The sequence below is a fragment of the Dactylosporangium maewongense genome (assembly GCF_039531485.1).
Lineage (GTDB): Bacteria > Actinomycetota > Actinomycetes > Mycobacteriales > Micromonosporaceae > Dactylosporangium > Dactylosporangium maewongense.
Genome location: NZ_BAAAQD010000020.1, coordinates 1 through 57,671, shown reverse-complemented (window position 1 = coordinate 57,671; position 57,671 = coordinate 1). Strand labels below are relative to the sequence as shown.

Below are 57,671 nucleotides of genomic sequence, written 5' to 3'. Positions count from 1 at the left end.
GCCAGCACGCTCAGCTGGGCGCTGTACCTCATCGGTGAGCACCCGGAGGTGCGGCAACGGCTGCACGAGGAGGCGGTCGCGGTGCTCGGCGACCGGCTGCCGGTCTTCGAGGACCTGCACCAGCTGCGGTACACCTCGATGGTCCTCGAGGAGGTCATGCGGCTCTACCCGCCGGTGTGGCTGCTGCCGCGCAAGGCCCTCGCGGCCGACGAGGTCGGCGGCTACCGGGTGCCGGCCGGCGCCGACGTGCTCGTGTCCCCGTTCACGCTGCACCGGCACCCGGACTTCTGGCCGGACCCGGAGCGCTTCGACCCGGAGCGGTTCGACCCGCAGCGTCCGACCGGCACGGCGGAGCGGCCCCGGTACGCGTACATCCCGTTCGGCGCCGGGCCACGGTTCTGCGTCGGCAACCACCTCGGCATGATGGAGGCGGCGTTCGTGCTCGCGCTGCTGTGCCGGGACCTGAAGCTGGAGAAGGCGCCCGGCCACCGGGTGGTCCCCGAGCCGATGCTGTCGCTGCGCATCCGCGGCGGCCTGCCGATGACGGTGACCCTCGCCCGCTGACCAATTGTCCAATGTGGACGCCCGCCGGAGTTGTTGCTCCGGCGGGCGTTTCGCTGTGCGCAAGGGGTGCGCCGATAGCGTCCCACTAGGGCGTGGCTAGGGCGAGGGATCGACGAACGCCGTTGAGCACTTGCCGAGAAGACTTTGCTCCGGCCCGCCGCAACGATAGCGATAGTTCGATGGATCGAGCCGCGGGAGCGGTGGTCCTCGACCAGCCTGCGGGATCTCCGCCGGTCAATCAGGCAGGTGTCCGGCCGCGTATCCGCGGGCGACATGCCGTCGACCTCAAGGGGGAACTGTGCCACCGCAACCTGTCGGCGTCCTGCGCCGGCTCATCCCAGGCGCCTTCGTCCTGGTGCTCGTCGCCGCGTTGTACGTGGCGGCCCAGCTGCCCGAGGCGTCGGCGGCGACACGCAACGCCATCGCCAACCGTTACGCGTTCACCGAGCTGCAGGTCGCGCTGCCGCCGGGCCTGCCGCAGCACACGGTGCGCCAGGTCAACCCGAAGTACGAGCACATCAGGGCCTGGATCTCGTCCGTCGGCGCCGCCGTCGCGGTCAACGACATCGACGGCAACGGCCGGTCCAACGACCTGTGTCTCGTCGACACCCGTAGCGACTCGGCGATCGTGACGCCGGCGCCGCAGGGCGGGGCGACCTACGCGCCGTTCGTGCTGAACCCGGCGCCGCTGCCGACCAGCGCCACGATGGCGCCGATGGGCTGCGTGCCCGGCGACTACAACGCCGACGGCTGGACCGACCTGCTCGTCTACTACTGGGGCCGCACGCCGGTGCTGTACATGCACAAGCCCGGTGCCACCGCGCTGGAGATGGCCGCGTTCCGTCCCACCGAGCTGATCGCCGCGTCGAACACCGCGGCCGGCGGCTACGGCGGCCCGCTGTGGAACACCAACGCGGTGAACGTCGCCGACTTCGACGGCGACGGCCACGTGGACATCGGCGTGTTCAACTACTTCCCCGACACCCAGGTCCTCGACCCGCAGGGTGACCCCAACGTGCAGATGAACCACTCGATGTCGCGGGCCGAGAACGCCGGCGGCGCGCACGTGCTGCACTGGGAGGCCGCCAGCAGCGGCGACGAGCCCAGCGTCACGTACGTGGAGCAGAAGGCGATCCCGCCGTCGGCCGCCACCGGCTGGACGCTCGGGGCCGGCTCCGCGGACCTCGACGGCGACCTGCGCCCGGAGCTGTACCTCGCCAACGACTTCGGCCGGGACCGCTTCTTCCGCAACGTCTCCACGCCCGGCCAGATCAAGTTCGCCCTCGCCGAGGGGGAGCGCGGTGCCTTCACGCCGAAGTCCCTCGTCGTCGGGCACGACTCCTTCAAGGGCATGTCGATGGAGTTCAGCGACCTGTCCGGCGACGGGCAGTTCGACATGTTCATCAGCAACATCACCACCAGCTGGGGCCTGGAGGAGAGCAACCTCTACTACCAGAACACCGCGGCGAACCCGGCGAAGGCCGCCGCGGCGCTCAAGGACGGCCGGGCGCCGTTCGAGAACAAGGCCGCCTCGGCGAACATCGCCTGGGTCGGCTGGGGCTGGGACGCCAAGGCCGCCGACTTCGACAACAGCGGCCGCCTGTCGCTGGTGCAGACCGCCGGCTTCGTCAAGGGCAAGATCAACCGCTGGTCGTGGCTGCAGGAGCTGGCGATGACCAACGACCTGCTGCTGCAGGAGCCGCAGATGTGGCCGAACGCGAAGCCCGGTGACGACATCGCCGGCTCGCAGCCGTTCGCGTTCTGGGCCAAGGAGCCCAACGGCCGCTACGTCAACGTCGCCAAAGAGCTCGGCATGACCTCCGACATCCCGAGCCGCGGCGTCGCGGTCGCCGACGTCGACGGCGACGGCGCCCAGGACTTCGCCATCGCCCGGCAGTGGGGCGCCCCGTCCTACTACCGCAACACCAAGGCCGGCGCCGGCGAGTACCTCACCCTCAACCTGTACCGCCCGGCGACCGGCGGCGTCTCCGCGACCGGCGGCCTGCCCGGCGCGCCCGCCTACGGCGCCCAGGTGCGCGTCACCACCGCCGACGGCCGCACCCAGGTGTCGCAGCTCGACGGCGGCGGCGGACACTCCGGCAAGCGCGGCTTCCAGCAGCACTTCGGGCTCGGCGCCAACCAGGGCAAGCCGGTCTCGGCCGAGGTGTGCTGGCTCGACAACACCGGCGCCATGCACATGCAGACGCTGCAGCTGAGCCCCGGCCAGCACACCCTCATGTTGACCACGCAAGCCCAGGAGGTGCAGCCGTCATGACCGACGTGCAGCCCCGCGTCAAGCTCCCGACCGAGGCGCCGGTCTCGCCGGCCGTAGCGGTTCCCACCAAGGCGACGGTGACGGTGTCGACCCCGTCGGGCGCGCCGCCGCGCGTGGACGGTCGCGACCCGCGGTATCTCGCACTGCGCAACTTCGCGATCTCCATGAGCATCTTCAACATCCTCGGCTACACCGTGCTCGGCTTCGAGCAGCCGTGGACGTGGCCGCTGTTCTCCCTCGCCATCGGCTACTCGACGGAGCTCGTCGTGGAGTGGATCGCGGCGAAGGCCGAGCGGCGCGCCCCCGGCTACTCCGGCCACGGCGGCTGGGGGCTGTACACGTTCCTGCTGCCGTCGCACATCACCGCGCTCGCGGCGAACATGCTGCTGTACGCCAACGACGTGTACTGGCCGATCGCCTTCGCCGTCGTCGTGGCCGTCGGGCAGAAGGTGCTGTTCCGGGCCCCGATCAAGGGCCGGCTGCGGCACTTCATGAACCCGTCGAACTTCGGCATCACCGTCACGCTGGTGCTGTTCGGCTGGGTCAACGTGGCGCCGCCGTACCACTTCACCGAGCACGTCCCGGACGTGATCCGCATCGTGGTGCCGACCGTCATCCTCACCGCCGGCACGATCCTCAACGCGCTGCTGACCAAGCGGGTCGCGCTCATCGTCGGCTGGGTCGGCGCGTTCGTCATCCAGGCGCTGATCCGCCACTACGTGTGGGACGTCGCGCTGTGGGCGGCGCTCGGCCCGATGACGGGCGTCGCGTTCATCCTCTTCACCAACTACATGATCACCGACCCGGGCACCACCCCGACGTCGGGCAAGGCGCAGTTCATGTTCGGCTCCAGCGTCGCGTTCGTCTACGGCGCGCTGCTGCTGGCCAACGTGGTCTACACGCTGTTCTTCGCCGTCACCATCGTCTGTGCCGCCCGCGGTTTGTTCTGGTGGGCGAAGTGGCTGAAGGACCGTCGGACGACCGTGATCACCACCTGAGGCACCACGCCGGTCGGCGCGGGGACAACGCCGTCCCCGCGCCGGCCGCGTTCCTTGTCATCCACAGTGGAGGGTACGTGACATCCACCCAGCTGCGGACCGGCGTCACGCCGGGCCCGCACCTCGCTCCCCGACGCGCCCGCAACGGCCGGGTCGTCCTGTTCAGTGTCCTGGCCGGCATCGCGCTGGCGGTGCTCTGGTCCTACGAGTTCGTCGACTCGGTCATCGGCGACAACGTCGCCAACAACCTGCTCGGCCACGACGCGAAGAAGACCGCCATCGCCGGCACCACCGCCGGCCTGGTCTTCGCGTTCGTGTCCGGGCTCGCCGGCACCTTCACCGCCTGCAACATCGCGATGGCGGCGTCCGTCGGTCCGCTGTCACAGGCCGGTGCCGGCCAGCGCGGCGGCCCGCTGCGGCGGCTGCTGCGCCCGCTCGGGTGGCTCACCGTCGGCATGGTGGCGGTGTCGGCGGTGTACGGCTTCGTCGGGGTCCTGCTCGGCGACCGGTTGCCGCAGCTGTCCACGGACAAGGTCGGCGACGTGCCGGTCCGGCTCCTGCAGTCCTCGGTCGTCTTCGGCCTCATCGGCCTCGCCCTGATCTACCTCGGCCTGGCCGCGCTCGGCGTCCTGCCGGACCTGTTCCGCGACCGGCCCACCGCCCGCGTCGTCGTCCTCGGCGGCCTCGTCGGCGGCTTCCTCATCGGCCGGCCGTACCCGTTGTTCAACAAGCTCTTCCACTACGCGGCGGACACCGACAACCCGCTCTACGGCTCGCTCGCCTTCGTGCTGCAGTCGGTGGGCAACGTCGTGTTCGTCGCGGCCGTCTTCGCCGTCGTCGTGCTCCTCACCAGGGGGCGGTTCCTGTCGTGGCTTGGTGCGAGCCCGCGGCGGGCCGCCGTGGTGACGGGCAGCCTGCTCGTCGCGCTCGGCGTGTTCAACGTCGTCTACTGGGACGTCCGCCTGCCGGCGATGTTCGGCATCGGATGGTTCCCCACCATGTGGTACAACGCCTGACCTCTCACGTTCCTTCGTGCACTCGGGGTCGCGTCCGCGGCCCCGAATACGACTTCCGCGGATGGTGACCCATGACCGTCGTCGTGCTCCAGGACCGCTGGCAGCAGACCCGCGCCGCCGTCACGGACACGGGCCGGCGCTTCGAGTCGCTGGTCAACTGGGCTCCCGACACCGCGGCGATGGCGACCGCGGAGTGGTCGATCGCCGACTCCGCCGCCCACGTGCTGTCCATCGCCAAGCTGTGCCTGCTGCTGCTGGACCCCGACGCGCCGCCGCCGCCCGTGCCGGGCCTGCGCGAGCTGCTCTCCGGCACCAACGTGGACACCGTGGCGGACACCAACTCCCACGTCATGCGCCACCTCACCGAGCGCGACCCGAGGGTCGTCACGCGCGACCTGCGCGCCGCGATCGAGCGCATCCTGCTCGTCACCCGCGACGCCGACCCGGCCTCGACCGTCACATGGCTGGGCGACGCCCAGGTCACCGTCGCCGGCGTGCTCGCCCACCTCGTCAACGAGATGCTGGTGCACGGCTGGGACATGGCGCGCGCGGCCCGCCTGCCGTGGCCGATGCCCGACGCCGACGCCGCCCTGTTCTTCGAGCTGTTCCTCGTCGACATGATCCGCAACTCGTACGGCGCGCTGCTCAACGAGGCGGTCCGCATGCCACGGCACCGCATCGCCGTCGAGTTCCGCTCGGTGCACACCCCGACGGCCATCCTGCAGCTGCACGAGGGCCGGGTCAGCGTCGCGCCGCCCGGCGACCCCTACGACGTCAGCCTCACCTTCCGCCCGGCGCGGTTCAACCTCATGCTCTTCGGCCGCATCAGCGCCCTGCGCGCCGCCGCCGGCCGGGACGTCGTCGTCGGCGGCCCGCGCCCCTGGCGGCTGCGGTCGTTCCTGCGCGTCGTACACATGCCGAACAACGCCAAACCGTGAGGCTCAGGTCCGCACAGCAGCGGAAGCCAGCGTGACCCCGGAATCGAAGAATAGGTGCAGATCCGCTCATCCACGGAGGTTGCAATGGCATTCGAACAGGACCGGACGCAGACCCACGCCGGGTGGAGTCAGGACCACACCGAGATCTACGATCTCGTCTTCCGCAGCCGCGGCAAGAGCTTCGAGGCCGAGGCCGACGACATCGCCGCGCACGTGCGCGCCCGCCACCCGGGCGCCACCACCCTGCTCGACGTCGCCAGCGGCACCGGCTCGCACCTGGTGCGCTACGCCCAGCTGTTCGAGCACGTCGAGGGCGTCGAGCTGGCCCCCGCGATGCGCGTCGTCGCCCAGCGCAAGCTGCCCGGCGTCGCGGTGCACGCCGGCGACATGCGCGACTTCGACCTCGGCCGCACGTTCGACGCGGTCGTGTGCCTCGGCAACTCGGTCGCCTGCATGGCCTCCACCGCCGAGCTCGACACCGCGATCGCCCGCATGGCCGCGCACGTGGCGCCCGGCGGGGTCCTGATCGTGGAGCCCGGCTGGTTCCCCGAGCAGTTCCTCGACGGCTACGTCGGCGGGCACCTGGTCCGCGAGCCCGGCCGGGTCATCTCCCGGGTCACCCACTCGACCCGCGAGGGCCTCGCCACCCGGGTCGAGATCCGCTTCACCGTCGCCACGTCCGAGGGCGGCATCAAGGAGTGGACCGACTACTTCTACATGAACCTGTTCACCCGCGAGGAGTACACCGCCGCGTTCGAGAAGGCGGGCTGCGCGGTGGAGTTCCTCGACATCCCGTGGCGGCTCGGCACCGACCCGCACAACGCGCCCGGCCTCTTCGCCGGCGTGCGCAAGTAGGGGCACCGGCATGACCTTCGTCGCCCCACTCACCTCGCACCTGATGGTGGGGTTCATCGTCGGGCTGGGGGTGCTGCTGCTGACGGCATGGCTGCTCGGCCGGCTCGCCGAGCGGTGCCGGATGCCGGCGGTGGTCGGTGAGCTCACCGCCGGCGTCCTCATCGGCCCGTCGGTGCTCGGCCACCTCGCGCCGGGCGTCACCGAGCGGCTCTTCACCGGCTCGCCGGAGCAGATGCACCTCATCGACGCCGTCGGCCAGGTCGGCGTGCTGCTGCTCGTCGCCGTCACCGGCACGCACCTGGACCCGTCGCTGCTGCGCCGGGTCCGCGCCACGGCCGCCACCGTCAGCCTCGGCGGGCTGCTGCTCCCCCTCGCCGCCGGCATCGCGCTCGGGTACGTGCTGCCGGTGCCCGTCGTGCCGGGCGGCCCCGGCGACCGCACCGTGTTCGCGCTGTTCCTCGGCGTCGCGATGTGCGTGTCGGCCATCCCGGTGATCGCCAAGACCCTCACCGACATGCGCCTGCTGCACCGCAACATCGGACAGCTCACGCTCGCCGCCGCGTTCATCGACGACGCCCTCGGCTGGCTGCTGCTGTCGGTGGTCGCGGCCGCCGCGACGGCCGGGGTCAGCGCCGGCACCGTGACGGCCTCGGTGCTGTACCTGGTGGGCTTCCTCCTCTTCGCCGCGACCCTCGGCCGGGTGATGGTGCGCAAGGTGATGACGGCCGTCGCGGACCGGCCGGCGGACGCCCCGGCGGTCGCGACGGCGGTCATCCTCGTGCTGTTCGGCGCCGCGACCACCCTCGCCCTGGGCATGGAGCCGGTCTTCGGGGCGTTCGTGGCCGGCCTGCTGATCACCGGCGCCCGCACCGCCCAGCCGAAGCTGGCCGGGCTGCGCACCGTCGTCACCGGGGTCCTCGCCCCGCTGTTCCTGGCCACCGCGGGGCTGCGGATGGACCTGACGGCGCTGGCCCGCCCGCAGGTGGCCCTGACGGCCGCGGTGGTGCTGGCGGTGGCGATCGTGGGCAAGTTCGCCGGTGCGTACCTCGGTGCGCGGCTGCGGAAGCTCACCCGCTGGGAGGCCCTCGCCCTCGGCGCCGGGATGAACTCCCGCGGCGTCATCGAGGTGATCGTGGCGCTGACCGGGCTGCGCCTCAAGGTGCTCGACACGGCCGGGTACACGGTGATCGTGCTGGTCGCGATCGTCACGTCGGTCGTCGCGCCGCCGCTGTTGCGGCACGCCATGAACCGCATCGCCGGCACCGACGACGAGCGCCTGCGCGAGATCGACCACGACACGTGGAACGGCCTCACCCCGGTCAACGCCTCGAGGTCCGCCCCATCACAGTCCACTGTGGAGCGACACAAGAACGACTAGTGTCCACAAAGGACCGCACAGCCAAGGATGCGGCCACGGACCTGGACGCCGGACGATGGTTGGCATGACCACCGGGATCCAGGACACCAAGCATCTGCTCGCCGGTCAGGACGTCGGCGACTACGTGGCGGCCTGCACGACACCGCCGGGGCAGGCCGTCACCGGGCTCATCGCCCGCGCCGGTGAGCTCGGCGACGAGGCCGGGATGATGGCGACCGCCGCGCAGGCGACGCTCCTGACGATGCTCGCCCGGCTGGTGCCGGCGCGGCTGGCCGTCGACATCGGCACCTTCACCGGGCTGTCAGCGCTCGCCCTCGCCGAAGGTGTCGGCGCCGGCGGCCGGGTCGTCACCTGCGACGTGTCCGACCGGTGGCTGCCCCTGGCGCGCGAACACTGGGAGAAGGCCGGGGTCGCGGACCGCATCGACTTCCGGCTCGGCGCCGCCGGGCGGACCCTCGCCGGGTTCGAGCCCGGCAGCGTCGACCTCGTCTTCGTCGACGCGGACAAGATGAGCTACCCGCGCTACCACGCGCTCGCGGTGCCTCTGCTGCGCCCGGGCGGGCTGCTCGTCGCCGACAACGTGCTGCTCGACGGCTGGGTCGTCGACCCGTCCCGGGCCGACACTCCCGCGCAACGGCGGTGCGCCGAGACCCTTCGCGCCTTCAACGCCGCACTCGCCGCCGACGAGCGCCTCGACGCCGTGATGCTGCCGCTCGCCGACGGGCTGACGATCGCGCGCAAGCGGTAGCGGGACGACGAACGGCGTGCACACCCCGGGGTGTGCACGCCGTTTCGTGTCGCCGTCCGCGTCTGTCGCCTGTGGACGCCGCTCAGCTCGTCAGCGCGACGACGGCCTTCGTGAACGTGGCCAGGTCCGGGTCCTCGAACAGCAGCCCGAAGTCGACGGTGACGCCGAGCTCGTCCTCCAGCCGGCCGACGATGCGGACCGCCGAGATGGACTGGCCGTGCAGCTCGAAGAAGGTCAGGTGCTGCCCGCCCTCGGGCATGCCGAGAACGTCCCGCCACACCTCTTCGACGCGCTGCTCGACGACGGACGGATCTGCCGCGCCAGTGTTCTGCACCATGGGACGTGCTCCTTCCAGGCAGGTGACTCCCCGCTCATCGTCGGCACCGCGGCCATCGACGCGCATCCTTCGAAATGCGCTGTGTGCGCCGCATTCCTTGAGAAGCAATCGATGTCCGCTGCGTGTGACGATTCGTCCGTCGTAAGGAGGACGCGATGAACGGATCGCCTGCCCGCTGGTGGGTGCTGGAGCACCTCGCGCCGGGCACCGCCGCACCGCGCGTCTGCCGCGGCTTCGACGTGAGCGGGCCCGTGGACGTCGACGCGCTGCGCGCGGCCTGGCTCGCGGTGTTGTCCGCGCACGAGCCGTTGCGCACCACCGTGACCGATGTCGATGCGTCGCCGGCACCGGTGACCGCGGCCGCCGACCCCGCCTCGTTCGCGGTGCTCGAAGCGCCCGCAACGCCTGCCTGGGACGGACTCCCGGCCCGCCTGACCCTGACACGCACCGCGCCGGACCTGCACCGCGTGACGGTCGTGCTGCACCGCACGGTCGCCGACGACGACACGATGGACCTCGTCGTCGAGGAGCTGTCGCAGCGCTGCGCCGGCCTGGTGCCGCCCCCGCCGCCGGCGCCGTCAGCGCTGTTCGGCGACCCCGATCCCCGCCGGGACGCCGAACTGCTGCGCTGGTGGCAGGGCGCGGTCCGCCCCACGCCGCCGGTGAGCCACCCGCTCGGACCGGACCGCGACACCACCCCGGTCGTGCCGGGCGGCGCCGCCGGCTTCGACTGGGGGCCGGAGGCCGCGGCCGCCGTCACGGGGTTCGCCCGCGACACCGGCACCACCCCGTTCGCCGTGCTCCTCGCGGCGCTGCAGTCGCTGCTGTGCCGCTACGACGGCGGCGCCCTGGTCACGGTCGGCACCCCGGTCAGCGTCCGCCCCGCCGGTGCCCCGCGGGTCGCCGGCGCCTTCGACAACCTGCTCGTGCTCCCCGGCGACCTGGCCGGCGCGGACACCTTCCGGGCGCGGGTCCTGCGCGCCGCCGCCACCACGGACGCCTGCCTGGCGCACCGCGAGCTGCCCTACGGCGAGCTGCTGCGGGCCCTGGACGCCTACGGCGACGCCCGTCCCGTGCCGCTGTGCGACGCGGTCCTGGCCGTGCGGGAGGCACCGGAGGCGGTGCTGCGCCTGCCCGGCGCCGAGGTCCGCCCCGCGCCGGCGGACACCGGCTGGGCGACGTGCGACCTGACGCTGACCGCGACCGTCGACCCGGCCACCGGGCTCGCCGGCACGCTCGGCTTCCGCGGCGAGGAGCAGCGGCCCGCCGCGACCGCGGTGCTCGAGCAGCTGCGCACCCTGCTGCTGGCCGCGATCGCGGACCCCGACGCCGACGCCGCGGCCCTGCCGATGGACGCCGCGACGCCCGGCCCGCTCGCCTCGCCGGCGGCGTCAGACCCGCTCGCGGTGCCCGGTCCGGCGGCGGTGCCCGGCGCGCCGGCCCCGGCCGACCGGCTCGCGGAGGCGCCGTTCGTGCACGAGGCGGTGCGCGCCGTCTCGGACCGCATCCCGGCCACGGTCCCGGTCGCCACCGAGGGCTCGTCCCTCGGGTACGGCGACCTGGAGCGCTCCGTCGCCGTCGTCGCGGCGCACCTGCGCGCGGCCGGGGCCGGCGGGCGGGCCGTCGCGGTGCGCATGGCGCCCGGCCCGCGCCAGATCGTCGCGTCGCTCGCCGCGCTGCGCGCCGGAGGGCACCTGCTGTGGTTCGGGACCGGCGACGCGGGCGAGCGCGGCCGCACCGCGCTGCGCGAGCTGCGCCCCGCGTGCCTGCTGGTCGACGGCGGCGCCGAGACCGACGCCCTCGCCGGCTGGTACCGCGCCGAGATCCACGGCCTCGTCCTGGACGTCGGCTCCCTGACGGCGGACCCGCCGCCCGGCGCCCCCGCCGCCCCGGTGGTGCGGCGGGAGGCGATCGCCTACGTCGCCTACACGTCGGGATCCACCGGCAAGCCGAAGGGCATCGCGCAGACACACGGCGCGTTCGCGCAGTTCGCCGCGTGGATGGCCACGACGTTCGACCTGCGCCCCGGTGCCCGGGTCGCGCACTGGGTGGCCCCGGAGCACGACCCGAGCCTCTACGAGGCGTTCGCCACGCTGACCGCCGGCGCCACCCTGTGCCCCGTGCCGCAGCGGGTCCGCGTGCACCCCGAACGGTTCACCGACTGGCTCGCCACCGAGCGGATCACGTTCCTGCAGACGGTGCCGAGCTTCGCCAAGGAGCTGCTGGCGCCGATGACCGCCGCGGCCGGGCGGCTCGGGGCGCTGCGGCACCTGGTGCTCATGGGCGAGGCGCTGCCGGCCGCCCTCGCCGACGGGCTGCGCGCCGCGCTGCCCGGGCTGCGTCTGTCCAATGTGTACGGACCGACGGAGACGGTCGCGGCGACGTGGGCGGCGATCGACGCGCCGGTCCGCGGCATGGCCCCGATCGGGCGGGCCATCCCCGGCCGCGAGGTGCTGGTGCTCGACGAGGCCGACCGGCCCTGCCCGGACGGCGTCACCGGCGAGGTCGTGATCCGCAGCCCATACGTGGCTGACGGCTACGTCGGTCTGCCGCCGGGCCCGGCGTTCCGCCCGCTGGAGGGGACGGATTCCGGGACCGGGGTGTACCGGACCGGCGACCTCGCCCGGCGCCGGCACGACGGGCGGCTGGAGTTCCGCGGCCGCAAGGACTTCCAGGTGAAGCTGCTCGGCAACCGGATCGAGGTGGCCGAGGTCGAGGAGGCCCTGGCCCAGCACGAGTCGGTGGCCGAGTGCGCGGTCGTGCCGGCCACCGACGGCGACGGCCTCGTCGTCGGCCTGGTCGCCCACGTGGTGCCGGCGCCCGGGGCGGACCCGGCCGTCGCCGCCTGGCGCGCGCACCTGCGCCGGCGCTTCGGCGCCGCGCTCGTGCTGGTGCAGTTCGAACCGATGACCGGCCCCCTGCCGCGCAACGTCGCCGGCAAGGTCGACCGGTCCCGGCTGCCCGCCCGGCCCCACTTCCGGCAGGGGCCGGGCGGCCGGGAACCAGCCGCGGACCGCCCGTGGACCTGGGCGGAGACCGCGGTGGCGCAGCTGTGGCAGGACGTGCTCGGGGCGCCGCCCGCCGGCCCCGGCGCGTCGTTCACCGCCGCCGGCGCCGGCTCCCTGGACGCGCTGCGGCTCGCCGGGCTGATCCGCAAGCGGTTCGGCGCCGACGTGCCGCTGCAACAGTGCCTCACCAATCCCACGCTGACCGGACTGGCCACCGCGATCGTGGCCGCTGGCGCCCGCCAGGACGTCGCGGCCGGGCACCTGCCGCCGCGGCCACACCGAACCGAAGGAGAGTGCGTTGAATCAGCAGACTGAACAGGCCGTCGTGTTCGACGGCGAGACCCTCGACATCCCGGGTGTCAGGCGGGTCGCCGAGGAGCACGCGCCGGTCCAGGTCGCCGCCTCGTCGCTGGAGCGGGCCACCAAGAGCCGCAAGATGTTCGAGGACATCGTCGCGCAGGAGATCCCCATCTACGGGGTGACCACCGGCTACGGCGAGATGATCTACATGCTGGTGTCGACCTCGAACGAGACCGAGCTGCAGACCAACCTGGTGCGCAGCCACAGCGCCGGCGTCGGCCCGCTGTTCGCCGAGGACGAGGCCCGCGCCATCCTCTCCGCCCGGCTCAACGCCCTGGCCAAGGGGTACTCCGCGGTGCGCCCCGACGTGCTGGAGCGGCTCGCGCTGTACCTCAACCTCGGTCTCACGCCGGCGATCCCGGAGATCGGCTCGCTCGGCGCCAGCGGCGACCTGGCGACGCTGTCGCACATCGCGAGCACCGTCATCGGCGAGGGCTACCTGCTGCAGGACGGCAAGAAGGTCCCGACCGGGCCGGTCCTGCGCGAGCACGGGATCGAGCCGCTGCAGCTGCAGTTCAAGGAGGGCCTCGCGCTCATCAACGGCACCTCCGGCATGACCGGCCTCGGCGCGCTCGTCGTGGGCCGGGCGATGACCCAGGTGCGCCAGCACGAGCTGGTGACCGCGCTGGTCATCGAGACGCTGCAGGGCTCCACGAGCCCGTTCCTGCCGGCCGGGCACGACATCGCCCGCCCGCACCAGGGGCAGATCGACACGGCCGCGAACATGCGCGCGCTGATGGCCGGCAGCCGGCTCACCGTCGAGCACGCCGACCTGCGCCGCCAGGTCGCCGACGCGGGCGAGAAGGCCGCCGGCGAGGGCAAGCTGCACACCGACGGGGTGCAGCGCACGAAGATCTACCTGCAGAAGGCGTACTCGCTGCGGGCGATCCCGCAGATCCTCGGCTCGGTGCGCGACACCCTGTACCACGCGACGAACAAGCTGGACATCGAGCTGAACTCGGCGAACGACAACCCGTTGTTCTTCGAGGGTCAGGAGATCTTCCACGGCGCCAACTTCCACGGCCAGCCGATCGCGTTCGTGATGGACTTCGTCACGATCGCGCTCACCCAGCTCGGGGTGCTGTCCGAGCGGCAGTCCAACCGGCTGTTCAACCGGCACCTGTCCTACGGCCTGCCGGAGTTCCTGGTCGCCGGCGACCCGGGGCTCAACAGCGGCTTCGCGGGCGCGCAGTACCCGGCGACCGCGCTCATCGCCGAGAACCGCACCATCGGCCCCGCCAGCACGCAGAGCGTGCCGTCCAACGGCGACAACCAGGACGTCGTCAGCATGGGCCTCATCTCCGCCCGCAACGCCCGCCGGGTGCTGCAGAACAACGAGAAGATCCTGGCCGTGGAGTACCTCGCGGCGGCGCAGGCGGTCGACATCTCCAAGCGCTACGACGGGCTCAGCCCCGCGGCGAAGGCGACCTACGACCACGTCCGCTCGCTGGTGCCGACCCTGGACCACGACCGCTACATGTCCGACGACATCGAGACGGTCGCCGCCGCGCTGGCCCGTGGCGAGTTCGTCGCCGCGGTCGCGGCCGCCGACGTCGAGCTGCGCTAGAAAGGGAACCGGAAGATGACCTCAGAAACCTTCGACGTCGTGGTGGTCGGCGGTGGGCCGTGCGGCTCCACGGTCTCCACCCTGGTGGCGCAGCAGGGCCACCGCGTGCTCGTGCTGGAGCGGGAGCGGTTTCCCCGGTACCAGATCGGCGAGTCGCTGCTGCCCTCGACCGTGCACGGCATCTGCAAGCTGCTCGGGGTGACCGAGGAGCTGGCCGCCGCCGGCTTCCCGATCAAGCACGGCGGGACGTTCCGGTGGGGCAGCAACCCGGAGCCGTGGACGTTCGACTTCTCGCTGTCGCAGAACTTCGCCGGCGAGTCCTCCACCGGCTACCAGGTCGAGCGGATGAAGTTCGACAAGATCCTGCTCGACAACGCCCGGGCCAAGGGCGTCGAGGTGCGCGAGGAGTCGACGGTCGTCGACGTCATCGAGGAGGACGGCCGGGTCTGCGGGGTGCGCTACACCGACGCCGCCGGCGAGCGCCACGAGGTGCGCAGCCGGTACGTGGTGGACGCGTCCGGCAACACCAGCCGGATCCACGGCCACAGCGGCGGCAAGCGGGTCTACTCCGACTTCTTCCGCAACCTGGCGCTGTTCGGCTACTTCGAGGGCGGCAAGCGCCTCGACCCGCCGTACTCGGGCAACATCTTCGCCGTGGCCTTCGAGGCCGGCTGGTTCTGGTACATCCCGCTCAGCGACACCCTGACCAGTGTCGGCGCGGTGCTGCTGCCGGAGGAGCTGGAGCGCGTCCAGGGCGACAAGGAGAAGGCGCTGCTCGGGCTGATCGAGCAGTGCCCGCTCATCGCGGACATGCTCTCCGACGCGACCCGCGTCACGACCGGCGTCTACGGCGACATCCGGGTCCGCAAGGACTACTCCTACCTCCAGGAGCGCTTCTGGAAGCCGGGTCTGGTGCTCGCCGGCGACGCGGCGTGCTTCATCGACCCGGTCTTCTCCCAGGGCGTGCACCTGGCGACGTACGGGGCGCTGCTCGCCGCGAGGTCGCTGAACACGGCGCTGGCCGAGGGGACCGACATCCCCGAGGAGACCGCCTTCAGCGAGTTCGAGCACCGGTACCGCGCCGAGTACGCCCGCTTCCACGACTTCCTGGTCGCGTTCTACGACATGCACCAGGACGAGGAGTCGTACTTCTGGAAGGCGAAGAAGGTGACGTCCGAGACGACGCCGGCGGCGGAGTCGTTCGTCAACCTCGTCGGCGGCGGCGCCTCGCAGGAGGGCGCGCTCGTCGACCCCGAGGCGTACACCGCGCGGGCGACGGCGGCGCAGGAGCTGTCCGCGGCGATCGACCGCAGGGTCGAGGGCGCGGGCAACCAGGAGATCCTCAACACCTCGCTGGTCCGGTCGATCGTCAAGGAGGGCCACCAGATCCAGATCCAGGCGGCGCTCGGCCGCAGCGACCGCCCCACGCCGCCCGTCCGCGACGGCGGGCTGGTGCCGTCGGCGGACGGCATGCACTGGTCGCTGCCGACGCCGAAGGAGGCGTGACGATGACCGGCATCCCCGCAGAAGCCGGCGGTGGCGTCGAGCGCGCGCCGCTGTCGCTGCAGCTGGACTTCCTGCGCCTCATGGACGGCGGTGGGGGATGGGGCCCGTTCGGCCCCCGCTTCACCGTCGTGGCCGGGTGGCGGGTCGAGGGTGAGATCGACCTCGACACGCTGCACGGTGCGATGCGCGACGTGGTCGCCCGGCACGAGACGCTGCGCACCAGGCTGGTGCTCGACCCCGACGACCCGCACCAGGAGATCCACCCGCCGTCGGCGCCGCGGCTCGTGATCAGCGACCTGGACCCCTCGGCCGAGGACCGTGACGCCGTCGCCGAGGCGTTCATCAACGCCATCGAGGAGGACGACGGGCTCGGCATCGACGAGATCCCGGGGCTTCGGGTGTACCTGGGCCGCTTCGACGCCAAGGACTCGGTGCTGGCCTACATGGCGCACCACACCGCGGTGGACGGCTACTCGGTGCACCTGGTGATGCGGGACCTCGCCGCGTTCTACGCCGCCCGCAAGGAGGGCCGGCCGGTCGACCTGCCGCCGGCCCGCCAGTACCGCGAGTTCGTCGCCCACCAGCTCGAGCACGCCGACGACGCCCAGTCGCGGGCGGCGCGGGCGTTCTGGCGGGAGGAGCTGGCGGGCGCGCGGATGACCCCGCTGGCCAACGACCGGCCCCGGGCCACCGGCGCGTACACCACCGGCTGGCACCGGTACATGTTCGAGGACGAGCTCGACACGGCGGTGCAGGAGTTCGCGCGGACCAGCCGCAGCTCCCCGTTCATGGTGCTGATGGCGGCGTTCCTGACGGTGCTGCGCGAGCGGACCGGCGAGACCGACCTGGTGGTGCCGACGTTCATGCCGGGCCGCGGGCCGGCGTGGACCGCCGACGTCATCGGCACGTTCTACAACTTCACCCCGCTGCGGGTCGACCTGTCCGGCTGCGAGACGTTCACCGACGCGGTCGGCGCGGTCCGCCGCTCCTGCCTCGCCGCGTACCGGCACGAGCTGCCGTTCCTGCAGCTGGCCGGGGAGGCGCCGGAGCTGATGGCCTCGGTCGTCACGCCCCGGGCCGCGCCCGTGGTCTTCCAGGTCATCCAGTCGCCCTTCATGCGCGGCGAGGACGAGGTCGCCGACCTGCGCTTCGCGGCGATCCGCCGGCGCACGATCAGCTCGGCGGCCGGGTCGCAGATCCCCGACGGGATGCTCGTCTCCGCGGAGCTGCACCCGGCGGGCGGCATCGGCGGCCGGGTCGGCTACACCGACATGTTCGACGAGTCGACCGTCGTGGACATCATGACGCGGCTCCGTGAGGTGCTGCGGACCGAGGTCGAGCGGGGCTGAACACACAGACAAGGGCCGCTGCGGATCCCGCAGCGGCCCTCGTTCATGCCCGGACGGTCCTGCCGAACTTGACGAGGCCGCGGATCAGGCCGCGGACCCACATGACGACGCCGACGCCGTACACCCCCAGCATCAGCACCAGGATCAGCACGAAGTCGAGCGGTGTGAGGTGGCTCCGCCCGCCGGACGTCCAGGTGATGAACTCGGTGACGACGGTGGCCATGATGGGCACGAAGACGGTCAGCAGCGTCATGACGGCGAAGCCGCGGCCGACGATGTAGAAGACCGAGTAGGTGCGGATCGCGGTGCGCTCGCGCCGGGAGATCCCGGACTGGTCGGTCACGTGCGCGCGCTTGCCGATGAGCCGCAGGACGCCGTTGCGCAGCATCGTCTCGGTGTCCGACATGAGGTTGCGGCAGTTGAGCGCGGTGGACACCAGGTAGTACAGGTCGGTGCGCAGGTAGAAGAAGCACTGGAAGAAGACCCGGAAGACGTAGCTCAGCAGCAGCGCGCCGACGAACTCGCGCCCGACGGGCGCCATCGCGATGACCCCGTGCCGATCCGCGAACAGCGTCAGCACCAGCAACGACGCGGAGACCAGGTCGACGATCGACCCGGCGAGGAAGGCCAGGAACAGCCGGCCCTTCGACGCCATCCGCAGCCCGCTGATGTCGGTCTGGGCCACCATCACGTACATCAGGTTGCTGATGCCGAGCGTCACGGGCACGCCGGCGGCGCGGGCGACGGTCGCGTGGGCGAGCTCGTGCAGGAACGTGGCGCCGAGCGTGAGCGCGAGCACGGTGAGGCTCAGCACGGCGAAGTTGCCGTGCGGGTACAGCAGCACCTCGGTGCTCGGGAACAGCGACAGGTCGGCCAGCATGATCGCCGTCGCGCCGCCGATGAGCAGCAGGCAGGCCGCCAGGACCGGCGCGCTGGTCAGCCGCCGGGCGACGGCCGGTGAGATCCAGTCGAGGCTGACCTTGCGCAGCCGGCGCCCCTTCGGCCCGTGGTGGTGCGGCTCCTCCCGCGGGCGGTCGCCGGCGATGAACCCCTCCGCGGTCATGACGGCGAGGAAGTCCTCCATGTCCGGGGTCTCGTGGTAGCGGGACTCGTAGCGGCGGGCCGCCTCGCCGACCGTGTCGCCGGCGGCGAGCCAGTCGAGCAGGTCGACCCCGTCTTTCGGCAGTGCGAGAAACGCGCCGCGGGACGGGTCGCCGATGACGATCTCGTCCCCTTCCGGGCGGCGCTGGAACGGCAGGACAGCGACGGTCGTGTCGGCGTTGTAAGGGGCGCGGAGCTGGGTCACTGGTCACTCCAATCTTGCGACTACTTTTCAGCACACCAATAGTGGGGAACCGGAACTTTCCCGGTCCCCCACTTGGTTTGATGCCGTTACCGTCCTGCTCAGACGGGGTCCGTGCCGGGGCACGCGGCGTTCGCGGTGATGTTGGCGCTGGTCTTGATCTCCTCCAGCTTGCGAACCTCGATCTTCTTCATTCTATTCACCTCCGTCCATTTCTCTGTTGGTTCAATACTGGCACTCCAGCGACGCTCCAGCTTCTTTCAAAATGCTCTCGTAGTCATTCGGTCACGCTGTGTGGTAATTGCCGATGGTGAATGTCCGCTTCCCAATTTCCGCACACGAGAACGCCCCGCCCCTCGGAGGAGAGGGGCGGGGCGCGGGAGGAGGATCAGATGTTGAGGCCGCCGTAGGAGAGCTTGCGCAGCTCGTCGAAGGAGGCGAGGTCCGGCGCGGTCCAGCCGTCGAGGTCGTACTCGCGCAGGCAGGCGTCGGCGAAGGCCTTGTACTGCTCGGTCTGGCCGCCGGCGATCTGCCCGTTGAGCAGCTCCACCCTGGTGTTCTCGTGGTTGCCGGAGTAGTTGCGCTCGTAGAGCTCGTGCCGGCCGCCGAACTCGGAGCCGAACGCGTCCCACAGCAGCTTCATCACCTTCACCCGGTCGACGGCGTCGACGCCCTTCGAACCGCGCAGGTACTTGTCCAGGTAGGGGCGCACGGCCGGGTTCTTGAAGTCCTCGGCGCTGGAGTTGACGTAGATGAGCCCGCTGGCGATGTCCTGCAGCGCGATCTCGCGGATGCGCGGGTAGCCGATCTGCATGAACCAGCGGTACGCCATGCCGTACTGGGGATTCGGCTGCACCGCGCCGTCCTTCCACGGCACCGGGTTACGGGCGGCGGCGTCCGACAGCCCCCAGAAGAGGTTGCGCCAGGCGAGGACCTCGCCGAGGCGGCTCTGCACGCCGCGGAAGCTGTCGGTGCCGGTGATCTCGACGGCCTTGAGCAGCAGGCCGGCGAGGAACTCGAGCTTGACCGCCAGGCGGGTGCAGCCGTGGAACGTGAAGCGTTCGGTGAACCCGGACTGGCCGGAGAACATCTGGACCTTGCCGAGGTCGCCGTAGACGAACACGTTCTCCCACGGGATCAGGACCTTGTCCAGGACCAGGATCGTGTCGTTCTCGTCGAGACGGGAGGACAGCGGGTAGTCGAACGGGCTGCCCATCACCGCCGCCATCGCCGCGTAGGACGGACGGCACAGCAGCTTCATGCCGGGCGCGTCCATCGGCACCGTCGCGATGAGCGCGAACTCCTTCTTGCGCACCGGCACCCCGTAGTGCGCGAGGAAGTTGTAGTGCGTCAGCGCCGACGCGGTCGCGACCACCTTCGCGCCGGACACCACGAGACCGGCGTCGGTCTCCCGCTCCACGTGCACGAAGACGTCCTCGACCTCGTCCGGCGGGCGGGACCGGTCGACCGGCGGGTGCACGATCGCGTGGTTCCAGTACAGGACCTTCTCCTGCGACTCGCGGTACCAGCGCCGGGCGTTGTCGCCGAACGGCTCGTAGTAGTCGGCGTTGGCGCCGAGGGTGCCGAGGAACGACGCCTTGTAGTCGGGGCTGCGGCCCATCCAGCCGTAGCTCAGCCTGGCCCACGCGGCGATCGCCTGCTGGTCGGCGACGAGGTCCTCCGCGCTGCGCGGCGTCCGGAAGAAGCGGTGGGTGTAGCCCCGGCTGCCGGTGTCGGTCGGCGCGGTGAGCACGTCGTGCGTCGCGGGGTCGTGCAGGGCGTCGTAGAGCCGCGCCGTCATCCGGACCGGGTTGCGGAACGCGGGATGCCGGGTCACGTCGGCGACGCGCTCGCCGTACAGGTACACCTCCCGGCCGTCACGCAGCGACTCGATGTACTCGTCGCCGGTGAACGGCCGGGTCACGCGGGCGTCGGTGGCTGGCTCCATGGTGCAGGCCCCTTACCAGGTGACGGGGAACGACGTCAGGCGCGAGACGGTGAAGTCGAAGTACCAGGGGATCTCGGCCGTCGGCACCGCCGGGCGCAGCTTCGGCACGCGGTCGGCGAGGGTCCGCAGGACCACCTCGAGCTCCAGGCGCGCCAGGTTGTGCCCCATGCAGTGGTGCAGCCCGTAGCTGAAGGCGAGGGCGCCGGTCGGCGGGCGGGTGATGTCGAACTCGTCGGGGTGCGAGGTGACGCTCGGGTCGAGGTTGGCCGCGGCGCAGCTGAGCAGGATGCCGTCACCGGCCTTGATGGTGACGCCGCCGATCTCGACGTCGGCGGTCGCGACCCGCGACAGCTGCTCGACGAGGTTGACCGTGCGCAGGATCTCCTCGATCGCCCCCGGGACCAGGCTCGGGTCGGCGACCAGCGCCTCGTACTGGCCCTCGTGGTCGAGCAGGGCGAGCGTGCCGAGCGCGATGGCGCTGGTGGTCGTGACCGTCCCGGCCATGAGGATGGCCATCGCGAACGCGACCAGCTCGTCGCGGGACAGCTCGCCGCTGCGCACGTGGCTCGCGATGAGGTCGTCGATGAGGCCCTCGCCGGGCTCGGTCATCTTCTTGTCGACGAGCCGCTCCAGGTAGACGGTGAACTCCTCCCACGCCGCCTCGGCCTTCTCCGGCACCACCAGGTCGTGCATGGGCCCTTCGAAGAAGTCCCGCTCGGCGTAGGGCACGCCCAGGAACAGGCACACCACCATCATCGGCACCGGCGCGGCGAAGTCGGCGAGGAAGTCCGCCGGCTGGGGCTTGGCGAGCATCGCGTCGAGGCGCTCGTCGACGATGCGCTGGATGATCGGGCGCAGCGTCTGCACCTTGCGGTTGGTGAAGCTCGGCAGCAGCATCTTGCGCTGGCGGGTGTGCACCGGCGGGTCCACCCCGAACAGCACCTCCGGGAAGCCGCCCTCGACCTCCTGCGCCATCTCCTTGCTGGCCCGCATGTGCAGGTGGCTCTCGTCGATGACCGGGTAGTCATCCCAGGTCGCCATGCTCGACATCGCCGGGTCGGCGAGCAGCGCGCGGACCTCGGCGGGGCCGGTCACCAGCCAGGCGGTGCGGCCGTTGTACAGCCGGACCCGGATGATCGGGCCGGGCTCGCGCAGCTTCGCCGTGCCGGCCGACGGCTTGTACGGGCATTCGCGCTGCAGCGGATACGCCGGCGCCGCATCGGGCGCGACATCGGTCTCGGTCGAATGGGTCACCGTCATGGCATCACTGTCGTCCGAGGCCACGGCGGCGTGCATCTCATGCCGTGCGCACCGGACGCACCTGGGCACAACAGGAGATGGGGCAGCCGGGGCCCGGGTGCGACGCTACGGACAACAGCAGGAGATCACACCGAGTTGAGGTGGTGCGCCGATGCGACCGTTCCAGGTTGACATACCCGAGTCCGAGCTGGACGACCTGCGCGGCCGGCTGGCCGCCACCCGGTGGCCCGACGCCGGGCCCGGCCCCGGCTGGTCGCGCGGCGTCCCGCTGGCATACCTGCAGGAGCTCGCCGAGTACTGGCGGACCGGCTTCGACTGGCGGGCCGCGGAGGCGAAGCTCAACGCGCACCCGCAGTTCGTCACCGAGATCGACGGCGCCACGGTGCACTTCATCCACGTGCGGTCCCGGCACGCCGACGCGACGCCCATCATCCTGACCCACGGCTGGCCGGGGTCGGTGCTGGAGTTCCTCGACCTCATCGGGCCGCTCACCGACCCGGAGGCGCACGGCGGGACCGCCGAGGACGCGTTCCACGTGGTCATCCCGACCATCCCCGGGTTCGGCTTCTCGGGCCCGACCGGCCAGCCCGGCTGGAGCGTCGCCCGGGTCGCCCGCGCGTGGGCCGACCTCATGCGCTCGCTCGGCTACGACCAGTACATCGCGCAGGGCGGCGACTGGGGCAAGGTCATCTCGCTGCAGCTCGGGCTCGCCGACGCGGAGCACGCCGCCGGGGTGCACATCAACATGCTCGTGACCTTCCCGCCGGACCCCGCCGCCGTCGCGTCGCTGGACGCCGACGACCTGGAGCGGCTCGGCCACGGCGCGCACTTCGCCGAGGACGGCATCGGCTGGCAGAAGATCCAGTCGACCCGGCCGCAGACCCTGGCGTACGCGCTGACCGACTCCCCGGTGGGCCAGCTCGCCTGGATCGTCGAGAAGTTCTACGAGTGGACCGGCGCGGGCGAGCGGCCGGAGGAGGTGATCGACCGGGACACGATCCTGTCGATCGTCACCCTGTACTGGCTGACCGCGACCGCCGGGTCGTCGGCGCAGATCTACTACGAGACCACGCCGACCACCGGCGACTTCGTGGCGACCTGGGGCGGCCCGTGGAACCTGGCGATGCCGGTCGCCGTCGCGGTGTTCCCGCACGACGCGACCCGCCCGATCAAGACCTTCGCGGAGAAGGCCCTGCCGACGCTGACCCAGTGGACGGAGCACCCGGACGGCGGGCACTTCGCGGCGCTGGAGCAGCCGGAGGCGCTCGTCGCGGACATCCGCACGTTCGCCCGGACCCTGCGGTGACATCTCGCTGAGACTCGGTGGGCCGGTCGGCCTCGGCGGCCGGTGCCACCTGAAGGTTCGTGCCCCGGCCCGAAGACGGGCCGGGGCACGAACGGTGTGTGGGTCAGGCCGCGACGGGCAGCGCCGCCTCGTCCCACTGGTGCGAGTAGAACTCGAACACGAGCGCCTGCCCCTCCAGGGCGACCTGGAGCTCGGCGACGGCGCGGCGCACCGCGGCCCGCACCGCCGGCACGTCGACCTCGGCGAGACCGTGCAGGGTCCGGTAGCACTCCAGCAGCTGCTGCTCCTGCGGTCCGGTCAGTTCACCGCTCATCGTGGAACCTCGCTCCCTTCAGCTCGAACCGCGGCAGGCTGCCGGGCTCGACGATCTCGACATCGGGCCGGATGCTGCACTCGCGCTTGACGGTGTCGGCGATGCGCGCGGCCAGGTCGTCTGCCGGCGTGCCGACCGGCTCGACCCGCAGGACGACGGTGTCGAGCCCGCGGACGGTGCGCAGCACCGTCTGGAACTCCCCGACCTCGTCGAAGCGCCGCAGCACCTCCTCGAACATGACCGGCTCGACCGACACACCGCGGATCTTGCGCATGTCGTCGGCGCGGCCGAGGATGCCGCCGTCGAACCAGTCCCAGCTGCGCCCGCAGGCGCACTCGTGCCACGGCCGGCGGATCACCAGGTCCTCGGTCCAGTGCCGGAACAGCTGCATGCCCTCCCGGCCGATCCCGGTCGACACCCGGACCCCCTGCTCGCCGTACGCGACGGGCTGCTTCGTCACCGGGTCGAGCACCTCGTCGATGACGGTCGACTCCATGCTGTGGCAGCCGCCGCGGTTGGCCCGGCACTCGAACATGTTGGTGGTGCCGAGCTCCGTGGTGCCGGCGGCGTTGAACACCTCGGCGCCGAAGCCGTGCGCGATCGCCTGGGTCGTCGCCTTGGACCGGGCCTCGCCGCCCGCCATGATGATCTCCACGTTGGCATCGCGGGCCAGGTCGACGCCCATCTCCTTGGCCGTCTCGATCAGCCGCAGCGCGTAGCTGGGGGTGCAGCCCAGCACCGACACCCGCTGGTCGATCATCAGCTTGATGCGGGCCTGCGAGTCGAAGCCGCCGGCCGGGATGACCGTGGCCCCGATCCGCTCCAGGGCGTAGTGCATGCCCCAGAACCCGACGAACATGCCGTAGCCGAACGCGACCATGCCGCGGTGGTGCTCGCGGACCCCGAGCGCGTACAGCGCCGTGGCGTACACGTCCGCGCACCAGGTCCAGTCGCGGATCGTGTCGAACGAGCGCACCGGCGGGTTGCCGCTGGTGCCACTCGTCTGGTGGTGCCGGATCGCCAACGCCGGGTCGGTCGACGGCAGCGTCCCGTACGGCGGCGCCACCTCCTGCGCGGCGATGAGGTCCTTCTTGTACGTCAGCGGCATCCGCGCGAAGTAGTCGTCGAGCGAGCCGATGCCCGCCGGGATCCGCTCACTCCAGAACTCCGAGCGCTGGGCGTGCTGCAGGGCGACCTGCAGCTTGCGCCACTGCCACTCCCGCAGCTGCGGCCGGGGCATCGTCTCGGTCCTGCGGTTCCAGTATTCGCCTCCCATGGGTGGCTCCCTCGCCCTCGATTGATCTTCATCGTTCATCGTTGGGCGCGGCGCCGGGCCGTGCATCTTGCTGCGTGCGCGCCTTGCCGCGGGGGCGCGCGCATCTCGCTGCGTGCCGCGTTCGCCGCGGGGCCGTCTCCGGCGGACGCCGGCGGCTTGACGATCACCGCACGTTGCAAGATGCGGCGGCGGGCGGCCCCGAACGACGCTCGAAGCCACGTCCCGTGCCACTTCGAGGAGGCGCCACCCATGGAGCCGAAGATCGTCGCGATCAACGGATCGGAGCGCGACGGCAACACCGCCGGCGTCCTGCGCCACGCGGCCGCGGTGGCCGCGAACCGCGGCGCGGCGTTCGAGACGATCGACCTGCGCGACCTGCGGATGCTGCGGTGCGGCCCGTGCGGCGACTGCAACGACCGGCCGATCCGCTGCGAGCAGACCGACGACATCCCGGCCGTCGTGGACAAGATGATCGCCGCCGACGGGATCATCTACGCCGCGCCCGTGCACGGGTTCGGCACCTCCAGCCTCATGCAGACCTTCATCGAGCGGGCCGGCGTGGGCTACCTGCGCTTCGACCGCCCGCTGTCGAACAAGGTCGCGGGCGTCATCGCCGTCGCCCGCCGGTACAACAACAGCGACGTGACCGGTCAGCTCATGGCCAACGTCCTGCTCAACCGGATGATCATCGTCGGCAGCGGGTTCCCCGCCGAGGTGCAGGCGCTGCACAAGGGCGACTACGCCAACGACGAGGAGGGCCTGACCAACGTCACCCGCATGGTCGAGCGGATGGTCGACATGATCGAGCTGCTGAACAACTATCGCGAGCTCACCGGCCGGGCCGACGTGCTCGACGTCGGCGACCGCAACGAGCGGGTCGGACTGGCCCTCGACGAGCTCAGGGCGAGCCTGTGACCGCCGCGACCACCACCGCAGGGGTCCGGCTGCCGGCCGGCTTCCGGGCCCGCTACGACGACCTGTCCGTGCGGTACTACGCCGGCGCGCTGTCCGAGACGGACCTGCGTGCCTGGCACGACGAGCGGTTGACGACCGTGCTCAAGCACGTCACGACCCGCTCGCCGTTCTACCGCAGGCACCTCGCCGGGATCGTCGTCGACGCCGTCACCACCTCGACCCTCGCCGCGCTGCCCTTCACCACGAAGGAGGACCTGCGCCGGGAGATGTACGGGGTGCTGTCGGGTCCGATGTCCGAGGCCGCCATCTACTACGAGACGACGGGCACGACCGGCGCCTCGACGCCCTGCCCGCGCGGCCCGAAGGACATCCTGACCAGCAACCGCGCCGTCGAGCAGTCGTGGCGCCGGCTGCTGCGCCACCGCTTCGGCGACCGCATGCCGGTCATCGGGCTCATGGGGCCGTCGGAGCTGTACGCGTTCGGCGACGTGTTCACCGCTGTCGCGGAGTCCGTCGGTGCCTGCCACGTCAAGATCTGGCCGGAGTCGCCGCGGGTCGGGTTCCGCAAGGCGCTGCGGCTCATCGAGGAGCTCGGCGTCGAGGTCGTCGTCTGCGCGCCGGCGCTGTGCCTGAGCCTGGCGAAGGCCGCCCTGCACTACGGGTACGACCTGCGCCGCCTGCCGATCAAGATGTTCCTCGTGCTCGGCGAGATCTGCACGCCGCAGCTGCGGGCGAACGTGTCGTCGCTGTGGCCGGACGCGACCGTGTACCCGACGCTGTACGGCTCCCAGGAGGCGCTGTGCATCGCGACCGGGGCGCACACCGGCGAGATGCACCTGGCCGGGCTCAACTACATCGCCGAGGTCGTCGACCCGCGGACCGGCGCCTCGCGGGGTCCGTTCGGCGAGGGCGAGCTCGTGCTGACCATGCTGGTCGACGGGATCAAGCCGCTCATCCGGTACCGCACCGGCGACCTCGTCAGGGTCCGGCCCGGCCGGCCGGACGCGCCGCTGCCGGGTCCGGTGGTGGAGGTGCTCGGCCGCGCCGCCGACCGGATCCGGGTCGGCGCCGCGGACCTGCAGCCCGCCGAGCTGGAGGCGCTCGTCCTCGAGGACGTCCGGGGCTGCCTCGGCTACCAGATCGTGCTCGACAACGACGGCACCCAGGACACCGTCACCGTCCGGCTGGACCTGGTGCCAGCGCTCGCCGGCGAGGCCCCGGCGATCGGCGCGGCCGTCGCCGCCCGGCTGCGGGAGCGCACCGGCGTGCGGGCCGGCCTCACCGTGGAGGCCGACCTCGACCCGGTCACCAGCACCGGCTCGTTCGTGAGCTGGAAGGCGGCACGGATCCTGGACAACCGCACGGCACCGGACGCCGCGGTGCTGGCCGCCCGGGAGGTTGCGCACCGCTACGCGATCACGACGTGAACGGGGACTTCGATGCCTTCTTTGTCTGATCAGGTACGCGTACACACCCGGCGGCACCGGATCCCGAGGCCCGGCGCGCTGCCCGCGTGGTCCGCGCTCGCGGCGCGCTTCGGTCCCGGCGAGGTCTACCTGCTGGAGTCGGCGACGGGCCCGGGACAGGACGCCCGGCACGAGTTCATCGGCTTCGGCGAGCTGCTCACCGTCTCGGTGACCCGCGGCGCCGTCCACGTCGGCGGCGTCCCGGCGCTGCGCGACGCGGTGCTGGACCGCACGCGCGGCCTGCTGGTCGCCGACGGCGACACCCTGCGGCTGCCCGCCATGACCGACCTGTGGCCGGTTCTGCGCGCGGTGCAGGGGACGTTCGACGCGGAGGGCTCAGCCTCGCGGTTCAGCTTCGGGTTCCTCGCCTACTTCGGCTACGACGCGGTGCGGTACATCGAGGAGCTGCCGTACCTGATCGAGCAGGAGCCGTCGCTGCCGGACGTCCACCTCGTGCTGTACCGCGGCTGCCTCACCCACGAGGTCGGCGCCGCCGAGTCCGAGCTGCTGCTGTTCGACAGCGACGCCTGGCCGGCGCTCCCCGACGACATCGTCGGGCTGCTGGCCGGCGCCCCGCCGGTGGACCCGCCCCGGCTCGCCGAGGTGACCGGGTGGAGCGACGACACCGCCCGCGAGGACTACCTCACGACCGTCGAGGCGTGCCTCAAGCACATCGCGATCGGCGACATCTACCAGGTGCAGATCGGCCACGAGCTGACGGTCCGCACGCCGACCCCGCCGCTGGACGCCTACCAGCGGCTGCGGGAGCGCAACGCGTCGCCGTTCATGTACCTGACGGCGCTCGGCGGGCACACCCTCGTCGGCGCGAGCCCGGAGCTCTTCGTGCGGGTCGAGGACGGCAACGTGCTGATGCGGCCGATCGCCGGCACCGTCCCGCGCGGCGGCCCCGACGGCGACGAGGCGGCGGCCCGGCGGCTGCTCGCCGACCCCAAGGAGCTCGCCGAGCACACGATGCTGGTGGACCTGTGCCGCAACGACGTCGGCCGGATCTGCCGGCGCGACACCCTGGACGTGCCGGAGCACTTCAGCATCGAGCGGTACTCCCACGTGCAACACCTGGTGTCCACCGTCTCCGGGCAGGCGGAGGAGCAGGTCGACAGCTACGACATCATCCCGGCGCTGTTCCCCGCCGGCACGATGACCGGCGCGCCGAAGATCCGCGCCATGGAGATCATCGAGGCGATGGAGCACAGCCGGCGCGGCCTGTACGGGGGAGCCCTCGGCCTGATCGACGTGGGCGGCTACCTGAACATGGCCCTGTGCATCCGCACGCTGATCCACCACGACGGTGAGTACCGCACCCGGGCCTCGGCGGGTGTCGTCGCCGACTCCGACGCCGGGCGGGAGTGGACCGAGACGCTGGCGAAGCTCAGCGCCGCCTTCTGGGCGGTCACCGGCCGCGAACTGTTACAGGAGGACTGACATCGTGCGGGTGCTCGTCGTCGACGCGTTCGACAGCTTCGTCTACATCATCCGGCAGTACCTCATGTCGGCCGGCGCCGAGCCGATCATGGTGCGCTCCAACGCGCTGCGGCTCGACGAGGTGCGTGAGGTGCGGCCCGACTCGATCCTGCTCGGTCCGGGGCCCGGCAGCCCCGACGACTCGGGGCACGTGGACATCGTGCGGGCCTTCGCCGGGGAGGTCCCGATCCTCGGCGTCTGCCTGGGGCACCAGGCGATCGGCCGTGCCTACGGCGCCACGGTCGTGCCCGCCGAGCACCTCATGCACGGCAAGACCAGCCGGATCCGGCACGACGGGCGGCGGCTCTTCCGCGGCATGGCCGACGACTTCCACGCCACGCGGTACCACTCGCTGGTGGTCGTCGAGGAGACGGTGCCCTCCTGCCTGGAGGTCAGCGCGCGGTCCCTCGACGACGGCTACATCATGGCGATGCGGCACCGGTGGCTGCCGGTCGAGTCGGTGCAGTTCCACCCCGAGAGCATCTGCACGCAGAACGGGGCGCACCTGCTGAACAACTTCGTGAAGTTCTGCTCGACGTTCCCTTCCTGGCGGTACGACGTGGCCCGCCAGCTGGAAGCCGCGGCGTAGAGAGCGCATTTGTGAAGATGTCCGGTCCATGTGCCCCCCGAACAATGGCTGCGAGGGCCTCGTCGTTGCGGTGACGCGGCTTCGAACGAGGAGGGGACATGGCAACACATACGCAAGGCCCGGAGGTGAAGGCGACCCGGCGCGAGTGGCTCGGGCTCGCCGTCCTCGGGTTCCCGTCGATGCTCGGCATGATCGACATCAGCGTGCTCTTCCTGGCGCTGCCGAACCTGACGGCCGACCTCGACGCGAGCGCCAGCCAGCAGCTGTGGATCGGTGACATCTACGGCTTCCTCAGCGCCGGGTTCCTGGTCACCATGGGCACGCTCGGCGACCGTATCGGCCGCCGAAAACTGCTCGTCATCGGCGCCACCGCGTTCGGCCTGGTGTCGGCCGTGGCGGCGTTCGCCACCACGCCGGAGATGCTCATCGTCTGCCGCGCGCTGCTGGGCATCGCCGGTGCGACGCTCATCCCGTCGACGCTCGCGCTGATCACCCAGATGTTCAAGAACCCGAAAGAGATGGGCATCGCGATCGCGGTGTGGGCGTCGGCGCTGACGCTCGGCGTCGCCCTCGGCCCCGTCGTCGGCGGCATCCTGCTGCAGTGGTTCTGGTGGGGCTCGGTGTTCCTGATCGGCCCGCCGGTCATGCTGCTGGTCGTCGCGACCGCCCGGGTGCTGCTGCCGGAGTTCAAGGACCCGAACGCGGGCCGGCTCGACCTCTTCAGCGTCGCGCTCTCGCTGCTGGCGATCCTGCCGGTCATCTACGCGTTCAAGGAGCTGGCCGCGAACGGCTGGACCGCCGTCGCCGTGGTCACGCTCGTCGGTGGCCTCGCCTTCGGCACCCTGTTCGTCCAGCGCCAGCGCAAGCTCGCCGACCCCCTGCTCGACATCCGCCTGTTCAAGATCAAGGCGGTCAGCGGCGCGCTGGTCCTGGCCCTGCTCATCGGCGCCGTCCAGGGCGGCGCCGGCTTCTTCCTGGCCCAGTTCCTGCAGGTCGTGGAGGGCCGCAGCCCGCTCAGCAGCGGTCTGTGGATCCTGGTGCCGACCTTCGCGCTGCTGATCGGCATCGGCATGAGCCAGGGCATCGCGCAGAAGGTCCGCCCCGCGTACGTCGTCGCCGGCGGCGCGGTCATCGCTGCCATCGGCATGACGGTGCTCAGCCAGCTCACCGTCGCGGCCGGCCTGGCCATGCTCATCGTCGGCTTCAGCATCGTCTTCTTCGGGGTCAGCCCGGTCGGCCCGGTGGTCAGCCAGCTGGTCGTGCCGGCCGCCCCGCCGGAGAAGGCCGGCTCGGCGTCCTCCCTGCAGACCACCAGCGGCGACCTGGGCGTCGCGGTCGGCATCGCCACCATGGGCAGCATCGGCGCGGCCGTCTACTCCCGCGAGATGGTCGTCCCGCCGGAGATCGTCGGCACCCCCGCCGGCGACGCCGCGGCGGAGACCGCGGACGGCGCGCTCTTCGTCGCGCAGTCCCTGCCGGGCGCGGTCGGCGACGCACTGGTCGCCGCGGCCCGCACGGCCTTCACGACGGAGCTCAACACGGTGGCCGCGGTCTGCGGCGTCGTCTTCCTCGGCCTGGCGGTCCTGTCGGTGGCCACCCTGCGCGGCGTGCCCCCGATGGCAGGCCAGGGCGGCGGCCACGGCCACGGAGCCGCAGCCGACACGGCCGACACGGCCGAGGACACCCCCGCCCCCGACACCGAGAAGGTCCAGCCCGTCTGACCCGCTTCTTGGTTCCCGAAGGCGGGCCGGCACCCCAGGTGCCGGGCCGCCTTCCACTGCGACGGTCCCGCGCACCTCACCCCCCGACGCTCCGCTCCGGCTCCGCTTCCGCGGCCGTGATCCAAGTCGCGTCACGGCCGCCCGGACGACCAGGGCTGTCCTTCGATCTTCGCGGTTCGCAACCCGCTCGGTTGCACGGTCGCGCTCCGTGCCGTGGTCGCGGTGATGTTCCCCGGCCGCCGTCCTCGCATGGGTCCAGCGCCGTCGAGGGCGTCATCCGGTGCTTCCACGCCGTCGCTGGGTTTCACAACCGATGCGCATCACTCCGGTCGCCGACGCCGCGCTCGGCGTCGTGGTGCACAACCATCCCTGCCGTCGTGGGTCGCCGTCGCCGCCGCCGGCGTGATCCAAGTCGTGTGGTGGTCGTCCGGGCGGCCAGGACCGTCCTTCGATCAAGCCGGGCGGGGCAGGGCCAGGCACACCGTGGCAGGGTCGTGGACGGGAAGGCATGCGAAGCCGCCCCGCCTGGGGGGAGGCGGGGCGGCTTCGGGGGGAGGGGGAGGAGCGGTCAGGCGGCCAGGCGTTGGCGGAGCGGGAGGCAGGCGGTGCGGATGATGTCGCAGATGCCGGCGATCTCCGCCGGGCCGATCGAGGTGCCGGTGGGCAGGGACAGGACGCGGTCGCACAGTGCCTCGGTCCGCGGGAGCGGCAGGGGCGTGTGGCGGGCCCGCTTCGAGCGGTACGGCTCGATGTCGTGGCAGCCGGGGTAGAAGTACTTGCGGGACAGGACGTTGTGCTCCAGCAGCAGGTCGTGCACGGCGTCGCGGGCGTCGGTCTCGATGACCACGTACTGGTGGTTGGCCCGCTCGCCGGGGGCCTGCCGGCGCAGCGTGACGCCGGGGACGCCGGCCAGGCCGTCCTGGTAGAGCATGGCATTGCGGCGGTTCACGTCGATGAAGTCCTGCATCGACTCCAGGGACGTGAGGCCCATCGCGGCCGACGCCTCCGTCATGCGCCCGTTGATGCCGAGGTACGTCTGCTCGCGGTGCTCGTCCAGCCCCAGGTTGCGCATCGCCCGGGCGGCCTCGGCCAGGTCGGGGTCGTTGGTGACGATGGCGCCGCCCTCGAAGCTGTTGAGGTACTTCGTGGCGTGGAAGCTGAAGATCTCCGCGTCGCCGAAGCCGCCGATCGGCCGGCCGTGGTAGGTGCAGCCGAGCGCCTGCGCGGCGTCGAACAGCAGGATCAGGCCGTGCTGGTCGGCCAGGGCGCTGAGCTCGTCGATGTGGCAGGGGCGGCCGAAGACGTGCACGCCGATGATGGCCTTGGTGCGCGGGGTGATGAGCCGCTCGACGTGGTGCGGGTCGAGGGTCACGGTCTCGGTGTCGACGTCGGCGAAGATGGGCACCGCGCCGATCCACTCCATGGCGTGCGGGGTGGCCGGAGAGGTGAACGACGGCACGATCACCTCGTCGCCGGGCCCGATCCCGGCCGCCTTCGCCGCGATCTGGAGGCCGACGGTCGCGTTGGCGACCGGGACGCAGTAGCGGGCCTGTGCGACGGCCGCGACCCGCGCCTCGAACTCCTGCACGAGCGGCCCGTTGTTGGCCAGCCAGAGGCGGTCCAGGGCGCCGTTGATCCGGTCGAGGAAGCGACCGCGGTCACCGACGTTCGGCCGGCCCACGTGGAGGTGCTCAGCGAACAGCGGCTGCATCGCTCACCGGCCCTTTCGGAAGGAAACGAGGCCCTCGAAGATCTTGACGACCTGCGCGGGCGCGGGGGTGGCGAGCCAGGTCTCGTAGATGTCGTTGGCGCCGTCCTGGTAGACGCCCTCGCCGGCGACCTGGAGGATCAGCTTGCCGATCTCCTCGACCGTCAGCGTGCGGTGGTTGAGCCGGGCCCCGGCGTGGTTGGTGATGACGTACTCCGACGTCCAGGTCGCCTCCAGCTTCTTCGCCGGCACGATCCACTGGGTCGTCTCGACCTCGGTCTCCTCGCGCACGCCGAACTCCCGGCCGATCGTGTACGTGGGCGCCTCGACCTTCTCCTGCCGCATCAGCACGGACTCCTCGGTGTCGCAGACGAGCTGCGGCACCCGGAAGGCGCGGCTGGCCGCGAAGGTGCCCATGCCGCCGTGGTGGATGATCGCGGAGCAGGTCGGCAGGAGCTGGGTCAGCGGCAGCCAGTCGACCACCACGACGTTGTCCGGGATGGACTCCAGGCCCTGCAGCTGCAGGGAGTTGAGGGTGGCGATGACCTCGATGTCCAGGCCGGCGACCGCCTCGAGGATCTTCGGGGTGCGGTCCCAGTCGCCGGGGACGAAGCGGCGCGTCGACTCGCCGAGGGTCAGCGCGACCCGCGGGCGGCGTGGCGGCTCGTTCAGCCACGCCGGCACGGTCTGCGCGCCGCTGTAGGGCTCGTACCGCATCCGCACGACCTTCTCGGTGGTCGGCGGCCCGAAGCGCTCCGGCATCGGGTCGAGCGTCCACTGGCCCAGCATCAGCTCCCGGTCGACCTCGAGCCCGTAGATCTCGGCGATCGGGCGCATGACGTCGGCGAGCGGGTTGGCCGACAGGCCGGCCGCCACGAGCTCCGCGGCGTGCTCCTCCAGCCGGTCGACGCTCCACGCGATCTCGTCCGGGCCGAGCATGAAGCGGGCGTGCGCGGCGCCGCTGGCGGCCGCCGCCACCGGGCCGGCGTAGAACAGCTCGTCCCACAGCACCAGGTCGGGCTTCCACGCGCGGGCGAAGGCGACCAGGTCGGCGCACTCCGGCAGGTCGGTGCGCACGTAGTCGGCGATCGGGTTGAGCAGGTACTGGTAGAAGGTGATCCAGTGTTCGCGCTCGACGGCGTCCAGGCCCATGACGTCGGCGTAGCGCAGCACCTCGGCGGCCTCGGCCGGCCGGCGTGCGTCGTCGCGCAGCCGGGCCTCGTGCGAGTCAGGGTCGCCGAGCGGCACGGGGGTCAGGCCGGTCGCCGCGATCTGCGGCATGAAGCCGGCATGCGACGCCACCCGGACCTCGTGCCCGGCGCTCTGGAACGCCCATGCCAGCGGCACGATCGGCAGCAGGTGCGCGACCGAGGGGTACGGGGTGAACAGGACTCGCATCGGAAACTCCTTCATGGGGCTAGGCGGGAGCGTCAGGCGGCGCGGGCGGGCCTGGGCGCGCCCAGGACGCGGCGCATCATGGCGGGGCGCATGAGCGCGGTGGGCGGGTCGACGAGGCCGGCGACCCGGAAGAACGCGGCGGTGACGGTGGGGTCGTTGACGGCCGCGGCGTGCAGCCGGGCCATGTACGCGTTGCCCATCCGGGTCTGGAAGGTGCGCTCGCCCTCGACGCCGGGGAAGCCCAGGTCCGCGCCGGCCGAGATGGTCCAGGACGCGTCGACGACCTTGGCGATCTCGCGGAAGAAGCGGCGCGCGTCGGGCACCGAGCCGTGCGCGAGCATGTTGCGCAGCGTCCACGCCTCCAGCGCGGCGACCGTCATGCCCTGCCCGTAGACGGGGTTGAAGCTGCACACGGCGTCGCCGAGCACGAGCAGGCCGGCGGGGAAGGCGCGCATCAGCTCGTACCGGCGCCGGACGCTGGCGGGGAACTTGAACGTCACCGGGTCGTCGAGCGGCTCGGCGTCCTGGATCGCCTCGTAGATCTCCGGCGCGGCGAGGGTCTTGGCGAACGCCATGAAGCCCTCGGGGTCGGTCGGCGGGTGGTCGCCGAGGATGCCGGTGAGCGACAGCTGTGACGAGCCGTCGGCCAGCTTCGGGAAGAACGCGCCACGCGGGTTCGCCGGGCTGGCGACCGGGTTGATGGACAGGTCGGTGCCGTAGGGGTCGTTCTTCAGGCGGAAGTGCCGGGTGGTGTACGCGAGGTCCACCTTGACCTTGTCCTCGGCCGGCCGCCCGTAGCCGAGCTCCTCCAGCCACGCCGGGGTCCGCGAGCCGCGGCCGGTGCTGTCCACGACGAGGTCGGCGTCGAGCGTCGCCGCGATGCCGAAGTCGTCGCTCTGCACCCGCACCCCGGTGACGCGGCCGCCGGCGCCGGTGACGAGCCCGTTGATGGAGAAGCGCTCCATGAAGTCCACATTGGACAGCTCGGCGACCCGCGCCCGGACGTGCGCCTCCAGCTGCGGCCGGGTCGCCGACACGCTCAGCAGGTCGGCGCTGCCCGGGGCGAGCCGGCGCCCGTTGAAGTACCAGCGAAGGTTGCCGGCGATGTCGCCGGCCGGGATGCCCGCGTCGATCAGTTCCTGGCGCAGCCCCGGGAACAGCTCCTCCAGGATCTGCTGCCCACGGGCCAGCAGCGCGTGTGCGTGCCGCGCGTGGGGCACGCCGCGGCGCGGCCGGTCCACGCCCACGAGCGCGTCACGGTCCACAATGGACACCTGACTGAACGACTCGGCCAGGACGCGGGCGGTGAGCAGCCCGCCCATGCCTCCGCCCAGCACCACGGCACGGCCTCCGACATGATCGGCCACAGCGGGTCACCTCCTGCAATCGCCGGGCAATTTTGTCCAAGTAGCGTCACACCGCCGCGCGGCGGGCCGCATCTCCTGAAATGCGTGCCGCCGGGGCCGTCGCGGGTCGGCACGGCGGGAGATGCGGGCTGCCCCCGCTGCGGCGACAGTGCGGTGTGAGCGGTGCAGCGGTGACGGAGGGTCCCGGGCTCGCCCTGGTGTGCGTCTATGAAAGGAGATCGACGATGACCATCTCCGAAGCGGCCTCGGAACAGACCGGCGTTGCCGCCGTCCCCGCGCTGGAGGAGCCGACCCGTCGCGTCACCGGACGGTGGATCCTGCTGTGGTCACTGGCCAACTTCATGCTGTCCGGCCTCGTGTACGGCGCTGCCTCGGTCGTCGGCCCGCAGCTGGCCGAGCGGGTCGACCCGGCCGGCAAGGTCGGCATGTTCGCCCTCGCGGGAGTGCTGACGGGGCTCGTCGCCCTGCTCCTCAGCCCGCTGTTCGGGGCGCTGTCGGACCGCACCACGGCCCGCTCCGGCCGCCGGCACCCGTGGATCCTGGCCGGCGCACTGGGCACCGGCGCGGTCTTCGCCGTGCAGGCGTTCCAGACCACGGTCGCCGGCTACCTGCTGACGGCCGTCGCCGCGGGCGTGGCGATCGCGGTGCTCAGCACGAGCCTCGTCGCGGTCGTGCCCGACGACGTGCCGGTCCGGCAGCGGGCGACCGTGTCGGCCTGGGGCGGCGGCGTCGGCGGCTCGCTGGGCCTGCTGGTGTGCATCTCGCTGGTCGCGGTGGCGGTCACCGGCGTCACCGCCGGCTACGTGACGATGGGCGTGCTGATGGTGCTGGGCGTGCTGCCCTTCGCGCTGTTCACCCGGGGCACGGCGCTGCCGCGCGCGCAGCGGGCGCCGTTCACGTGGCGGGCGCTCACCGGCTCGCTGTGGGTCAGCCCGCGGCAGCACCCCGACTTCTGGTGGGCGATGAGCGGGCGCTTCCTGTTCTTCCTCGCCAACGGGCTGTTCTCCGGTTATCTGTACTTCTTCCTGCAGGACGAGATCCACTACGCCGACCCCGCCGTCGGTGTCCTGCTGCTCAACACCGTGTACGTCATCGTCGCGTCGCTCGCCAGCGTGCCGATGGGGCGGATCTCGGACCGCCGGCTGCGGCGCAAGAACCTGACGATCGTCAGCGCCGCGCTCCAGGCGGCCGCGTGCGCCACCCTGGCCGTGTCGCTGACGTGGACGGCGGCGCTGATCGCCGCGGTGCTGCTCGGCCTCGGCTTCGGCGTCTACATGTCGGTCGACCAGGCGCTGGTCACCGAGGTGCTGCCGGAGGCGGCCGGGCGGGGCAAGGACATGGGCCTGATCAACCTGGCCGTCACGCTCGCCGGGCTGCTCGCCCCGGCGCTGTCCGGCCCGGTGATCCTGCACCTCGGCGGCTACTCGACGCTGTTCTGGCTGGCCGCCGTCGTCGGCGTCGGCTCGGCCGTGCTCGTGCGCCCCATCCGCGGCGTCAGGTAAGGGATCGACCGCGGATCGAGCGGCTCTGGAGCGCCGGTCCAAGCGGGCGAGGCCGCACGTGACAAGAACTCGATGCCCGTTGATGCAGTGAAGACTCGGGTACGTCCGGACGCCGGCACGCCGAAGCGGTCCTCAGCGGTGAGGGTCCGATGTGGACCGTGGTGCCGGGCGCCAACCGTGCATCTGAGAGGGGAGAGCCATGGTTCAGTCCAGTCGCGCCCGCGGGCAGCGGATCCGCCGAGGAGGTGCGTTGGTCCTCGCGTTCGTGACCGCGAGCGTCATGGGCACCGGCGCGTCGGCCGAGGCCGCCGCGCCCGGCGGCGGCATCTTCGGCATCGTCGAGGCGCAGGGCCTCGACGGCGGGACCAACAACCGGTCGCACCCCGAGTGGGGACGGACGAACACCATCTACCCGCGGGTCGGCGACCACCACTACGCCGACGGGGTCAACCAGGCGCAGGGCGGCCCGAACACGCGGTACATCAGCAACCGCGTCATCAACGGCGGCTCGCAGCAGCTGTACTCGGAGCGCGGGGTCAGCCAGTGGGGCTTCGTCTGGGGCCAGTTCCTGGACCACACCATCGCCCAGCGGGTCGGCCGGCGCCAGACCGGTCCGTCCGGCGAGGAGGCGAACATCCCGTTCAACAACGCCGACCCGCTGGAGTCGTCCCGCAACGACCTCGGGTTCCTGTTCTTCGAGCGCTCCATCGCCGAGGAGGGCACCGGCGTCACGGTGCCGCGCGAGCAGATCAACGCGATCAGCTCCTACATCGACGCGGCGACCGTCTACAGCAACGCCGACGCCCGCCTGGACTGGATGCGCGAGGGCACCGTCGACGGCAACCCGGCCAACAACGGGGCGCGCCTGCTCATGCCGGGCGGCTACCTGCCCCGCGCCGCCAGCCGCGGCAACTGGGAGACGGCGCCGCCGATGGTCGTCGGGTCGCTGTTCGCCACCCCGGAGGTCGTCGCGGTCGCCGGTGACCAGCGCGCCAACGAGAACCCGGGGCTGCTGGCCACCCACACGCTGTTCAACCGCGAGCACAACCGGATCGTGTCGAAGCTGCCGTCGTGGATGTCGGAGCAGGACAAGTTCCAGGTCGCCCGCGCGGTGCTCATCGCCGAGCTGCAGTACATCACCTACCAGGAGTTCCTGCCGTCGCTCGGCGTGCGGCTGCCCGCCTACAGCGGCTACAAGGCGGACGTCGACGCCGGGGTCACCAACGAGTTCGCCACCGTCGGGTACCGCGCGCACAGCATGATCGGCACGCACTACACGATGAAGGGCGAGCCCGGCCGGTGGAGCCAGGCGGACCTCGACTACTTCGCCTCCGTCGGCGTCACCGTCAAGAAGACCGGCAACCAGGTCGTGCTGTCGGTGCCGATCGGCGAGGAGACGTTCTTCAACCCGGACCTGCTCGAGCGGCTCCAGCTCGGCCCGGTGCTGCGCGGGGTGAGCTCGATCCCGCAGAACAAGAACGACGAGATCATCAACGACCTGATGCGCAACGGCAGGTTCGACTTCTCCGGCAACCCCGGCTGCGCCGAGGACCCGTCCGGCCCGACCTGCATCGCCGGCGTCAACGACCTCGCCGCGGTGGACATCGAGCGCGGCCGCGACCACGGCCTGGGCACCTACAACCAGCTGCGGGCCGCGTACGGGCTGCCGCCGAAGACGTCGTTCACCGCCATCACCGGCGAGGCGACGCAGGAGTTCCCGGCCGACCCGCTGCTCACCGCCGGCAACGAGATCAACGACCCGAACATCATGGACTACACCGCCCTGTACGACATCAACGGCCACGCCACGACCGCCCAGGCCGACAACGCGGTCCGCGGCGTGCGGCGCACCACCACGGCGGCGCGGCTCAAGGCGATCTACGGCACGGTCGACCAGGTCGACGCGTTCACCGGGCTGATCGCCGAGAAGCACGTGCCCGGCACCGAGTTCGGCGAGCTGCAGCTGGCGATCTGGAAGCACCAGTTCCAGGCGCTGCGCGACGGCGACCGGTTCTTCTTCGCCAACGACCCGCTGCTGCCGCTGGTGCGCAACCTCTTCGGCATCGACTACCGGGTGAGCCTGGGCGACGTCATCGCCCGCAACACCGACATCCCGCGCAGCCAGCTGGCCCGCAACGTCTTCCTCACCCCCGACCAGCAGCGCAGCGCCCAGCTGCCGTCCGCGCCCGGTGAGCGGCTGCTGCCCGGCCCGAACACCCGGCAGCTCACCGTCGGCTGGAGCCTCACCTCGACCGGCCCCCGCCGCAACGAGCTGAACCCCTGACCCGCAACCCCAGAGAGGACGCAGACATGTTCACCTACCGTGGCGTCGCCTACGACGTCGGCTCCAACTTCGCGACCGGGCAGGGGGAACTGTCGCGGACCGTCGGCGACGACGAGATCCGCGCCCAGATCGCGATGATCGCGCAAGCGCTCAACGCGAACGCGGTCACCGTCTACGGCACCGACCTCGGCCGCCTCGAGACCGCGGCCCGGGCGGCGATCGGGCACGGCCTGCACGTCCTGCTGGACCCGCGGCTGGTCGACCACCCGCGCGAGGAGATCCTGGCGCACCTGGCCGACGTCGGCCGACTCGCGGAGACCCTGCGCCTGGAGGGTGCGAGCGTCGCGCTGACCGTCGGCGCCGCGCACACCATCTTCACCGGCGGCATCACCCCCGGCGAGCACTACCACCAGCGCATGGCGAACATCTACTCCGACAACGACCACTACCTGCTGAGCCCGCAGAGCGCCGCCGACCTCGCCGACGCCGCGCCGCGGCTCAACGCCTTCCTCTCCGAGGCGGCCACGGTGGCCCGCGGCGTCTTCAACGGCGAGATCAGCTACTCGGCGGCGCCCTTCGAGCAGGTCGACTGGACGCCGTTCGACGCGATCGGGCTCATGTACTACTACCAGCCGCGGTACCTGACGCCGGAGCAGCACGCGGCGGAGATCGACCGGTACCGCAGCTGGGGCAAGCCGATCGACATCGCCGGCTTCGGCACCGCCACCTACCGCGGCGCGGAGGAGAAGGCGTTCTTCTTCTGGGACGTGGTGGACCGCAGCGACTTCGACGAGCTGAAGATCCTCGACGGGATCGTGCGGGACGAGGAGGCGCAGGCGGCCTTCCACACCAAGATGTTCGGCATCTTCGACGAGGCCGGCATCCGCGGGGTGTCGGTCACCGACTTCATCCACCCGACGCACCCGCACTCGCCGGACGACCCGCGGCTGGACCTGGACACGGCGAGCCTGTGCATCGTCAAGACGATCCGGGAGCGCATCGCCGACCCCGCGTCGCCGTACACGTACGAGCCGAAGGCGTCGTTCCACGCGATCGCCGGCTACTACGGCTCGTTCAAGGCCGCGGCCGTCGCCTGAGACGGACACGACGACGGGCCGGGTGCGCGCACCCGGCCCGTCCCTGGTTTCCGCGCCCTACTTGACCTTCGTCATGTTGGACGTGTAACCGCCGCCGCCCGGGTAGACCCAGGCACCCTCGTTCTTGGTGCCGGTCTTGTCGAAGGTCCCCTGGAAGTACGCGGGGGAGTCGCGGACCCCACCCCAGATCGTGAGCGTGCTGCCGTCCTCGCTCACCTCGTAGACATAGTCGTAGGTCTCGCCGTCGGAGCCGTAGAAGCGGGACATGATCTCCTCACTCGGCTCCTCCGCGCCGAACGGGAGCAGCCGCCCGATGACCTCCAGCCCGACGATGTGGTGATCGTTGAGCGTGATGTCGACGTGCTGCAGCACGAACTTCTCGCCCGGGCCCCACTCGTAGGTCACCGTGCCGGTCGCGTCGCCGCTCACCTCCCAGGTGCCGAGGAGCTTCTCGAGCCGGCGCAGCGCGGCGTCCTGCTTGGTCTCGGTCTTGGTTTCAGTCATGGATCTCCCCTGTTCGCGGATTCCGGTAGCCCTCGCGGCATGACGATGATCGACCGCATTTCCGGGCCCGGCCAGCATAGTCCGATGCGCGTGACGGCCGCACCGAGAGCGCGGCAGCCGGGTCGAACTGCGCAATCTTGAATACGTCCCGTCATCCGTAGGAGTGAGATTCTGCAAGCGAGGAAGGGGCGCGCACGGCCCCTTTCGCCACTGGACGCCGGTGTGACCGGCGGGGATATCCGAGCGTTGCGACGGCGATTCTCGACGATTAACCGGCCGCATTTCCGCTGCTGTGCCGATGAACAGATGAGGAGCGAGAATGACGGCACCTATCGCCGCCGGCGTGCGCACCGAGAACGCCGGCGAGACCAAGCGTGACCACAAGCTGGAGGGCTTACGCGGCTACCTGGCGCTCGGCGTCGTGGTCTACCATGTCGCGTTCTACGCCGGACTGACCAGCTTCCTGGACCTGCCGACGCACGGCATCTGGACGGTTCTCGCCGACGGTCTGTCCGTCTGCCTGGCGCCGTTCTTCGTGCTCTCGGCATTCTTCCTCTACCGGCCCTTCGCCCGTGCCGTGCTCGCCGGCACCAAGCACCCGCCGGCGCGGCCCTTCTGGTGGCGGCGGTTCCTGCGGCTGATCCCGGCCTACTGGGTGGTGGTCACGTTCGCGCTGCTCGTCTTCGACATCAACAAGATCGACGGGTTCTGGTACGCGGCGCGGCCCTACCTGCTGATGCACTTCTACTGGCCGAACGCGCCGTGGATCACCGGTCTCGTGCCGACCTGGACGGTGCCGGCGGAGATGCTGTTCTACCTGATCCTGCCGGGCATCGCCGTGCTCATCGGCCGGTACGCGCGCAAGGCCGCGACGCTGGAGGCGAAGCGGCGGCGGATGCTGGTGCCGCTGACGCTCTTCGCGGTGATCGGCTTCGCGTGGACGGTCTACACCAACGTGCCGTCGCAGCTGGACACCGCGGTCGTCTACAACCTCTGGTACTGGCCGTTCGGTTACTACGACGCGTTCGCCATCGGCATGCTGCTGGCGACGGTGTCGGCGTACCACCAGGTGAGCGGCAAGACCCCGCGCAGCTACGCGTTCGTGGCCAAGCACCCCAACGTGCTGTGGGCGCTGGCGCTGGTCGTCTTCGTGGTGAACCTGAACCGGTTCTTCGGCAAGCTCGGCATGGGCGACTGGGCGTCGTTCAACCAGGAGCTGGTCATCCACGCCCTGGTGCTGCTCTTCGCGGGCCTGATCGTGGCGCCGCTGACGGTCCCCGGGGTGCGCTCGCGGCTGATGGACATCACCCTGAACCCGCGGCCGATCCGGTTCGTGGGGCGGATCTCGTACGGCGTCTACCTGTGGCACATGGTGGTGGTCTCGCTGCTGCTGAAGCAGGGGCCGCTCTTCGGCAACACGCCGGGCTTCGGTCCGGAGCTCTACGGCGCGGCGAACTTCTGGTGGCTGCTGACGTGGACCACCGTGGGCACCATCGCGGTGTCCGCCGTCAGCTACTACCTGCTGGAGCAGCCGCTGTCGAAGCTGGGCCGGCGCAAGCCCGACCCGGCCCCGCCGGCGGCGGAGCCCGCGGTCAAGACGGGCCAGGCGGTCGAGGTGCCGGCCGCACCGTGACGCCCCGCGCATGAGGAGGGCCGGTCCGATCGGACCGGCCCTCCTTGCTGTCACGTGCTTCCGGCCGCGTGTGCGGCTTTCCTGCACGTGCATCTCCTGCTGCCGCACGCTTCCAGCTGCGCGTCCTTCTCTGGCTGCACGTGCATCTCTTGCTGGCGCGGGGTTCCCGCCACCGCGCGGCTTGCCGTGTTGCCCGTGCTTCTTGCAGGGCCGGACGCGACGACGGCCGGATCCCGTGGAGGGATCCGCCCGTCGCGCCGCCGCGAGGAGGGTCGAGGGGTTTCTCGCGGCAGGTCCGTCAGGCCTGCGTACCGGGGGTGGGCAGGCTCTTGAAGGCCGGGCTGTTCTGGTAGGCGGCCAGGCGCCACGCACCGTCCTGCTTGACGGCCAGCCAGGTGGCCCGGATCGCCTGGTCGTCGGAGACCTCGGACTCGCCGGCCGCGAGCACGCCGCCCTGCGTCTGGAGCACCACGACGCTGTCGCCGAGGAACCGCATGTCGATCGGCTTACCGGTGACCTGGGTGTTCTTGTACTGGTTGGCGAACGCGTCCTTGAGGTACGCGCGGATCTCCTCGCGGCCCTTGCGGTACATGCCGGGCAGGATCATCGTGCCGTCCTCGGTGAAGACGTCGGCGAAGCCGTCGCCGTCACCGTAGGCCCAGGCGGCGATGACACGCTGGGTGAGGCCGGCCACGGCGACCTGGTCCGCGGCCGGGCCCTGGGTGGTGCTCTGGGTGGTGCTCGTCATGCCGTTCTCCCTTCAGATGTAGAGCGTGTTGGGTTCGAGGCCGCACAGGACCCGGCCGTACAGCTCGGCGTTGGTGTTCGGGTTCATCAGCGCGTGCAGGTTGATGGTGTGCAGGTCGTGCGCGATGCGCTGGATCGGCACGTCCTGGTACACCGACGAGCCGCCGCTGGCCGACGCCAGGATGTCGACGGCCTCCTTCGCCAGGCGGACGGCGGTGCCCATGTCGTGCCGGGCGCGGGCCCGCTCCTCCAGCTTCCAGGGCAGGCCGGCGGCCGCCTTCCCGTCGACGGTGGTGGCGAGCCGGTGGGCGTGGAACGCCGCCTGGTCGCTCTTCGTCGCGGCCTCGGCGACCTGGAAGTGGGTGAGGGGCGCGTCGCGCTGCGAGTCGTAGCCGGTGTACGTGATCTTCCGGTTGGGCAGGCGCTTGAAGAAGCTCTCCTTCGCCGCGCGGGTCATGCCCAGCACGGTGCCGACCGACGACGCCGAGGCGACCGGCAGCAGCGGCACCTGGTGCATGGCCTCGGCGCCGGCGCCGGCGCCGGCCGCGGAGCCCTGCAGCACCGCCGGCAGCGGCACGACCCGCTCCTGCGGGATGAACAGCTCCTGCGCGACGGTGGAGACGCTGCCGGTGCCGCGCAGCCCCGACGTGTGCCAGTCGTCGACGACCAGCAGGTCGCTCATCGGCACGAGCGCCATCACCGGGTACGGCTCACCGTTCTCCGGCGCCAGGATGGCGATGATCTCCTGCCAGTGCGCGTGGTGCGCGCCGCTGATGAAGCCCCACTTGCCGTTGACGACGATGCCGCCGTCGGCGGAGCGGGCCAGCGCGCTGGGGCTCAGCGTCCCGCAGATGCGCACGTCCGGGGTCGAGAACACCTCGTCCTGGACGGCCTGCGGGAACAGCCCCGCCATCCAGGTGGGGATCCAGTAGACCGCGGTGACCCACGAGGTCGAGCTGTCGGCGTGGCCGAGCTCGGTGGCGACGTCGACGAGGGTCGTGGCGTCCGCCGCGTAGCCGCCGTACCGCTTCGGCGTGCGCAGCTTGAACAGCCCGGCATCCGCGAGGGCCTCGATGGTCTCGTCGTGCAGGCGGCGGTGCTCCTCCGCCCAGCCCGTGCGGGCGCGCAGGGTCGGCCGGAGGGCGGCCGCCCGGCGGACGAGCTCCTCGCGGTCGGGGACTTCGGAAGTGGTCACCATCTCCTCCTAGGCACAGCTGCTGCGGGACGCTCCGACCGTCGCATCGCGCCCGGTGGCGGTGCATCTCCTGCCGTGCGCGAAGGGACACGCACGGTGTGCGACGGCTCGATGGAAGAAGACGGCGCCGTGCCACGCGGGGATGCTGACCGGTATGCGCGTGCTGTTCACGTCCGTCGCTCTTTCCGGGCACCTGTTCCCGCTGGTGCCGCTCGCCTGGAGCTGCCGCACGTTCGGGCACGAGGTCCTCGTCGCGACGTCCGACAACTTCCTGCCCGAGGTGACGAGATCCGGGCTGCCGGTCGCGTCGTGCGGCCCGGCGATCGACTTCGTCGAGCTGACCACGGCGGCGGGCATCCCCGAGGACCTGCAACAGCGGCGGCTCGCCAACGGGCACGCGTTCGGGCGGATCGCGGCGTCCGCGCTGCCCGGGATGCTGGACCTCGTCCGCGCCTGGCGGCCCGACGTGATCGTCAGCGAGCGGGCCGAGTTCGCGGGGCCGGTCGCCGCCGCGGTGTGCGGGGTGCCGCAGGTCGAGCTGCAGTGGGGGGTCGCGCGGCTGGCGGAGTACCGGGCGGGGGCCGCGGTGCAGCTCGCGGAGGGTCTCGAACGGCACGGCCTGGCCGCGCTGCCCGCCCCGCGCGAGGTGCTCAACCCGTGGCCGCCGAGCCTGCGCCTGCGGCATGCCGCGTCCCACCACGGGATCTGCTGCGTGCCGTACAACGGCGCCGCGCGCGTGCCGTCGTGGCTGTGGGCGCCGCCGCGCCGGCCGCGGATCTGCCTGACCCTCGGCACGGTGCTGCCGCGGCTCGGCGCCGACGGCGTCACCGACGTCGTGGTGCCGCTGCTGGAGCGGCTCGGGCGGCTGGACGTGGAGGTGGTCGTCGCCGTCGACGACGCGGTCGCCGCGACCTGGCCGCCGCTTCCGGCGGTCGCCCGTCAGGTCGGGCGGATGCCGCTGTGGCAGGTGCTGCAGACCTGCGACCTGGCCGTGCACCACGGCGGGCAGGGCACCGCGTTGACCGCGTTCATGGCCGGCGTCCCGCAGCTGGTGATCCCGGTCTTCGACGACCAGGTCGACAACGCCGAGGCGGTCGCCCGCTCCGGCGCCGGTGCCTGCATCCTGCCCGACGAGCTGACCGTGCCCGACGCCGTGGCGGCCTGCGCCGCGCTGCTCGGCGACCGGCGGCACGGGGCGGCGGCCCGCGCCGTCGCCGCGGAGATCGCCCGCCAGCCGTCCCCGGCGACGGTCGTCGAGCTGCTGGGCGCCGTCGCACGCGGCGTGCCCGCCACCATCAGGCCGCGCCGGCGGGCGGATGTGGCCTGATGGGAATCAGCCTGCCGGGCCGCGCCGCGCGGCCCGGCCGCCGTGACCAGACCGCGCCGGCACACCGCCCGCCGGGCGGTCAGGCCGCGGCGACGGGTGGGCGGGGCTTGATGGGGAACAGCTCCGCGAACCGCGCGAACAGCGTCTCGTCACCCGTGAGAGTGACATCGCCACCCGCGACGGCGTCGTCGGCGGCGACCTCGCCGGCCATCACCGCCCGCAGGACCGGCCCGGCCTCGATGACGAGGTCGGGCGTGTCGGGCCCGCCCGGGTGCACCTCGAGGCGCCCGTCGTCGATGTGGGCGTGCACCACGACCTCGCCGAAGCGCAGCTCCAGGACGGCGTGCACACCCACGGCGGCGGTCGGCTCGAACGTCGTGCGCAGGGCCATGACCAGTGAGTCCGGCGTGACGACCTCGTCGGGCCCAGGGTCGGTGAGGGCGCCGGCCCCCCACTTGCCCAGCTGGAGCACGGCCGGCTCGAGCTGGCGGCCGTAGTCCGTCAGCTCGTAGACGACCGCGCCACCGGGCCGGGCCTGCAGGCTGCGGCGGACGAGATCGTTGCGCTCAAGGTCCTTGAGCCGGTCGGACAGGACGTTGGTCGGGATGCCGGGCAGGCCGATCCGCAGGTCGGTGTAGCGGCGCGGGCCGACGAGGAGGTCTCGGACGATGAGCAACGTCCAGCGTTCCCCGATCAGCTCGAGCGCGCGTGAGATGCCGCAGAACTGCCCATACGCTCGCTTGCTCATCACCCGATCGTACTGCGTGATGCGCTTGACGCCGTATGCTTGTTTCTAGCAAGCTGGCTTTTAGAAATGAACTAGTACCGATGTACGGTGCCGGACCCAACCAAGGAAGCCAACCGAGGTCGTGCAGACCGGGGGAGGGGAGTCATGGAGCGTGTAGCTGGAGTCGCGAGACTCATCAGCGGGCGCCGGACGAAGTGGATCGTGCTCGGCGTGTGGCTGGTGCTGTTCATGGGCCTGTCGCCACTGTCGGGTGAGCTCACGGGCGTGCAGAAGAACGACATCGCCCAGTGGCTCCCCGGCAGCGCCGAGTCGACCCAGGTCGTCGAGCTGCAGAAGCAGTTCCAGCCGACCGAGGTTGCACCGGCGGTCGTCGTCTACGAGCGCCCGTCCGGGACGACCCCCGTCGACCTGGAGAAGGTCAAGGCCGACGTGGCGAAGTTCGCCGGCGTGGACGGCATCGCGGGGGAGGTCTCCCCGCCCGTAGAGGCCAAGGACGGCCAGGCGCTGCAGGTCGTGGTGCCGGTGAAGGTCACCACCGACGACCCGGCGAAGGCGCTCGACCGGGTCAAGGCGATCCGGGCCATCGCGTCCGCCGGCGACACCGGACTCACGGTGCACATCGCCGGGCCGCTCGCCTTCACCGCCGACAACGTGAGTGCGTTCGAGGGCGCCGACTTCACCCTGATGTTCGCCACCGTCCTGGTCGTGGTGGTGCTGCTGCTGGTCATCTACCGCAGCCCGGTGCTGTGGCTGCTGCCGGTGATCAGCGCGATGATCGCGCTCGTCACGTCGGAGGCGGTGATCTACCTGCTGGCGAAGAACGCCGGCGTAACCGCGACCGGTGAGAGCTCCTCGATCCTCACCGTGCTCGTCTTCGGTGCCACCACGGACTACGCGTTGCTGCTCATCGCGCGGTATCGCGAGGCGCTGCGCCGGCACGAGGACCGGCACGCCGCGATGGCCGTCGCCCTGCGCCGCGCGGCACCGGCCATCGTGGCCAGCGCGGCCACGGTCGCGATCGGCATGCTGTGCCTGCTGTTCGCGGACATGAACTCCACCAGCGGCCTCGGCCCGGTCGCCGCGGTCGGCATCGCCGTCGGCCTGCTCGTCGCGGTGACCCTGCTCCCGGCGCTGCTGGTGATCTGCGGCCGCTGGCTGTTCTGGCCGAAGAAGCCGCAGGTCGGCTCGGCCGAGCCCAGCGTGCACGGCATCTGGGCCCGGCTCGGCGAGCGGATCGCCCGCCGCCCGCGCACCGTCTGGATCGGCACCGCGCTCGTGCTCGGTGTCATGGCGCTCGGCCTCACCCAGCTCAACGTCAGGATCCTGTCCGCCGAGGACACGTTCGTGACGGAGCAGCCGTCGATCAGCGCGATGAAGGTCCTGTCCAAGCACTTCCCGGCGGGCTCCGGCGAGCCGGTCGTGGTGGTGGGCAAGGCCGACAGCGCCGCGGCGCTGAAGGCGGGCATCAGCGGCACGGCCGGCGTCGTGGACGTCACCGAGCCGGTGGTCAAGAACGGGCTCGCCCTGATCGAGGGCACGCTGCAGGCCCAGCCGGGCAGCGCCGCCGCCGACGACACGATCGTGCGGCTGCGCGCGGCGGTGCACGCGGTCGCCGGCGCCGACGCGAAGGTCGGCGGGCCGACGGCGATGAGCCTGGACATGGACCGGGCCACCAAGCACGACAACCGGCTGATCATCCCGCTGGTGCTCGTGGTGGTGCTGCTCATCCTGTGCGTGCTGCTGCGGTCGATCGTCGCGCCGCTGCTGCTGATGGCGACGGTGGTGCTGTCCTTCGGGGCGGCGCTGGGCATCAGCACGCTGGTCTTCGAGCACGTGTTCGGCTTCAACGGCGTCGACAGCAGCTTCCCGCTGTACGTCTTCGTCTTCCTGGTGGCGCTGGGCATCGACTACAACATCTTCCTGGTCACCCGGGTCCGGGAGGAGGCGCTGCGGATCGGGACGCGGCGCGGCGCGCTGGTCGGCCTGGCCGTCACCGGCGGCGTGATCACCTCCGCCGGCCTGGTCCTCGCCGCGACCTTCGGCGTGCTGGCCAGCCTGCCGCTGGTCTTCCTCGCCGAGATGGGCTTCGCGGTGGCGCTGGGCGTCCTGCTCGACACGTTCATCGTGCGCTCGGTGCTCGTCACCGCGCTGAGCCTGGACGCCGGGCGGCACCTCTGGTGGCCCTCGAAGCTGGCGGCCAAGGCCGACGTGCCCGAGGACGCCGACCCGGTGCCCGCGCAGGCCGACGGCCAGGGCACACCGCGGCAGCCGGACCTGGTTTCCTGATCCGCACCGCCGGCCCGGCGCCCCGCAGCAGCGGCGGCGCCGGGTCAGCGCGTGATCTGCTCCGCCTCCAGGGCGGCCCGGGTCGTCTCCAGCTGCACCAGCAGGTAGGCGGCGTCGCGGGAGGTCACGTCGGTGAGCACCCCCTTGGCCTGCTCGATCTCGACCTGGGCGAGCTCGAACTCGCCCTGGTTGCGGTGCACCTCGGCGAGGAGGCTGAGTGTCTTGCCGTGCCACATCGCCGAGTCGAGCTCGTCGAGCAGGTGGGCGGCGTCGAGCAGATGGGCGGCGGCGGCGGAGTAGGCACCCCTGGCGAGCACGATCTCGCCGAGTGCGTAGAGCGCCTTGGCCTCGACCATCCGCTCACCCAGTTCACGAGCAAGGGAGAGCGCGTGCTGCAACGTCGTCTGCGCCTGGTCGAGGCGGCCCTCCTGGTGCCGCACGACGCCCAGCCCGTAGAGCGTGTAGCACTCGCCGATCCGGTCGCCGAGGTCACGCACGATGAGCAGGGCCCGGTGCAGCGACTGCCGGGCCAGCTCCACCTGGTCGGTGCGCAGGTACAGCTCGGCGAAGCGGTGCATCACCTGCGCCTCGCCCCGCAGGTGCCGGGCCGTGAGGCACAGCTCCAGCGCCCGGGTCAGGTGCTCGTGCGCCTGCACGGTGTCGCCCTCCTCGACCCAGTAGCCGGCGAGGCTCTGCAGCACGTGCGCCTCGCCGGTGGCGTCGCCGACGTGCTGCAGCAGCCGCCGCGCCTGCTGGAACTTGTCGAGCATCTCGGCGAACCGGCCCTGGTGCCGGTCGACGATGCCCGACTCGCGCAGCACCAGCGCGCAGCCGTGCACGTGGTTCCCGCCGCGGAAGATGCCCAGCGCGGTGTCGAAGCAGTGCCTCGCCTCGGCGAGCCGCTTCTGCACCATGTGCAGGCAGCCCAGCGAGTACAGCATGGCGGCCCGGCCGATCCGGTTGCCGGCCAGCTCGGCGGCGGCCAGGCCCAGCTCGGTGGTCTCCTGCCAGTCGCTGAAGTAGCCCTTCACCTCGAACAGGCCGGCCGAGGTGAGCGCGATGTCCCAGCACAGCTCGTCCAGCCCGGTCGCGGCCGCCTGGCGCACCGCGGCGACCAGGGCGCGGCGCTCGGTCTCCCACCACTCCAGGGGGCTGCCGATGATGTCGAGCTCGACGCCCTCGATCCGCCAGCGGGGTGCGGTGCCGTGCAGGATGTTGAAGTCGCCGCCGTGGTCCTTGCGGTAGGCGTCCTCGGCGAGGCCGAGCCAGGCGCCGAGGACCCGGCACAGCGCGTCGTCGCGCTCCTGCGCCGGCTCCTGCTCGGCCAGCTTCTCCAGGGCGTAGGCGCGGATGAGGGTGTGGAAGCGGTACCGGATCCGCTCGCCCGGGTACTCGACGGTGTCCAGCAGCTGCGCGTCGACGAGCTGCTCCAGCACGTCCTCCGCCTCGCGCAGCGGGCTGTCGAGCAGCGCCGCGGCGGTCCAGCCGGGGAAGTCGGGCGCCTCGATCAGCGCGAACAGCCGGAACAGCCGCTGGCAGCGCGGGCTGAGCACGCGGTAGGTCAGCCCGATGGTGGAGCGCAGCTCGAGCCCGCGGTGGCTGAACTCGTCGAGGCGGTGCGCCTCGTCGTCGAGCCGGGCGACCACCGTCTCCAGCCGCCAGTGCCGCTTGAAGGCCAGCCGGGCGCCGGCGATGCGCAGCGCCAGCGGCAGGCCGTCGCAGAAGTCGATCAGTGCGAGCGCCGACTGCTCCTCGGCCTCGACCCTGATCGGCCCTATGATCTTGGAGAGCATCCGCATCGAGTTGGCGGTGTCGAACACGTCGACGTCCACGAGGTGCGCGCCGGGCAGCCCGGACAGGCGCATCCGGCTCGTCGCGATCACCGCGCAGGTCGGGCTGCCGGGCAGCAGTCGCTGCATCTGCTCCTCCGCGGACACGTCGTCGAGGACGACCAGCACCCGGCGGTGCGCGAGGCGGCTGCGGTACAGCTCGGCCCGCTCCTCGACGTCGTCGGGGATCGCGGAGCCGGGCACGCCGAGCGCCCGCAGGAAGCGGGTCAGCAGCGCCCCGGTCAGGTCCTCGTCGGCGGGGTGCTGGAGGTCGGCGTAGAGCAGCCCGTCGGGGAAGCGGTCGCTGAGCTCGTGGGCGACCCGCACCGCGAGGCACGACTTGCCGACGCCGCCCTTCCCGGCGAGGGCCACGATCGGCATGGCGTAGCGCGCGTCGCCCTGCCCGGGCGCGTCGGTGAGGATGCGGGTGATCTCGGCGATCTCGGCCTCGCGCCCGGTGAAGTCGGCGATGCTGCGCGGCAGCTGGTTGGGCACCAGCACGGTGAGCTCGGGTCCCGCGCGCCGGGGTGCCGCCGGCGCGGTGCTCTGCTCGGCGGGCGGGGCGCCGGCGTGGGCCTCCAGCGCCGGGTCGCGGTTGAGGATGGCCCGCTCGAGGTGCTGCAGGGCGGCGCCCGGCTCGATCCCGAGCTCGTCGATGAGGGTGGCCCGGGCGCGGCGGCTCACCTCGAGGGCCTCGGCCTGCCGGCCGGACCGGTACAGCGCGAGCATGAGCAGCTCGTAGAGCCGTTCGCGCAGCGGATGCTCGGCGACCAGGGTCGCGAGCGCGCCGCCGATCTCGTGGTGGCGGCCCAGCTCCAGGTCGAGACGGGCCAGCTCCTGGATCGCCGAGAGCCGGTCCTCCTCCAGCTGGGCGGCGCCGCGCTGCACCAGCGGGCTGTCCACATCGGACAGTGCGTTGCCCCGCCAGAGCGCCAGCGCCTGCTGCAGCGCGGTCGAGGCCTCCGCCAGCCGGCCGGCGTCGGCGTGCTTGCGGGCCTCCTGCACCCGCACGGCGAACTCGGTGCGGTCCAGGTCGGCGTCGGGGATCTCCAGCATGTAGCCGCCCGGGCGGGTGCGGATCGTCGCCGTGCCGTTGGCGCCGGTGACGTGTTTGCGCAGCGCCGAGATGCAGATCTGGATCTGCGCGCGGGCGGTGGTCGGCTCGTCCTGCTCCCAGACGGCCTCGATGAGGGAGTTGACAGGTGTCACCCGGTTGGCGTTCAGCGCCAGCATCGCCAGCACCACCCGCAGGCGGGGGCCGCCGATGTTCACCACGTCACCGCCGCACACCAGCTCCAGCGGGCCGAGGATCCTGAACTTCATCCGGTTTCCCGATCGGCCGATGAAGACGACCTTCGCAACCGTGCCACCTGGCATGACCCCCCGTTCGATATGCTCTGTGCGGCCTGGTGCGCGTTCGTCGGGGTCGACGGCCGGGGCCGTCGCGGTGCTCCAGCATCGCATGCTGGCGCCACGGGCAGATCTTCCCGGCTTGCGCCGATCCGAAATGCAATTCGCCTACATCGATTGAAGCATATTTTGCGGGCGAGTTCTGGCAATCTTCGATCCGGACCGCGCGTTCCGCGTAATACGCTACTTGATGTCCCTTCGGTGGAATTCTGTATGGCTGTTCGGTGGATGGCTGATTCGCCGGTTCGGTGTAGTGAGGTATCGCCGGTTCGGCCGGGGTCCGGGCGCGCCGAAACGGCCCGGCCGCCGATGATCTCGGTCGGCCGGGCCGCTCGTGGCGGGTGCCGGGTTCGCTGGGCGGTCACTGGCCGATCGGGGGATCGGGTCCGGCCGTCGTGTCGACGCCTTCGTGGACCTGTCGTCGCGCGTGGTCGCCCGACCGTCACCTGCGAGTGCGGCGCCGCCACGGAGATGCCGCCCGCCGCGTCAGTGCCACGGCTCGAAGGCCGTGGCCACCGGTGCCGCGATCGTGTTGACCAGTGCGACCGCCGTGGCCGCAGCGAGGAAGAGCCTGCCGATGAACCTACGATTCGTGAACATTACATTTCCTCCCCATGTTCATTTCTTTTCAGCGCCGCCGTCGGCGTCTGGGAAGGAGTCCATCGGGTCGTGCATTCGGTGAAGCATCTATCGACAATCAATGGCCTTCTCGACCGTGATAGCGGATGGATGGCAGACGGAAAGCGAAATCGTGCAGGCTCGGTGCGCAAAATCACGGCACGCATGAGAAGCGGTGCACATGGCTGATCCGATCCTCCTGTTCACCGGCGAGGAGCTGCGGCGCGCCGGCGCGATGATGAACCCGCTGGACATCCTGGCGGAGGAGCTCGTCGCGCGCGGTGGTCCCGGCGCGGCCGCCTACCGGTGCACCCTGACGCCGTGGACGCCGGCGGACGCCGGTACCGACGCCGGCGACGTCACCGAGACGCTCGTGCTGTGCGAGCTGTCCGGCACCGGCGACCGCAGCCTCATGCCGGCGGAGATGCTCCGCCTGCTCGGCGCGGCGGCGCTGACCGCCCTGGCCGTGCGGGAGCTGCTGGGCCCGGGCCTCATCACCGCGTGCGTGCTCGGCTCCGGCCTCGCCGCCGAGGTGCAGCTGGCGACCAACGCCCAGCACGCGCCCGACATCAGCCATGTCGCCGTCTGGCCGGGCGGCACCGCCGAGGCGGCCCCGCTCGACCCGCGCGTGCTCGACCAGCTCGAGCTCGCCGGTGCGAGGCTGACCTCGACGGCGAGCGTCGGGCAGGCGCTGTTCGGCGCCAACCTGGTGATCGTCACCGAGGACGTGGGTGACGCCCCGGCCGGCACGCACCTGGCCAAGGGTGCCCTGGTCGTCAACGCGGCAGGCACCGAGCTGCCGGCCGGCTTCGCCGACGGCGCCCAGGTCCACCTCGTCGACGACGCCCGCCTGCTCACGGGCGTCCCGGACCCGCAGATGTACCTCGACCTCGGCGCCACGGCGGCGGGCGGGCACGACGCCCGCCCGGTGGACGCCGATCTCGGCCAGGTCCTCACCGGCCTGCACCGTGGCCGGCCGCATCTCGACGCGATCGTCGTCGTCGAGCTGCTCAGCGCCGGCCTGCTGATCCTGCCGCTGGCGGGGCGGCTGCACCAACTCGCGCGCCGGCTCGGCCTCGGCCGGCCGGTCGGATGAGAGGACCGTCATGCCCGGCACCACCACACGAGGGAAGAAGTAGCCATGCGAGTCGACATCAAGGTCCTCGGTCCGCTGGAGGTCTCGGTCGCCGGCGCCTCCGTGGTGCCGACGGCCAACAAACCCAGCCAGTTACTGGCCATGCTGGCCCTCAACGCGGGGCACGTGGTCACCATCTCCACGCTGCTGGAGGAGATCTGGGGCAGCTGTCCGCCGCGCAGCGCGGTACCGACGCTGCATACCTACGTGCTCCAGCTGCGAAAAAAGATCCAGCAGGCCCTCGAAGCCGGCGGGCACCGCTCGCCGCGCGACGTGCTCATCACCCGCCGGTGCGGCTACGTGCTGGACGTCGCCCCTGACGACGTGGACGCCACCCGCTACCTGGAGCTGTCGGCGCAGGGGCACGAGGCGGCCGACCGCGAGGACCACCAGGAGGCCGCGGCCAAGCTCGCCGCCGCCCTGCGGCTGTGGCGCGGGCAGGCGTTCGCCGACATCGCCGCCGGCTCGCAGCTGCGGCTCGAGACGACGCGCCTGGAGGAGATCCGCCTCAGCGACCTGGACCTGCGCATCGAGACGGACCTGCGGCTCGGCCGGCACCACCAGCTGATCGGCGAGCTGGCCACGCTGTGCGCGCGCTACCCGCTGCACGAGCACTTCTACTCCCTCTACATGCTGGCCCTGTACCGGGCCGGCCGGCAGGGCCAGGCACTGGAGGCCTACCAGCGGGTGCGGACCCTGACGGTGGCCAACCTGGGGGTGGACCCCTCGCCGCCGCTGCGTCGCCTCCAGCGGGCGATCCTGCGCGGCGACCCGGCGGTCGAGGACCCGAACTTCACCACGTCGTCCGCCTGGCAGCAGCCGACCACCCTCGCCGGCTGAGCGTCGCGCCGGCACGACCCCGCAGACCGCCGCCCCACGCCGCACGGCGGGGCGGCCGTGTGCGTGTCCACGGCTGTTCTCGACGGTGTCCTTACGGGCGCGCACGACACACGGCCGGGGGGTCGAGCCCACCCGGCCGCGCGACGTGCGCGCCCGTCGCGGATCGAGGTCCGGACGGGCGCGCATTGGGGAAGCCATCCTCATGCGGCCGCCGGCATGACCACATCGGCGTTCAGCGGCAGGTGCTGGACGTTCAGCGCCCGCGAGTTGAGCGGGGCGGTGAGGATCGGCGGGTCGAAGACCGACCTGGGGCGCAGGCACAGGTTCGCCAGCAGCCGGTCGCCGTCGTGGTGCACGACGATCGGGCCCTCGATGCCGACCAGCATCGGCGACCCGCCCACCGGCTCCGAGTGGGCCATCATGTGCCAGGTGCCGGCGGGCACGTGCTCCATGACGAACCGGCCGGGGCCGCGCCGGGTCGCGCACCGCGTCGGGCGGCCCTGCGGGATCCGGTCCGGGAACAGGCCGATGAAGAGGACGCCGATCTCGCGGTCGCCGGCCGGCATCACCTGACCGTGGATGGTGGCGCCGCCCGGGCGGTCGTAGGGGGAGCGCGGCGAGCGGACGTCCCGGCCGCCGAGGCGGCGGTACTCCGTCGGCGACACCCCGACGCTGCTCTTGAAGCGTGAGCTGAACGTGCCGATGCTGTTGTAGCCGACCCGGTGGCTGATGTCGGCGACCGTCCACGGCGTCGACACGAGGAGCTTCTTCGCCTCCTCCAGCCGCAGCGCCGACAGGAAGCGGCCCGGGGACACCCCGGTGACGCGCTGGAACACCCGCGTGAAGTGGAACTTGCTGAACATCGCACTCGCGGCCATGTCGTCGATCGTGAGTGGCTCGCCCAGATTGGCCACCATCACGTCGATCGCTCGCCCGACGGCCCGTTCCGAAACACTGTCCATGGCTCTCTCCATTCGGCGGTGGTTCGCAACGACCGAACGTGTGCTGCGTTCTGTGACCGTATGACTGCCGGATCGACACCGGCAACGTCCGGCAAGCGGCGCTCGAAAGGCCCCACAGGCTGCGAATACGCAGAGTCCAGCGACGCTCCAGCGAGACTTCAGCGGGGCTCCAGCGGCGGTGCGGCGGCAGGCGCGCTGGCAGGCCCGCGAACCGGCCCGTGGAACGGCACGGTCGCCACACGGCACAGGCGGAGAAGACACGGCGCCCCGCCCGCCGCAGGCTTGATTCGTCCATCCGACCCGCTCCCGCGTACCCACTCGACCGGAGGCTGAACCGTGACCGCACAGGACGTGATCGCCGACCTCACCGCCGACGCCGAGGCCGTCGACCGCATGGTCGCCGACCTCGACGAGTCCCAGTGGACACTGCCGACTCCCGCCGAAGGCTGGACCGTGGCCCACCAGGTCGGCCACCTCGCATTCGTCTTCCGCATCGCGGGCCTGGCGGCCGGCACCCCGGAGGCGTTCACCGCGCTGACCCAGCGGATCGGCACCGGCTTCGGCGCCTTCGACAAGGCCGTCAACGCCGCGCTGGAGGAGTACCTCGTGCTGCCCCGCGAGGCGCTGGTCGCCCGCTGGCGGGCCGAGCGTGACGCCGGCACCGCCGCGCTCGCCGGCGTCGCCGACGGCACCCTCGTGCCGTGGCTCGTCCGGCCCATCCCCGCCCCCGTGCTGTGCGCGGCCGGCATGACCGAGCTCTTCGCCCACGGCCAGGACATCGCCGACGGGCTCGGGGTCCAGCGGCAGCACACCGACCGCCTCAAGCGGGTCGTCGGCTTCGTCGTGCACACCTGGGAGTTCGGCTACCAGTCCAACGACATGACTCCGCCGGCCGGGCAGTTCCGCTTCGAGGTCACCGCGCCCTCCGGCGCCCAGTGGGTGTTCGGGCCGGACGACGCGACCCAGACGATCACCGGCCCCGCCGTCGACCTGTGCCTCCTCGCGACCCGCCGCCGGCACCACGCCGACCTCGACCTCGTCGCCACCGGCGCCGACGCGCAGGCGTGGCTCGAGGTGGCCCAGGCCTACCGCGGCCCGGCCGGCAAGGGCCGCGCGCCCGGACAGTTCGCGAAGCCCCACCAGCTCGCCTGACGACCCGCCCGCACCGCCGGGCGCCGTGCCCGGCGGTGCGCGCCGACGAGAGGAATGTCGCTGATGGTCATCGTGATGTCCCCGGACGCGACCGCCGACGACGTGGACGCCGTCGTCGCGGCCGTCGAGTCGGCGGGCGGCGAAGCGAGCGTGGGCCGCCTCAGCGTCGCCGGTGGGTCCGGGCGGACCTTCATCGGCGTCACCGGCGACCTGGCGCTCATCGACGCGCTCCGCATCGACGAGATGCGCGGGGTCGGCCGGGTCCGGCGGGTCTCCACCTCCTACAAGCTGGTCAGCCGCGAACACCGCACGGAACGCTCCACCGTCGAGGTCGGCGGCGTGACGATCGGCCCCGGCACGTTCACCCTCATCGCCGGCCCCTGCGCCGTCGAGTCGGCGGCGCAGACGACCGAGGCGGCGCAGATCGCCCGGTCGGCCGGCGCGACCATGCTGCGCGGCGGGGCCTTCAAGCCGCGCACGTCGCCGTACGCCTTCCAGGGCCTCGGCGAGGCGGGCCTGAAGATCCTCGCCGACGTCCGCGACCGCACCGGGCTTCCGGTCGTCACCGAGGTGCTGAGCGTCCGCGACGTCGAGCTGGTCGCCAGCTACGCCGACATGCTGCAGATCGGCACGCGCAGCATGCAGAACTTCCCGCTGCTGCAGGCGGTCGGTGCGGCCGGCCGGCCGGTGCTGCTCAAGCGCGGCATGATGAACACGATCGAGGAGTGGCTGATGGCCGCGGAGTACATCGCGCGCGCCGGCACCCTCGACATCGTGCTGTGCGAGCGCGGGATCCGGACCTTCGAGCCGGCGACCAGGAACACCCTCGACATCGCCGCGGTCCCGCTGGCGCAGCACCTGTCGCACCTGCCGGTCATCGTCGACCCGTCGCACTCCGGCGGCCGCCGCGACCTGGTCGCGCCGCTGAGCCGCGCCGCGGTGGCGGCCGGCGCCGACGGCGTCATCATCGACGTGCACCCGCGCCCCGAGCAGGCCCGCTGCGACGGGGGCCAGGCCCTGACCGGTCCCGAGCTGCTGCCGCTCGCCCGGCAGCTCGACGACCTCACCACCGTGCTGGGCCGCACCACCGCCGCCCCGCGCTACCGGCTCGCCGGCTGACCACCGCTACGGATGAGGAAGCCCATGCCCAGTGCGATGCGCATCTCCGAACTCAGCCGTCGCAGCGGTGTCCCGGTGCCGACGATCAAGTTCTACCTGCGGGAGCGCCTGCTGCCGCCGGGCACCCCCACCGCGCGCAACCAGGCCGTGTACGGCCACGCGCACCTGGCCCGGCTCCGGCTGATCCGGGTGCTGACCGGCATGGGCCAGCTCAGCATCGCCGCGGCCGGTGAGGTGCTGCAGGCCCTCGACAACCCGGCGGTCCCCACCGCGGAGCTCTACGGCGTCCTCGGCCGGGCGCGCGGCGTCCGGCCGCCGGCGACCGAGACGCC

44 protein-coding genes (1 of these 44 running past the window's edge) are annotated in these 57,671 nt (G+C 71.8%); 29 read left to right on the top strand and 15 right to left on the bottom strand.

Translation table 11 applies throughout. The features are described from left to right. The 8 genes from ABD332_RS40000 to ABD332_RS39965 all read left to right on the top strand — a co-directional run. Positions 1–564: the end of a cytochrome P450 gene (locus ABD332_RS40000; RefSeq protein ID WP_425552368.1), read on the top strand. It extends 807 nt beyond the left edge of the window; 564 of the gene's 1,371 nt are visible here — the last part of the coding sequence; its start codon lies beyond the left edge, outside the window; the stop codon is at positions 562–564. 298 nt (positions 565–862) lie between these two features. Further along, positions 863–2,839 carry a CRTAC1 family protein gene (locus ABD332_RS39995; RefSeq protein WP_344508700.1) on the top strand — a complete coding sequence of 659 codons (1,977 nt, stop codon included), beginning with the start codon at positions 863–865 and terminating at the stop codon, positions 2,837–2,839. After that, positions 2,836–3,837, top strand: coding sequence for an enediyne biosynthesis protein (locus ABD332_RS39990; RefSeq protein ID WP_344508698.1), 1,002 nt, complete (start codon positions 2,836–2,838; stop codon positions 3,835–3,837). The genes ABD332_RS39995 and ABD332_RS39990 overlap by 4 nt, the downstream gene beginning before the upstream one ends. 77 nt (positions 3,838–3,914) lie before the next feature. Beyond that, positions 3,915–4,853, top strand: coding sequence for a hypothetical protein (locus tag ABD332_RS39985; RefSeq protein ID WP_344508696.1), 939 nt, complete (start codon positions 3,915–3,917; stop codon positions 4,851–4,853). A 71-nt stretch (positions 4,854–4,924) separates the two neighbouring features. Then, the gene (locus ABD332_RS39980) at positions 4,925–5,791 is read left to right on the top strand and encodes a maleylpyruvate isomerase N-terminal domain-containing protein (RefSeq protein WP_344508695.1); all 867 of its coding nucleotides are present in this window, start codon (positions 4,925–4,927) and stop codon (positions 5,789–5,791) included. Between the two features lie 84 nt (positions 5,792–5,875). Further along, complete coding sequence (locus ABD332_RS39975; protein ID WP_344508693.1) at positions 5,876–6,646, top strand: class I SAM-dependent methyltransferase; 771 nt, start codon at positions 5,876–5,878, stop codon at positions 6,644–6,646. A 10-nt stretch (positions 6,647–6,656) separates the two neighbouring features. Next, positions 6,657–8,024: a cation:proton antiporter gene (locus ABD332_RS39970; RefSeq protein ID WP_344508691.1), complete on the top strand. Its 1,368-nt coding sequence runs from the start codon at positions 6,657–6,659 to the stop codon at positions 8,022–8,024. 64 nt (positions 8,025–8,088) lie between these two features. Next, entirely contained in the window at positions 8,089–8,772 is a 684-nt protein-coding gene (locus ABD332_RS39965) for an O-methyltransferase (RefSeq protein ID WP_344508690.1), read from the top strand. Between the two features lie 82 nt (positions 8,773–8,854). On the opposite strand, the gene ABD332_RS39960 is transcribed toward ABD332_RS39965, so the two are convergent. Next, positions 8,855–9,109: a phosphopantetheine-binding protein gene (locus tag ABD332_RS39960; protein WP_344508689.1), complete on the bottom strand. Its 255-nt coding sequence runs from the start codon at positions 9,107–9,109 to the stop codon at positions 8,855–8,857. A gap of 155 nt (positions 9,110–9,264) precedes the next feature. Between ABD332_RS39960 and ABD332_RS39955 the strand changes: the two genes are divergently transcribed. The 4 genes from ABD332_RS39955 to ABD332_RS39940 are packed head-to-tail and all read left to right on the top strand — an operon-like array spanning position 9,265 to position 16,899. Next, positions 9,265–12,432 carry an AMP-binding protein gene (locus ABD332_RS39955; protein WP_344508687.1) on the top strand — a complete coding sequence of 1,056 codons (3,168 nt, stop codon included), beginning with the start codon at positions 9,265–9,267 and terminating at the stop codon, positions 12,430–12,432. Then, positions 12,416–14,044, top strand: coding sequence for a tyrosine 2,3-aminomutase (gene cmdF / locus ABD332_RS39950; protein WP_344508685.1), 1,629 nt, complete (start codon positions 12,416–12,418; stop codon positions 14,042–14,044). The genes ABD332_RS39955 and cmdF overlap by 17 nt, the downstream gene beginning before the upstream one ends. Positions 14,045–14,059: 15 nt before the next feature. Then, on the top strand, positions 14,060–15,550 hold the full coding sequence (locus ABD332_RS39945) for a tryptophan 7-halogenase (RefSeq protein WP_344508683.1): 1,491 nt from the start codon (positions 14,060–14,062) through the stop codon (positions 15,548–15,550). Positions 15,551–15,552: 2 nt separating this feature from the next. Continuing rightward, entirely contained in the window at positions 15,553–16,899 is a 1,347-nt protein-coding gene (locus ABD332_RS39940) for a condensation domain-containing protein (protein WP_344508681.1), read from the top strand. A gap of 43 nt (positions 16,900–16,942) precedes the next feature. Here the strand turns inward: ABD332_RS39940 and ABD332_RS39935 are convergent, their stop codons facing one another. The 3 genes from ABD332_RS39935 to ABD332_RS39925 form a co-directional block, all read right to left on the bottom strand. Then, positions 16,943–18,205, bottom strand: a complete 1,263-nt coding sequence (locus ABD332_RS39935) for a hypothetical protein (protein ID WP_344508679.1) — start codon at positions 18,203–18,205, stop codon at positions 16,943–16,945. A 385-nt stretch (positions 18,206–18,590) separates the two neighbouring features. Further along, positions 18,591–20,150, bottom strand: coding sequence for a 4-hydroxyphenylacetate 3-hydroxylase family protein (locus ABD332_RS39930; RefSeq protein WP_344508677.1), 1,560 nt, complete (start codon positions 20,148–20,150; stop codon positions 18,591–18,593). A 12-nt stretch (positions 20,151–20,162) separates the two neighbouring features. Beyond that, the gene (locus ABD332_RS39925; RefSeq protein WP_344508676.1) at positions 20,163–21,410 is read right to left on the bottom strand and encodes a cytochrome P450; all 1,248 of its coding nucleotides are present in this window, start codon (positions 21,408–21,410) and stop codon (positions 20,163–20,165) included. 151 nt (positions 21,411–21,561) lie between these two features. On the opposite strand from ABD332_RS39925, the gene ABD332_RS39920 reads away from it, so the two are divergent. After that, positions 21,562–22,716 (top strand): epoxide hydrolase family protein, encoded by a 1,155-nt coding sequence (locus tag ABD332_RS39920; protein WP_344508674.1) that lies wholly within the window; start codon positions 21,562–21,564, stop codon positions 22,714–22,716. A gap of 103 nt (positions 22,717–22,819) precedes the next feature. On the opposite strand, the gene ABD332_RS39915 is transcribed toward ABD332_RS39920, so the two are convergent. Then, positions 22,820–23,029 carry a DUF6052 family protein gene (locus tag ABD332_RS39915; protein ID WP_344508672.1) on the bottom strand — a complete coding sequence of 70 codons (210 nt, stop codon included), beginning with the start codon at positions 23,027–23,029 and terminating at the stop codon, positions 22,820–22,822. After that, on the bottom strand, positions 23,019–24,305 hold the full coding sequence (locus ABD332_RS39910) for a phenylacetate--CoA ligase family protein (RefSeq protein ID WP_344508670.1): 1,287 nt from the start codon (positions 24,303–24,305) through the stop codon (positions 23,019–23,021). The genes ABD332_RS39915 and ABD332_RS39910 overlap by 11 nt, the downstream gene beginning before the upstream one ends. Positions 24,306–24,554: 249 nt before the next feature. Between ABD332_RS39910 and ABD332_RS39905 the strand changes: the two genes are divergently transcribed. The 5 genes from ABD332_RS39905 to ABD332_RS39885 all read left to right on the top strand — a co-directional run bounded on the left by ABD332_RS39905 (position 24,555) and on the right by ABD332_RS39885 (position 30,478). Next, positions 24,555–25,220 (top strand): flavodoxin family protein, encoded by a 666-nt coding sequence (locus ABD332_RS39905; RefSeq protein WP_344508668.1) that lies wholly within the window; start codon positions 24,555–24,557, stop codon positions 25,218–25,220. Continuing rightward, complete coding sequence (locus ABD332_RS39900) at positions 25,217–26,647, top strand: phenylacetate--CoA ligase family protein (RefSeq protein ID WP_344508666.1); 1,431 nt, start codon at positions 25,217–25,219, stop codon at positions 26,645–26,647. The genes ABD332_RS39905 and ABD332_RS39900 overlap by 4 nt, the downstream gene beginning before the upstream one ends. Before the next feature lie 21 nt (positions 26,648–26,668). After that, on the top strand, positions 26,669–28,129 hold the full coding sequence (locus tag ABD332_RS39895) for an anthranilate synthase component I family protein (RefSeq protein WP_344508664.1): 1,461 nt from the start codon (positions 26,669–26,671) through the stop codon (positions 28,127–28,129). A gap of 4 nt (positions 28,130–28,133) precedes the next feature. Continuing rightward, on the top strand, positions 28,134–28,757 hold the full coding sequence (locus ABD332_RS39890) for an anthranilate synthase component II (protein WP_344508662.1): 624 nt from the start codon (positions 28,134–28,136) through the stop codon (positions 28,755–28,757). A gap of 98 nt (positions 28,758–28,855) precedes the next feature. Next, entirely contained in the window at positions 28,856–30,478 is a 1,623-nt protein-coding gene (locus ABD332_RS39885; RefSeq protein ID WP_344508659.1) for an MFS transporter, read from the top strand. A 568-nt stretch (positions 30,479–31,046) separates the two neighbouring features. On the opposite strand, the gene ABD332_RS39880 is transcribed toward ABD332_RS39885, so the two are convergent. The 3 genes from ABD332_RS39880 to ABD332_RS39870 are packed head-to-tail and all read right to left on the bottom strand — an operon-like array spanning position 31,047 to position 34,906. Further along, positions 31,047–32,189 carry an aminotransferase class I/II-fold pyridoxal phosphate-dependent enzyme gene (locus ABD332_RS39880; RefSeq protein ID WP_344508657.1) on the bottom strand — a complete coding sequence of 381 codons (1,143 nt, stop codon included), beginning with the start codon at positions 32,187–32,189 and terminating at the stop codon, positions 31,047–31,049. Positions 32,190–32,192: 3 nt separating this feature from the next. Further along, positions 32,193–33,584, bottom strand: a complete 1,392-nt coding sequence (locus tag ABD332_RS39875) for a nucleotide disphospho-sugar-binding domain-containing protein (RefSeq protein WP_344508655.1) — start codon at positions 33,582–33,584, stop codon at positions 32,193–32,195. A 32-nt stretch (positions 33,585–33,616) separates the two neighbouring features. Further along, on the bottom strand, positions 33,617–34,906 hold the full coding sequence (locus ABD332_RS39870) for an FAD-dependent oxidoreductase (RefSeq protein ID WP_344508943.1): 1,290 nt from the start codon (positions 34,904–34,906) through the stop codon (positions 33,617–33,619). Between the two features lie 269 nt (positions 34,907–35,175). On the opposite strand from ABD332_RS39870, the gene ABD332_RS39865 reads away from it, so the two are divergent. The 3 genes from ABD332_RS39865 (at position 35,176) to ABD332_RS39855 (ending at position 39,834) form a co-directional block, all read left to right on the top strand. Next, a complete protein-coding gene (locus ABD332_RS39865; protein WP_344508653.1) occupies positions 35,176–36,453 on the top strand; it encodes an MFS transporter in 1,278 nt (425 codons plus the stop codon). A 250-nt stretch (positions 36,454–36,703) separates the two neighbouring features. Beyond that, entirely contained in the window at positions 36,704–38,737 is a 2,034-nt protein-coding gene (locus tag ABD332_RS39860) for a peroxidase family protein (protein WP_344508651.1), read from the top strand. A 26-nt stretch (positions 38,738–38,763) separates the two neighbouring features. Continuing rightward, positions 38,764–39,834, top strand: coding sequence for a glycoside hydrolase family 113 protein (locus ABD332_RS39855; protein ID WP_344508649.1), 1,071 nt, complete (start codon positions 38,764–38,766; stop codon positions 39,832–39,834). Positions 39,835–39,891: 57 nt separating this feature from the next. On the opposite strand, the gene ABD332_RS39850 is transcribed toward ABD332_RS39855, so the two are convergent. Continuing rightward, positions 39,892–40,338: a hypothetical protein gene (locus ABD332_RS39850; RefSeq protein WP_344508647.1), complete on the bottom strand. Its 447-nt coding sequence runs from the start codon at positions 40,336–40,338 to the stop codon at positions 39,892–39,894. 319 nt (positions 40,339–40,657) lie between these two features. On the opposite strand from ABD332_RS39850, the gene ABD332_RS39845 reads away from it, so the two are divergent. Continuing rightward, positions 40,658–41,971, top strand: a complete 1,314-nt coding sequence (locus ABD332_RS39845) for an acyltransferase family protein (RefSeq protein ID WP_344508645.1) — start codon at positions 40,658–40,660, stop codon at positions 41,969–41,971. Positions 41,972–42,269: 298 nt separating this feature from the next. On the opposite strand, the gene ABD332_RS39840 is transcribed toward ABD332_RS39845, so the two are convergent. Both ABD332_RS39840 and ABD332_RS39835 read right to left on the bottom strand, forming a co-directional pair. Beyond that, positions 42,270–42,719, bottom strand: coding sequence for an SgcJ/EcaC family oxidoreductase (locus ABD332_RS39840; protein ID WP_344508643.1), 450 nt, complete (start codon positions 42,717–42,719; stop codon positions 42,270–42,272). Positions 42,720–42,731: 12 nt separating this feature from the next. Next, on the bottom strand, positions 42,732–43,916 hold the full coding sequence (locus ABD332_RS39835) for an acyl-CoA dehydrogenase family protein (RefSeq protein WP_344508641.1): 1,185 nt from the start codon (positions 43,914–43,916) through the stop codon (positions 42,732–42,734). A gap of 151 nt (positions 43,917–44,067) precedes the next feature. On the opposite strand from ABD332_RS39835, the gene ABD332_RS39830 reads away from it, so the two are divergent. Beyond that, complete coding sequence (locus ABD332_RS39830) at positions 44,068–45,240, top strand: nucleotide disphospho-sugar-binding domain-containing protein (RefSeq protein WP_344508640.1); 1,173 nt, start codon at positions 44,068–44,070, stop codon at positions 45,238–45,240. Positions 45,241–45,319: 79 nt separating this feature from the next. On the opposite strand, the gene ABD332_RS39825 is transcribed toward ABD332_RS39830, so the two are convergent. Next, positions 45,320–45,988: a winged helix-turn-helix transcriptional regulator gene (locus ABD332_RS39825; protein ID WP_344508638.1), complete on the bottom strand. Its 669-nt coding sequence runs from the start codon at positions 45,986–45,988 to the stop codon at positions 45,320–45,322. 144 nt (positions 45,989–46,132) lie between these two features. Here ABD332_RS39825 and ABD332_RS39820 point away from each other — a divergent pair, with 144 nt between their 5' ends. Further along, entirely contained in the window at positions 46,133–48,274 is a 2,142-nt protein-coding gene (locus ABD332_RS39820) for an MMPL family transporter (RefSeq protein ID WP_344508636.1), read from the top strand. A gap of 44 nt (positions 48,275–48,318) precedes the next feature. Here ABD332_RS39820 and ABD332_RS39815 read toward each other — a convergent pair whose 3' ends face one another. After that, positions 48,319–51,426 (bottom strand): AfsR/SARP family transcriptional regulator, encoded by a 3,108-nt coding sequence (locus ABD332_RS39815; protein ID WP_344508634.1) that lies wholly within the window; start codon positions 51,424–51,426, stop codon positions 48,319–48,321. Positions 51,427–52,312: 886 nt separating this feature from the next. Here ABD332_RS39815 and ABD332_RS39810 point away from each other — a divergent pair. Next, positions 52,313–53,227 carry a hypothetical protein gene (locus ABD332_RS39810; protein ID WP_344508632.1) on the top strand — a complete coding sequence of 305 codons (915 nt, stop codon included), beginning with the start codon at positions 52,313–52,315 and terminating at the stop codon, positions 53,225–53,227. 45 nt (positions 53,228–53,272) lie between these two features. Further along, complete coding sequence (locus ABD332_RS39805) at positions 53,273–54,106, top strand: AfsR/SARP family transcriptional regulator (protein WP_344508630.1); 834 nt, start codon at positions 53,273–53,275, stop codon at positions 54,104–54,106. A 200-nt stretch (positions 54,107–54,306) separates the two neighbouring features. Here the strand turns inward: ABD332_RS39805 and ABD332_RS39800 are convergent, their stop codons facing one another. After that, positions 54,307–55,068, bottom strand: a complete 762-nt coding sequence (locus tag ABD332_RS39800) for an AraC family transcriptional regulator (RefSeq protein WP_344508628.1) — start codon at positions 55,066–55,068, stop codon at positions 54,307–54,309. Positions 55,069–55,404: 336 nt separating this feature from the next. Between ABD332_RS39800 and ABD332_RS39795 the strand changes: the two genes are divergently transcribed. The 3 genes from ABD332_RS39795 to ABD332_RS39785 all read left to right on the top strand — a co-directional run. Then, positions 55,405–56,220, top strand: coding sequence for a TIGR03084 family metal-binding protein (locus tag ABD332_RS39795; RefSeq protein ID WP_344508626.1), 816 nt, complete (start codon positions 55,405–55,407; stop codon positions 56,218–56,220). A gap of 63 nt (positions 56,221–56,283) precedes the next feature. Continuing rightward, positions 56,284–57,339 carry a 3-deoxy-7-phosphoheptulonate synthase gene (gene aroF / locus ABD332_RS39790; RefSeq protein WP_344508624.1) on the top strand — a complete coding sequence of 352 codons (1,056 nt, stop codon included), beginning with the start codon at positions 56,284–56,286 and terminating at the stop codon, positions 57,337–57,339. 75 nt (positions 57,340–57,414) lie between these two features. Continuing rightward, positions 57,415–57,671 (top strand): MerR family transcriptional regulator (locus tag ABD332_RS39785; protein WP_344508622.1); only part of this gene is annotated, 257 nt, incomplete at its 3' end.

Coding starts and splice junctions, on each gene's coding strand:
- ABD332_RS39990 (WP_344508698.1), top strand. CDS start 2,836: ATGACCGACGTGCAGCCCCGCGTCAAGCTCCCGACCGAGGCGCCGGTC.
- ABD332_RS39980 (WP_344508695.1), top strand. CDS start 4,925: ATGACCGTCGTCGTGCTCCAGGACCGCTGGCAGCAGACCCGCGCCGCC.
- ABD332_RS39975 (WP_344508693.1), top strand. CDS start 5,876: ATGGCATTCGAACAGGACCGGACGCAGACCCACGCCGGGTGGAGTCAG.
- ABD332_RS39970 (WP_344508691.1), top strand. CDS start 6,657: ATGACCTTCGTCGCCCCACTCACCTCGCACCTGATGGTGGGGTTCATC.
- ABD332_RS39965 (WP_344508690.1), top strand. CDS start 8,089: ATGACCACCGGGATCCAGGACACCAAGCATCTGCTCGCCGGTCAGGAC.
- ABD332_RS39960 (WP_344508689.1), bottom strand. CDS start 9,109: ATGGTGCAGAACACTGGCGCGGCAGATCCGTCCGTCGTCGAGCAGCGC.
- ABD332_RS39955 (WP_344508687.1), top strand. CDS start 9,265: ATGAACGGATCGCCTGCCCGCTGGTGGGTGCTGGAGCACCTCGCGCCG.
- ABD332_RS39945 (WP_344508683.1), top strand. CDS start 14,060: ATGACCTCAGAAACCTTCGACGTCGTGGTGGTCGGCGGTGGGCCGTGC.
- ABD332_RS39940 (WP_344508681.1), top strand. CDS start 15,553: ATGACCGGCATCCCCGCAGAAGCCGGCGGTGGCGTCGAGCGCGCGCCG.
- ABD332_RS39930 (WP_344508677.1), bottom strand. CDS start 20,150: ATGGAGCCAGCCACCGACGCCCGCGTGACCCGGCCGTTCACCGGCGAC.
- ABD332_RS39925 (WP_344508676.1), bottom strand. CDS start 21,410: ATGACGGTGACCCATTCGACCGAGACCGATGTCGCGCCCGATGCGGCG.
- ABD332_RS39920 (WP_344508674.1), top strand. CDS start 21,562: ATGCGACCGTTCCAGGTTGACATACCCGAGTCCGAGCTGGACGACCTG.
- ABD332_RS39915 (WP_344508672.1), bottom strand. CDS start 23,029: ATGAGCGGTGAACTGACCGGACCGCAGGAGCAGCAGCTGCTGGAGTGC.
- ABD332_RS39910 (WP_344508670.1), bottom strand. CDS start 24,305: ATGGGAGGCGAATACTGGAACCGCAGGACCGAGACGATGCCCCGGCCG.
- ABD332_RS39905 (WP_344508668.1), top strand. CDS start 24,555: ATGGAGCCGAAGATCGTCGCGATCAACGGATCGGAGCGCGACGGCAAC.
- ABD332_RS39885 (WP_344508659.1), top strand. CDS start 28,856: ATGGCAACACATACGCAAGGCCCGGAGGTGAAGGCGACCCGGCGCGAG.
- ABD332_RS39880 (WP_344508657.1), bottom strand. CDS start 32,189: ATGCAGCCGCTGTTCGCTGAGCACCTCCACGTGGGCCGGCCGAACGTC.
- ABD332_RS39875 (WP_344508655.1), bottom strand. CDS start 33,584: ATGCGAGTCCTGTTCACCCCGTACCCCTCGGTCGCGCACCTGCTGCCG.
- ABD332_RS39870 (WP_344508943.1), bottom strand. CDS start 34,906: ATGGGCGGGCTGCTCACCGCCCGCGTCCTGGCCGAGTCGTTCAGTCAG.
- ABD332_RS39865 (WP_344508653.1), top strand. CDS start 35,176: ATGACCATCTCCGAAGCGGCCTCGGAACAGACCGGCGTTGCCGCCGTC.
- ABD332_RS39855 (WP_344508649.1), top strand. CDS start 38,764: ATGTTCACCTACCGTGGCGTCGCCTACGACGTCGGCTCCAACTTCGCG.
- ABD332_RS39850 (WP_344508647.1), bottom strand. CDS start 40,338: ATGACTGAAACCAAGACCGAGACCAAGCAGGACGCCGCGCTGCGCCGG.
- ABD332_RS39845 (WP_344508645.1), top strand. CDS start 40,658: ATGACGGCACCTATCGCCGCCGGCGTGCGCACCGAGAACGCCGGCGAG.
- ABD332_RS39840 (WP_344508643.1), bottom strand. CDS start 42,719: ATGACGAGCACCACCCAGAGCACCACCCAGGGCCCGGCCGCGGACCAG.
- ABD332_RS39835 (WP_344508641.1), bottom strand. CDS start 43,916: ATGGTGACCACTTCCGAAGTCCCCGACCGCGAGGAGCTCGTCCGCCGG.
- ABD332_RS39830 (WP_344508640.1), top strand. CDS start 44,068: ATGCGCGTGCTGTTCACGTCCGTCGCTCTTTCCGGGCACCTGTTCCCG.
- ABD332_RS39825 (WP_344508638.1), bottom strand. CDS start 45,988: ATGAGCAAGCGAGCGTATGGGCAGTTCTGCGGCATCTCACGCGCGCTC.
- ABD332_RS39820 (WP_344508636.1), top strand. CDS start 46,133: ATGGAGCGTGTAGCTGGAGTCGCGAGACTCATCAGCGGGCGCCGGACG.
- ABD332_RS39815 (WP_344508634.1), bottom strand. CDS start 51,426: ATGAAGTTCAGGATCCTCGGCCCGCTGGAGCTGGTGTGCGGCGGTGAC.
- ABD332_RS39810 (WP_344508632.1), top strand. CDS start 52,313: ATGGCTGATCCGATCCTCCTGTTCACCGGCGAGGAGCTGCGGCGCGCC.
- ABD332_RS39805 (WP_344508630.1), top strand. CDS start 53,273: ATGCGAGTCGACATCAAGGTCCTCGGTCCGCTGGAGGTCTCGGTCGCC.
- ABD332_RS39800 (WP_344508628.1), bottom strand. CDS start 55,068: ATGGACAGTGTTTCGGAACGGGCCGTCGGGCGAGCGATCGACGTGATG.
- aroF (WP_344508624.1), top strand. CDS start 56,284: ATGGTCATCGTGATGTCCCCGGACGCGACCGCCGACGACGTGGACGCC.